At 38.2% G+C, this 57,671-nt stretch carries 53 protein-coding genes and 1 pseudogene; 23 read left to right on the forward strand and 31 right to left on the reverse strand.

The window, feature by feature from the left end; translation table 11 throughout:
* Both Q0039_RS07990 and Q0039_RS07995 read left to right on the forward strand, forming a co-directional pair.
* On the forward strand, nt 1-855 hold an 855-nt coding region (locus Q0039_RS07990), incomplete at its 5' end, for an AIR synthase-related protein (RefSeq protein ID WP_297511472.1).
* A 3-nt stretch (nt 856-858) separates the two neighbouring features.
* The gene (locus Q0039_RS07995) at nt 859-1,290 is read left to right on the forward strand and encodes a hypothetical protein (protein ID WP_297511475.1); all 432 of its coding nucleotides are present in this window, start codon (nt 859-861) and stop codon (nt 1,288-1,290) included.
* 38 nt (nt 1,291-1,328) lie between these two features.
* Here Q0039_RS07995 and Q0039_RS08000 read toward each other — a convergent pair whose 3' ends face one another.
* From Q0039_RS08000 to crcB, 5 genes are read right to left on the reverse strand one after another with little or no spacing between them, the layout of a single operon-like run.
* Nucleotides 1,329-2,411, reverse strand: coding sequence for a peptidylprolyl isomerase (locus Q0039_RS08000; protein WP_297511477.1), 1,083 nt, complete (start codon nt 2,409-2,411; stop codon nt 1,329-1,331).
* Nucleotides 2,412-2,436: 25 nt separating this feature from the next.
* Nucleotides 2,437-3,552 carry a peptidylprolyl isomerase gene (locus Q0039_RS08005; protein ID WP_297511479.1) on the reverse strand — a complete coding sequence of 372 codons (1,116 nt, stop codon included), beginning with the start codon at nt 3,550-3,552 and terminating at the stop codon, nt 2,437-2,439.
* A gap of 8 nt (nt 3,553-3,560) precedes the next feature.
* The gene (gene gldI / locus Q0039_RS08010) at nt 3,561-4,115 is read right to left on the reverse strand and encodes a gliding motility-associated peptidyl-prolyl isomerase GldI (protein ID WP_297511481.1); all 555 of its coding nucleotides are present in this window, start codon (nt 4,113-4,115) and stop codon (nt 3,561-3,563) included.
* 9 nt (nt 4,116-4,124) lie between these two features.
* Nucleotides 4,125-5,129 (reverse strand): bifunctional oligoribonuclease/PAP phosphatase NrnA, encoded by a 1,005-nt coding sequence (locus Q0039_RS08015; protein ID WP_297511483.1) that lies wholly within the window; start codon nt 5,127-5,129, stop codon nt 4,125-4,127.
* 57 nt (nt 5,130-5,186) lie between these two features.
* Nucleotides 5,187-5,558 (reverse strand): fluoride efflux transporter CrcB, encoded by a 372-nt coding sequence (gene crcB / locus Q0039_RS08020; RefSeq protein WP_297511485.1) that lies wholly within the window; start codon nt 5,556-5,558, stop codon nt 5,187-5,189.
* 183 nt (nt 5,559-5,741) lie between these two features.
* Between crcB and Q0039_RS08025 the strand changes: the two genes are divergently transcribed.
* The 7 genes from Q0039_RS08025 to yidC all read left to right on the forward strand — a co-directional run bounded on the left by Q0039_RS08025 (nt 5,742) and on the right by yidC (nt 14,219).
* A complete protein-coding gene (locus Q0039_RS08025; RefSeq protein ID WP_297511487.1) occupies nt 5,742-6,311 on the forward strand; it encodes a methyltransferase domain-containing protein in 570 nt (189 codons plus the stop codon).
* 147 nt (nt 6,312-6,458) lie between these two features.
* Nucleotides 6,459-7,988 carry a glutamine-hydrolyzing GMP synthase gene (gene guaA, locus Q0039_RS08030; RefSeq protein ID WP_297511489.1) on the forward strand — a complete coding sequence of 510 codons (1,530 nt, stop codon included), beginning with the start codon at nt 6,459-6,461 and terminating at the stop codon, nt 7,986-7,988.
* A 25-nt stretch (nt 7,989-8,013) separates the two neighbouring features.
* On the forward strand, nt 8,014-9,954 hold the full coding sequence (locus Q0039_RS08035; protein ID WP_297511491.1) for a LysM peptidoglycan-binding domain-containing protein: 1,941 nt from the start codon (nt 8,014-8,016) through the stop codon (nt 9,952-9,954).
* Nucleotides 9,955-9,956: 2 nt separating this feature from the next.
* A complete protein-coding gene (locus tag Q0039_RS08040; RefSeq protein WP_297511562.1) occupies nt 9,957-10,358 on the forward strand; it encodes an OsmC family protein in 402 nt (133 codons plus the stop codon).
* Nucleotides 10,358-10,585, forward strand: coding sequence for a DUF3820 family protein (locus tag Q0039_RS08045; RefSeq protein ID WP_297511493.1), 228 nt, complete (start codon nt 10,358-10,360; stop codon nt 10,583-10,585). The genes Q0039_RS08040 and Q0039_RS08045 overlap by 1 nt, the downstream gene beginning before the upstream one ends.
* A gap of 98 nt (nt 10,586-10,683) precedes the next feature.
* Nucleotides 10,684-12,294: a CTP synthase gene (locus Q0039_RS08050; protein ID WP_297511495.1), complete on the forward strand. Its 1,611-nt coding sequence runs from the start codon at nt 10,684-10,686 to the stop codon at nt 12,292-12,294.
* A gap of 35 nt (nt 12,295-12,329) precedes the next feature.
* Nucleotides 12,330-14,219: a membrane protein insertase YidC gene (gene yidC / locus Q0039_RS08055; RefSeq protein ID WP_297511497.1), complete on the forward strand. Its 1,890-nt coding sequence runs from the start codon at nt 12,330-12,332 to the stop codon at nt 14,217-14,219.
* A gap of 114 nt (nt 14,220-14,333) precedes the next feature.
* Here the strand turns inward: yidC and Q0039_RS08060 are convergent, their stop codons facing one another.
* Complete coding sequence (locus tag Q0039_RS08060) at nt 14,334-15,347, reverse strand: fasciclin domain-containing protein (protein WP_297511499.1); 1,014 nt, start codon at nt 15,345-15,347, stop codon at nt 14,334-14,336.
* 266 nt (nt 15,348-15,613) lie between these two features.
* Here Q0039_RS08060 and Q0039_RS08065 point away from each other — a divergent pair, with 266 nt between their 5' ends.
* From Q0039_RS08065 to sucC, 6 genes are all read left to right on the forward strand, one after another.
* On the forward strand, nt 15,614-16,330 hold the full coding sequence (locus Q0039_RS08065) for a hypothetical protein (protein WP_297511501.1): 717 nt from the start codon (nt 15,614-15,616) through the stop codon (nt 16,328-16,330).
* A 77-nt stretch (nt 16,331-16,407) separates the two neighbouring features.
* Nucleotides 16,408-17,598, forward strand: coding sequence for a tRNA 2-thiouridine(34) synthase MnmA (gene mnmA, locus Q0039_RS08070; RefSeq protein ID WP_297511503.1), 1,191 nt, complete (start codon nt 16,408-16,410; stop codon nt 17,596-17,598).
* 57 nt (nt 17,599-17,655) lie between these two features.
* On the forward strand, nt 17,656-19,257 hold the full coding sequence (locus Q0039_RS08075; RefSeq protein ID WP_297511505.1) for a S8 family serine peptidase: 1,602 nt from the start codon (nt 17,656-17,658) through the stop codon (nt 19,255-19,257).
* A gap of 10 nt (nt 19,258-19,267) precedes the next feature.
* Complete coding sequence (locus Q0039_RS08080; RefSeq protein WP_297511508.1) at nt 19,268-20,206, forward strand: nitronate monooxygenase; 939 nt, start codon at nt 19,268-19,270, stop codon at nt 20,204-20,206.
* A gap of 1 nt (nt 20,207) precedes the next feature.
* Nucleotides 20,208-21,815, forward strand: a complete 1,608-nt coding sequence (gene pafA, locus Q0039_RS08085) for an alkaline phosphatase PafA (protein WP_297511510.1) — start codon at nt 20,208-20,210, stop codon at nt 21,813-21,815.
* Nucleotides 21,816-21,999: 184 nt separating this feature from the next.
* Nucleotides 22,000-23,193: an ADP-forming succinate--CoA ligase subunit beta gene (gene sucC, locus Q0039_RS08090; protein WP_297511512.1), complete on the forward strand. Its 1,194-nt coding sequence runs from the start codon at nt 22,000-22,002 to the stop codon at nt 23,191-23,193.
* 181 nt (nt 23,194-23,374) lie between these two features.
* Here the strand turns inward: sucC and Q0039_RS08095 are convergent, their stop codons facing one another.
* Together Q0039_RS08095 and Q0039_RS08100 are read right to left on the reverse strand one after the other, a co-directional pair.
* Nucleotides 23,375-23,779, reverse strand: a complete 405-nt coding sequence (locus Q0039_RS08095) for a DUF1456 family protein (protein ID WP_297511514.1) — start codon at nt 23,777-23,779, stop codon at nt 23,375-23,377.
* An 83-nt stretch (nt 23,780-23,862) separates the two neighbouring features.
* The gene (locus Q0039_RS08100; RefSeq protein WP_297511516.1) at nt 23,863-24,663 is read right to left on the reverse strand and encodes an alpha/beta hydrolase-fold protein; all 801 of its coding nucleotides are present in this window, start codon (nt 24,661-24,663) and stop codon (nt 23,863-23,865) included.
* A 48-nt stretch (nt 24,664-24,711) separates the two neighbouring features.
* On the opposite strand from Q0039_RS08100, the gene Q0039_RS08105 reads away from it, so the two are divergent.
* A complete protein-coding gene (locus Q0039_RS08105; RefSeq protein ID WP_297511518.1) occupies nt 24,712-25,113 on the forward strand; it encodes a TerB family tellurite resistance protein in 402 nt (133 codons plus the stop codon).
* Nucleotides 25,114-25,135: 22 nt separating this feature from the next.
* On the opposite strand, the gene uvrB is transcribed toward Q0039_RS08105, so the two are convergent.
* The 8 genes from uvrB to Q0039_RS08145 all read right to left on the reverse strand — a co-directional run bounded on the left by uvrB (nt 25,136) and on the right by Q0039_RS08145 (nt 34,194).
* Complete coding sequence (gene uvrB / locus Q0039_RS08110) at nt 25,136-27,136, reverse strand: excinuclease ABC subunit UvrB (protein ID WP_297511520.1); 2,001 nt, start codon at nt 27,134-27,136, stop codon at nt 25,136-25,138.
* A 229-nt stretch (nt 27,137-27,365) separates the two neighbouring features.
* Complete coding sequence (locus tag Q0039_RS08115) at nt 27,366-28,565, reverse strand: DUF3570 domain-containing protein (RefSeq protein ID WP_297511522.1); 1,200 nt, start codon at nt 28,563-28,565, stop codon at nt 27,366-27,368.
* Nucleotides 28,566-28,583: 18 nt separating this feature from the next.
* Nucleotides 28,584-28,790 (reverse strand): DUF4266 domain-containing protein, encoded by a 207-nt coding sequence (locus Q0039_RS08120; RefSeq protein WP_297511524.1) that lies wholly within the window; start codon nt 28,788-28,790, stop codon nt 28,584-28,586.
* Nucleotides 28,787-29,680: an FAD:protein FMN transferase gene (locus tag Q0039_RS08125; protein ID WP_297511526.1), complete on the reverse strand. Its 894-nt coding sequence runs from the start codon at nt 29,678-29,680 to the stop codon at nt 28,787-28,789. Before Q0039_RS08125 ends, Q0039_RS08120 begins: the two co-directional genes overlap by 4 nt.
* A gap of 28 nt (nt 29,681-29,708) precedes the next feature.
* Nucleotides 29,709-30,131, reverse strand: coding sequence for a thioredoxin family protein (locus tag Q0039_RS08130; protein ID WP_297511528.1), 423 nt, complete (start codon nt 30,129-30,131; stop codon nt 29,709-29,711).
* A 57-nt stretch (nt 30,132-30,188) separates the two neighbouring features.
* Nucleotides 30,189-30,845: a thiamine diphosphokinase gene (locus Q0039_RS08135; RefSeq protein WP_297511530.1), complete on the reverse strand. Its 657-nt coding sequence runs from the start codon at nt 30,843-30,845 to the stop codon at nt 30,189-30,191.
* Between the two features lie 156 nt (nt 30,846-31,001).
* Nucleotides 31,002-31,820 (reverse strand): DUF4249 domain-containing protein, encoded by an 819-nt coding sequence (locus Q0039_RS08140; protein WP_297511532.1) that lies wholly within the window; start codon nt 31,818-31,820, stop codon nt 31,002-31,004.
* Nucleotides 31,821-31,824: 4 nt separating this feature from the next.
* Nucleotides 31,825-34,194, reverse strand: coding sequence for a TonB-dependent receptor (locus Q0039_RS08145; RefSeq protein WP_297511534.1), 2,370 nt, complete (start codon nt 34,192-34,194; stop codon nt 31,825-31,827).
* Between the two features lie 127 nt (nt 34,195-34,321).
* On the opposite strand from Q0039_RS08145, the gene Q0039_RS08150 reads away from it, so the two are divergent.
* Both Q0039_RS08150 and Q0039_RS08155 read left to right on the forward strand, forming a co-directional pair.
* Nucleotides 34,322-35,029 carry a hypothetical protein gene (locus tag Q0039_RS08150; protein ID WP_297511536.1) on the forward strand — a complete coding sequence of 236 codons (708 nt, stop codon included), beginning with the start codon at nt 34,322-34,324 and terminating at the stop codon, nt 35,027-35,029.
* A 40-nt stretch (nt 35,030-35,069) separates the two neighbouring features.
* Entirely contained in the window at nt 35,070-36,320 is a 1,251-nt protein-coding gene (locus tag Q0039_RS08155) for an acyloxyacyl hydrolase (RefSeq protein ID WP_297511538.1), read from the forward strand.
* A 46-nt stretch (nt 36,321-36,366) separates the two neighbouring features.
* Here the strand turns inward: Q0039_RS08155 and Q0039_RS08160 are convergent, their stop codons facing one another.
* The 4 genes and pseudogenes from Q0039_RS08160 to Q0039_RS08175 all read right to left on the reverse strand — a co-directional run.
* Nucleotides 36,367-37,590, reverse strand: a complete 1,224-nt coding sequence (locus Q0039_RS08160) for an NADP-dependent isocitrate dehydrogenase (RefSeq protein WP_297511540.1) — start codon at nt 37,588-37,590, stop codon at nt 36,367-36,369.
* A gap of 219 nt (nt 37,591-37,809) precedes the next feature.
* On the reverse strand, nt 37,810-38,160 hold the full coding sequence (rplS, locus tag Q0039_RS08165) for a 50S ribosomal protein L19 (protein WP_297511541.1): 351 nt from the start codon (nt 38,158-38,160) through the stop codon (nt 37,810-37,812).
* A 158-nt stretch (nt 38,161-38,318) separates the two neighbouring features.
* Nucleotides 38,319-38,996, reverse strand: coding sequence for a tRNA (guanosine(37)-N1)-methyltransferase TrmD (gene trmD / locus Q0039_RS08170; RefSeq protein ID WP_297511543.1), 678 nt, complete (start codon nt 38,994-38,996; stop codon nt 38,319-38,321).
* Nucleotides 38,997-39,049: 53 nt separating this feature from the next.
* Nucleotides 39,050-39,256: pseudogene (locus tag Q0039_RS08175) on the reverse strand (DUF1569 domain-containing protein); the annotation flags it as partial.
* A 69-nt stretch (nt 39,257-39,325) separates the two neighbouring features.
* On the opposite strand from Q0039_RS08175, the gene Q0039_RS08180 reads away from it, so the two are divergent.
* Nucleotides 39,326-40,258: a peptidylprolyl isomerase gene (locus Q0039_RS08180; protein WP_297511545.1), complete on the forward strand. Its 933-nt coding sequence runs from the start codon at nt 39,326-39,328 to the stop codon at nt 40,256-40,258.
* Nucleotides 40,259-40,318: 60 nt separating this feature from the next.
* On the forward strand, nt 40,319-40,618 hold the full coding sequence (locus tag Q0039_RS08185) for a cytochrome c (protein ID WP_297511546.1): 300 nt from the start codon (nt 40,319-40,321) through the stop codon (nt 40,616-40,618).
* 62 nt (nt 40,619-40,680) lie between these two features.
* On the opposite strand, the gene Q0039_RS08190 is transcribed toward Q0039_RS08185, so the two are convergent.
* Together Q0039_RS08190 and Q0039_RS08195 are read right to left on the reverse strand one after the other, a co-directional pair.
* Nucleotides 40,681-41,049 (reverse strand): PUR family DNA/RNA-binding protein, encoded by a 369-nt coding sequence (locus Q0039_RS08190; RefSeq protein WP_297511547.1) that lies wholly within the window; start codon nt 41,047-41,049, stop codon nt 40,681-40,683.
* A 68-nt stretch (nt 41,050-41,117) separates the two neighbouring features.
* Nucleotides 41,118-42,881: an ABC transporter ATP-binding protein gene (locus Q0039_RS08195; RefSeq protein WP_297511548.1), complete on the reverse strand. Its 1,764-nt coding sequence runs from the start codon at nt 42,879-42,881 to the stop codon at nt 41,118-41,120.
* A gap of 193 nt (nt 42,882-43,074) precedes the next feature.
* On the opposite strand from Q0039_RS08195, the gene Q0039_RS08200 reads away from it, so the two are divergent.
* The 3 genes from Q0039_RS08200 (at nt 43,075) to yajC (ending at nt 45,500) form a co-directional block, all read left to right on the forward strand.
* A complete protein-coding gene (locus tag Q0039_RS08200) occupies nt 43,075-44,178 on the forward strand; it encodes a Glu/Leu/Phe/Val dehydrogenase dimerization domain-containing protein (protein WP_297511549.1) in 1,104 nt (367 codons plus the stop codon).
* A gap of 125 nt (nt 44,179-44,303) precedes the next feature.
* On the forward strand, nt 44,304-45,206 hold the full coding sequence (gene nusB, locus Q0039_RS08205; RefSeq protein WP_297511550.1) for a transcription antitermination factor NusB: 903 nt from the start codon (nt 44,304-44,306) through the stop codon (nt 45,204-45,206).
* An 18-nt stretch (nt 45,207-45,224) separates the two neighbouring features.
* Nucleotides 45,225-45,500, forward strand: coding sequence for a preprotein translocase subunit YajC (yajC, locus tag Q0039_RS08210; RefSeq protein WP_297511551.1), 276 nt, complete (start codon nt 45,225-45,227; stop codon nt 45,498-45,500).
* A 27-nt stretch (nt 45,501-45,527) separates the two neighbouring features.
* Here yajC and Q0039_RS08215 read toward each other — a convergent pair whose 3' ends face one another.
* The 9 genes from Q0039_RS08215 to Q0039_RS08255 form a co-directional block, all read right to left on the reverse strand.
* Nucleotides 45,528-46,106, reverse strand: a complete 579-nt coding sequence (locus Q0039_RS08215) for a YdeI/OmpD-associated family protein (protein ID WP_297511552.1) — start codon at nt 46,104-46,106, stop codon at nt 45,528-45,530.
* A 333-nt stretch (nt 46,107-46,439) separates the two neighbouring features.
* Complete coding sequence (locus Q0039_RS08220) at nt 46,440-47,927, reverse strand: DNRLRE domain-containing protein (RefSeq protein WP_297511553.1); 1,488 nt, start codon at nt 47,925-47,927, stop codon at nt 46,440-46,442.
* Between the two features lie 292 nt (nt 47,928-48,219).
* Complete coding sequence (gene pepT, locus Q0039_RS08225) at nt 48,220-49,467, reverse strand: peptidase T (protein WP_297511554.1); 1,248 nt, start codon at nt 49,465-49,467, stop codon at nt 48,220-48,222.
* A 103-nt stretch (nt 49,468-49,570) separates the two neighbouring features.
* Nucleotides 49,571-52,915 (reverse strand): preprotein translocase subunit SecA, encoded by a 3,345-nt coding sequence (gene secA, locus Q0039_RS08230; protein ID WP_297511555.1) that lies wholly within the window; start codon nt 52,913-52,915, stop codon nt 49,571-49,573.
* Between the two features lie 102 nt (nt 52,916-53,017).
* Nucleotides 53,018-53,239 (reverse strand): DUF2795 domain-containing protein, encoded by a 222-nt coding sequence (locus Q0039_RS08235; RefSeq protein WP_073362738.1) that lies wholly within the window; start codon nt 53,237-53,239, stop codon nt 53,018-53,020.
* A 149-nt stretch (nt 53,240-53,388) separates the two neighbouring features.
* The gene (locus tag Q0039_RS08240; protein WP_297511556.1) at nt 53,389-53,958 is read right to left on the reverse strand and encodes a cob(I)yrinic acid a,c-diamide adenosyltransferase; all 570 of its coding nucleotides are present in this window, start codon (nt 53,956-53,958) and stop codon (nt 53,389-53,391) included.
* 87 nt (nt 53,959-54,045) lie between these two features.
* A complete protein-coding gene (locus Q0039_RS08245) occupies nt 54,046-54,750 on the reverse strand; it encodes an ABC transporter ATP-binding protein (RefSeq protein ID WP_297511557.1) in 705 nt (234 codons plus the stop codon).
* 86 nt (nt 54,751-54,836) lie between these two features.
* On the reverse strand, nt 54,837-55,622 hold the full coding sequence (locus tag Q0039_RS08250; RefSeq protein ID WP_297511558.1) for a class I SAM-dependent methyltransferase: 786 nt from the start codon (nt 55,620-55,622) through the stop codon (nt 54,837-54,839).
* 121 nt (nt 55,623-55,743) lie between these two features.
* Nucleotides 55,744-57,609 carry an ABC-F family ATP-binding cassette domain-containing protein gene (locus tag Q0039_RS08255; RefSeq protein ID WP_297511559.1) on the reverse strand — a complete coding sequence of 622 codons (1,866 nt, stop codon included), beginning with the start codon at nt 57,607-57,609 and terminating at the stop codon, nt 55,744-55,746.
* Nucleotides 57,610-57,671 lie beyond the last annotated feature (62 nt).

Below are 57,671 nucleotides of genomic sequence, written 5' to 3' on the forward strand. Positions count from 1 at the left end.
ACAATAGGCCGAAATAAAAATTTAATACCCGGAGAGGTTATTGCTGCAATTATCAATGGAACGGAAGAATTGATTGATGAATTGCGGCAGTATGGCGTTACCATCCATTCTACTGGGGGAGAAACAGCCGATGTAGGGGACTTGGTGCGAACCATTATCGTTGATTCAACGGTTACCGCTCGAATGAAACGGAATGAAGTAATCGATAATGCCAATATTCAACCGGGTAATGTAATTGTAGGTTTGGCGAGCTTTGGACAGGCAACGTATGAAAAGGAATACAACGGTGGAATGGGTAGTAACGGACTCACTTCGGCCCGGCATGATGTGTTCTCCCATGATTTAACAACACTATTTCCCGAAAGTTATGATCCTGCTGTACCCGATGAATTGGTTTATTCTGGTACTGTTGGCTTAACCGATACTGTTTCAGGATCTCCGCTGAATGCTGGAAAATTAGTGCTATCACCAACCCGAACTTATGCGCCAGTTATAAAAGCGATTATAGAAACCATTGGATCGCAGCAAATAAACGGGATGGTACACTGCAGTGGAGGAGCTCAAACAAAAGTCCTGCATTTTGTCGATAAGGTTCATGTGATTAAAGACAATCTATTTCCAGTCCCGCCTTTGTTTCAGTTAATTCAAGAACAATCCAAAACCGATTGGAAAGAAATGTATCAAGTATTCAATTGTGGACACCGAATGGAACTGTATGTACAACCCGAAATCGTTGATACAGTAATTGCAATTGCTAAGCGTTTTGGAATAGAAGCACAACAAATCGGTAGGGTAGAAGCATCCGAAACTAAAAAATTAACAATTCAATCTCCTTACGGAACATTTCAATATTAAGGAATGATAATAGATCCAAAAAATGGCATCGCCGGTTTGTTGTTCGGAATGCAAACCCAACAGGTAGAATCTATTTTGGGAGCACCTGATCGCCAGTATCGGGATGAAGATGAAAATATAATTTATTTATATTCGGCCCATAAATTACGGTTGACGTTCTACGCCGACGAAGCATTTCGATTGGGCTATGCAATTACATCAAATAAGCAGGCTACGCTACTGGGGCATACTGTAATTGGTAAACCCTTGGATGAAATTCTAGAAGTTTTACCTTTTAAATCATGGGAAAGAGAGGATTTTGATTCCGTTACCAATCATTTTAACGAATCCAATTGGTTGACGCTCCAATCAGAATATGGTGAAGTAATTCGTGTCGAAATTGGAGCCATGATTGATGAGGTTACCGATGCTTTTCTATGGCGATTTAAAGTATAAAATTTAAAAAGGCAGCCGTAAATGACTGCCTCTAGGTATTATTTGGTGTTGATTTTTAACAATTCAACTTCAAAAATCAAATCGGCTTTAGGAGGTATTACCCCACCAGCACCACGATCACCATAGGCCAGTTGATAGGGAATGTAAAATTTGTATTTTGAACCTTCGGGCATTAATTGTACTCCTTCAGTCCAACCTTTAATAACCTGATTCAAACCAAAATCAATCGGTTGCCCGCGTTGTACGCTACTGTCAAAAATCTTTCCATCGGTAAGCATACCGGTATAGTGTACCTTTACATTGCTTGTTGCTAACGGTTTTTCACCCGTTCCTTCTTGTAAAACAATATAGCGAAGACCACTTGGAGTTACGTTACCCTTTTCAGTAAATTCTTTGAGCACTACTGCATTCGCAGCTTGACGCGCAGCTTCTGCTTTTTGTTCTTCGGCAGCAATTGCATTATAATAGTCTGCAAATACCTTCGGCGCGTCAAAGGCTTTGGCTGCTGCACCATTACGCATAATCGTAATTGTTTGAATTGCATCATTTTGAACAATTGCATTCACAACATCTTGACCTGTTATGATTTTACCAAAAATGGTATGTTTACCATTTAGCCAACTCGTTTCTTTATGGGTGATAAAAAATTGGGATCCATTGGTCTTCGGACCAGCATTAGCCATAGCCAAAATACCAGGTCCTGTGAATGTGTCTTCCGTGATTTCATCCTTAAATGCATAACCAGGTCCGCCCGAACCGTTGCCCAGTGGATCACCCCCTTGAATCATGAAATCTTTAATCACACGGTGAAATAATAAACCGTCATAGAATTTTTTTCCTTTGTAATTTTCAGAAACAAAAGGATGCGTACCTTCCGCGAGAGCCACAAAATTGGCAACAGTAATCGGTGTTTTTTGGTAATACAATTCCAAAAGCATTTTTCCTTTTGGTGTTTGAATTTCTGCAAATAATCCCTCTTTTGCTGCGGTAGTAGCCGCTTTAGTTGGGGTAGAGCTCGCTTTTACGGCGACTTTAGTTGTTTTCGGTGCAGTTTTTTTAGGCGCTTGTGCTTGCAATAATCCGGTACTCAATAGGAATATTCCAATCCATTTTAACATCATTTTCATGGTAATTGTCAATTTAATATTAAGGTTTATCAACTTGTATTTCAAATAGTATATCGGTATTTGGTGGAATTACATCACCGGCACCACTTTCACCATAGGCCAATTTTGAAGGAATGAATAATACCGCTTTTTCACCGTATTTTAATAATCCAACACCTTCTGTAAATCCAGGAATTGCAGCTGAATTGTCTCCCACTTTTAAAGGAAGAGGTGCATAGGCTTGCATCGCGTCTTTTTGGGCGTTATATTGACCAAATTTGCGTGCGGTTTCCCGATTGCTGGTATCAAATAACTTGCCATTTTCGAAAAATCCCGAATAATGAACACTTACGGCATCTCCTAATTTCGGTTTTTCACCTTTGCTTGGAGTTACAATAAAGTAGGCCAAACCACTTTTAGTTGTAATTGCTTTTGATCGTATAGATTGAAAATAAGCTTGTTGCTCTGCTTGATAAACCTTTAAATTGGCTTTGTCAATTGTCGCTTGTTTTTTTTGACGTTCAGCTTCAACTTTAAAGTAATTGGAAAATACTTTAACCGCATCAAATTTTTTGGCATCTTCCCCATTGCGAATAATGGTAACCGCAATAATTTTATCAAATTGCTTAATAGAATTTACTACATCCATGCCCTTTCCAATAACTTTTCCAAAAATCGTATGTTTATTATCAAGCCATGGAGTAGGAACAATCGTGATAAAAAATTGACTGCTATTGGTGGCAGCACCTGAATTGGCCATCGCTAATAATCCGCCTTGGTCAAACTTTAGATCAGAAAATTCGTCTTTAAATTTATACCCTGCATCACCAGAACCGGTTCCATCCGGATCACCCCCTTGAATCATAAAATCCTCGGCATCGCCGTTGTTTTTTGAAATCACACGATGCCAGCGCGTATTATCATAAACATTTTTCTCTTTCAACGCTTCACGTACAAATGGATTGGTCCCTTCGGCTAACGTGATAAAATTGGCTACCGTTACAGGTGCTTTTTGATAATCCAATGAAGCGATTATTGTCCCTTTGTCGGTTTCAATTTCGGCGTAAATACCGTCTTTTAAGTCGGCATGTTCATTTTTACAGCCGCTTAGTCCAATTGTGATTAGTGCGAGTAGTATCCCAAATCGTGTTTTCATAGTAAGTTTTATTTGTTTTCGGGTCGGAAATCAGTAAGCGTTACGCGGCAGATGATGGGTTCGTTGGTGCCAATTCTTCGGTCGTCTCCGTGGTACCCATAGGCCAAGTGCGAGGGGAATAAAAAAGTAACGGTTTCATTTTTTCGCATCAATTTCAAGCCATGTTGGAGTCCGGTAATAATAGTTTGTTTATCCACACGATAGGTTTGCCCTTTTAGTTCCAGATCGGAATAAATTACTTTTCCATCTAAATCTTTTATTTCATAATCGAAATAGGCTATATCTCCTTTTTTGGGGTGAAGTGTGTCGGTGGAGTTTTTATTTTCATAATAGTACCAGTAGCCTTTTTTTGAAGCAATGTACTGAATACCCTTGTTGTTTTTAATGATCGAGTCTATTTTGGTTTCTTCTTTTCGAATTAATTTTTTATTCCGTTCAACCGAAGCCTTCATAAAAGCTCCTGAAGAATGCGAAACAGGGCGACGTGCTTGTTGTTGTTGACACGAAAGCAGTGAAAAGAAAAGTAATGCAAAAGCGATTATGGGGAGCTTAATTTTTTTCATACCGTAAATTTAAGGTTGAATTTCTTTAACGAGTTGTTCAAAACGCAAGATGGTGTTTTCTAGTGTATCGGTTGATTTCCCTCCGGCAGCATTGATATGTCCACCACCATAAAAATACTTACGTGCAAATTGGTTTACATCAAAAGTGCCTTGCGATCGGAATGAGATTTTGATAATACCTTCATCCTTATTTTCGATAAAAATTGCCGTAAAATGTATGCCTTTTATAGTCAATCCATAATTAACAATACCTTCAGTGTCGCCTTTTACATGATTAAAATGCGTTAATTCTTCTTGACTTAACGTAGTATACGAGGTATGATATTCTGGAAGAACTTTTAAATTTTGCAAAGCACGTCCCATCAATTGCAGGCGGTCGTAGGAGTTGTTATCAAAAAGCAACGTGGGTATTTCGGTATTGGGTACACCTAAGTCGATTAAATCAGCTACAATACGGTGGGTTGTTCCTGTGGTTTTAGGATAACGAAATTGTCCAGAATCGGTCATAATCCCTGTATATAAACACGTAGCAATTGTTTTATCAAGTAAATCTTTTTTATCTAAATTGGCTATAAAATGATAGATCATTTCACAAGTGGAACCAAAGGAAGTATCAGAAAAGACATAGTTTGCATAGGTTCCGGGCAATTCATGATGGTCGATCATGACTTTTGGAGCGGTTATCGAATCCAGTACATATTCCATTTCACCTGTGCGCGACAAGGTATTAAAGTCGAGCGTAAATATAAGTTCTTGTGATTCCAAAAAACGGGCTATTTCGTGGCGGTCGTTTTCATAGATCATCACTTCATTACTACCGGGAAGCCAAGCTAAAAAATCGGGAAAATCATTAGGCGAAATAACTTGGGTTTCGTGTCCCATTTTTCTTAGAAAATAGGAAAGTCCTAAAGTTGATCCCATAGCATCTCCATCGGGATTACGGTGTGGGATTATGGCAATTTTTTTGGGTTGCGCCAACAATGCTTTTAATTCCTGGAATTCTTTTTCATTCATAGGTTGCGAAGGTACTAAATTTTACGAAATAAAAGAGGAATTCAGATGATTAGACGATTAGTTTTGGGATAACCACAAGCCAAGATAAACAGCAGCGATTCCTATTCCTACACTTCCCAAGGAGTAAATCAAAGCAGTAGCCCATTGGTGTTGTTGTATCAATTGAATATTCTCCAGGCTAAAAGCGGAAAAAGTAGTATAGCCACCACAAAATCCGGTTACTAAAAACCATTTCAAATTGGATTCTATTAACGCATTTTTAGTTAAATAACCCACAATTAAACCCATTAGTAAACAACCAATCCCGTTGGTTAGAAACGTGGCAAGTGGAAATGAAATTGCAACTTTTTTTTGAATCCCAATACTCGTTAGATAACGTAAAATACTGCCAATGGCCCCGCCAAGTCCAATATAAATTAGTGTTTTCATAAAAATAACTTACGTAAAGTGGTAGTGTTAATCGTAACGACCAAGGTACTATTTTTTTATAAATCCCACAGTATTCAAGAGATGAATCAATTTATAACGTTTATCCCTCCTATGAATGCTTTAAATAAAAGAATTTAAATTGTTCCAATTAAATACGATATATTTGAAAAAACGAATAGAGCAATGCTACAACGATCTTGGAAAAATAAACTAAAATGGTTTCGAAAGCGATTTACTTGGAATTATAAATATGCCATCGGCAAATGGAATGCTATGGGAAAAGAAACCGAGCGCTATGAAACTATTGTAGATTTTATCAAAAAAACAGGAATTGCACAACCACGTATTTTGGATTTGGGTTGTGGCTATGGTGCTTTATTGGATTATTTAACCCCCGATTCCTATTCCGATTACCTTGGAGTCGATTTATCGCATACGGCTATTTTAAAGGCAAAAGCAAAAAAATATCCCAAAGCAAATTTTAAAGTAGCCGATTTACATGCATTTACACCCAATGGAATGTATGATGTTATCCTATTTAATGAAGTTTTGTATTATTTGGATAATCGCAATGCTTTGGTGGCGCATTTTGTACAATTTGCCAATCCCAATGCAACACTTATCGTTTCGTTATACAATTTAAAAGAAGAAATTGTAATCGAATTATCCCAAAGTTATCACTTGTTGGAAACTAAAGTGGTCAACGAGACAGCCCGAACTATTGTGTGGGGTATCCATTGGTTTCGTCTGTAATTAGGGTAAAAACCAACCTGTATCGGTTGATAAAAATTATTTTTTTAGCTAGTTCCAGTGCGAGAATACGGCATAAAATGTCTAATTTTGCATGCGTTTTAAGGAATGAATTCATCTTTTTTTAAAACTAAGGCAACACAACTATATATGCAACACAACGTACTTATTTTAGATTTTGGCTCGCAATACACTCAGTTAATTGCACGAAGGGTTCGCGAACTCAATATTTTTTGTGAAATCTTCCCATTTAATCAAATTCCAAGCGACCTCTCAAGCTATAAAGCGGTCATTCTTTCTGGTAGTCCATATTCTGTTCGTGCAGATGATGCGCCCCATCCGGACTTGACTCAAATTCGAGGTAAATTGCCCCTGTTAGCAGTGTGCTATGGTGCTCAATATTTAGCGCATTTTAATGGTGGTGAAGTGGCACCAAGTGCTATTCGTGAATACGGCCGGGCCAATTTAACGTACATCAATGATGAAGACGATTTTTTTGAAGAGATTGCGCTGAATTCGCAAGTATGGATGAGCCATAGCGATACGATCAAACAATTGCCTACCAATGGAGTGCGTTTGGCAAGTACTAAAGATGTTGAAAATGCCGCTTATCGAATTGTGGGCGAAAAAACGTATGCAATACAATTCCATCCAGAAGTATATCACTCAACGGATGGTAAACAATTGTTGGCTAATTTTTTAGTTAAAATCGCTGAAGTTCCACAAACGTTCACCCCCAATGCTTTTGTTGAAGAATGTGTAGAAGGAATTCGGGAACAAGTAAAGAATGATAAAGTTGTACTCGGTTTGTCAGGTGGAGTTGATTCTACGGTAGCCGCGGTACTTTTAAATAAAGCGATAGGTGCAAATTTGTATTGCATCTTTGTTAATAACGGGTTACTCCGTAAAAATGAGTTTGAAAATGTATTGAAGCAATACCAAGGAATGGGGCTCAATGTAAAAGGGGTAGATGCTTCGGCACGTTTTTTGTCTGAATTAGAAGGGATTAGTGATCCCGAGACAAAGCGAAAAACGATTGGTCGGGTATTCATTGAAGTATTTGATGATGAAGCCAATCAATTGACGGATGTTAAATGGCTGGCTCAAGGTACAATTTACCCCGATGTTATTGAATCGGTATCGGTTAAAGGACCATCGGCTACCATTAAGTCCCATCACAATGTTGGGGGATTGCCCGATTTTATGAAATTACAAATTGTGGAGCCGCTACGGATGTTATTTAAAGATGAAGTTCGCCGTGTAGGTGCTACCCTTGGAATTGATCCTGAGTTGTTAGGAAGGCATCCATTTCCAGGACCCGGATTGTCAATTCGAATCTTAGGGGATATTACCCCCGAAAAAGTGCGTATTTTGCAAGAGGTAGATGCTATTTTTATTGATGGTTTGAAAACGCATGGTTTGTATAATAAAGTGTGGCAAGCGGGTGCGATTTTGCTCCCGGTTAATAGTGTTGGAGTTATGGGTGATGAACGTACTTACGAAAAGGTAGTTGCTTTACGTGCTGTGGAGTCTACCGATGGGATGACCGCAGATTGGGTACATTTGCCTTATGATTTTTTAATGAAAATTTCCAATGAAATCATCAATAAGGTGAAAGGGGTAAACCGTGTGGTTTATGATATCAGTTCAAAACCTCCCGCCACTATTGAATGGGAATAGTATAAACCTTCCTAAAAATAAAATTATGCTGAAAAGAGTTGTTTTAGGGCTATTGGTTTTGGTTTCTTTGACGGTTACAGCGCAAACGAAAAAGCATACCGTATCAAAGGGTGAAACGGTCGTTTCGATTGCTCAAAAGTACCAAGTCACTCCTTATGACATTTATAAGGTAAATCCAGATGCAAGGAATGGAATTCAACCGAATATGCTTTTGGTTATTCCTCCTAATGCAGTCTTTCCAAAAACTCCTGTAAAATCAACCCAAAATTCACCTCAGACCGCAGTAGCAGTTAAAATTACGGTTCCTAATACCCATACCGTATTGGCGAAAGAAACGCTATTTAGCATCGCTAAAAAATATGGTTTAGAGAAAGGCACCTTAGAAGCACTTAATCCAACATTAGCTGTAAATGGACTTAAAGTTGGACAGGTTTTAGCTCTAAAAAAAGGGGTTACAGTTCCTAAACCTTCGACAGCTCCAGCTTTGATTCCAGCTGCCTCAACCTCAGAAATTACCTATATTGTAAAAGCACAAGAAACTAAATTTGGCATTGCTAATGGGTATGGTATTTCCGTCGATGAACTGGAAGCACAAAACCCAAACATCAAAGATGGATTACCAATAGGAGCCGTTTTAAAAATTAAAAATGGGCAGATAAAATCCTCCGAAAAACCAGCGCAAGAAAAGCGAGGTGCAACTTTAGAATATCTGGTAAAAGCCGATGAAACCCTATACAGTTTATCGAAAAAATTGGGTTTATCCGAAGCGGCATTGATTCGGATGAATCCCGAATTGAAAGCGGGATTACAAGAAGGGATGGTACTTAAAATTCCCGATCAAATTTCTTTTGTTAAAGAGCGTTTAGATGCAGGAATAAAAGATTTATCCCAATCGATATCCCGTCAGAAAAGAAAAGAAGTGGTGTTGTTTCTTCCATTTAATGCCTCTCGTATACAAAATGATACGGTAACTGGAGTAGCAGAGCGACTGAAAAAGGATAAGTTTTTGAATTTGACTTTGGATTTTTATTCGGGTGCAATGATGGCTATAGATTCGGCTAAAGCAATGGGAATGAATGTTAATATTCGCATTTATGATTCTCAAGAATCGCGAAATTCTACGGTTGCCTTGGATTATATTAAAAATGAAGATTTTTCAAATACCAATGCGGTTATCGGACCCTTTTATCAGGTGAATTTAGAGCGGGTTGCAATGGCTTTGGAGTCTAAAAATATTCCGGTAATTTCACCTTTATCACGTGAAGAGGGAAAAGGCTTTCCTAATTTATTTCAATCCACTCCATTGCCTGATGCTACAAAAGCAGCCATGTTAAATTATTTGCAATCCAAAAATGGAAATATCATCGCTATTGTTTCGCCAAAAAAACAATCCATGCGCGACTATTTGCGGGACTACTATGATGGAGTCAAAATTGTAGGGGTTTCTGATAAAGGTTTGGTAATTGCCGATAGTATTAAAAAACATTTTGTTAAAAACCGAATGAATTATGTGATTTTGGCCACGGAAAAAACGGGGGCTGTAATGACAACCACCGCGGCAATGATTGCAGCTCAAAAAGATTATCCCGTCCAATTGGTGATTTTAGAGCCTAATGAAACATTGGACTATGAGGAGATTCCGATTGAACGACTGACTAAGTTAAAGTTAATGTATCCCTCAGTTACCCGTGAAAACGATTCCAATTCGGCCCGTCAGTTTGAACTCGCGTATCGTAAGAAAAATAAAGTTTTCCCCAATCAATATGCCATCCGCGGATTTGATTTAACCTTTGATACGCTCGTTCGATTGGCCCAAGACAAAGCGTTTGAAGAAACTTTAGATGAAGTAACAGAACATATAGAAAATAAATTTGATTATGCTAAAAAAGTCGCTGGTGGCTATACCAATAATGGAATTTATATTCTTTACTACGATACCGATTTAACGATTAAACAGGCAAATTAATGATCACATCAAAAGTTACCTATTTAGGTGATTTGCGTACCTCTTCAACGCATATTCAATCTGGGAGTGTTATTTTATCGGATGCACCAGTCGATAACAATGGAAAAGGAGAAGCTTTTTCTCCTACAGATACAGTTGCAAATGCATTAGCGAGCTGCATGTTTACCGTTATGGGGATTAAAGCACGTGATTTGGGTGTGGATTTTTCGGGTGCTACTGCTGAGGTTACTAAAGTTATGGGAACTGATCCACGACGTATTGTTGCTATTCAGGTTGTTTTCTCAATGCCTCTAGATCCCGATGAAAAAATAAAGACAGTGTTGGAACGCACTGCTATGACTTGCCCTGTATTTTATAGTTTGCATCCCGATATTGAAAAAGACATTGTTTTTCATTGGAAATGATGAAAGATAATCAGGCTTTTTTGATTGAATTAGCGCATGCAAAAATGCCCTATGGTAAATATAAAGGCAGTTATTTGATTGCTTTACCCGAATATTATGTGGTATGGTTTCAAAATAATCGTTTGCCAAAAGGAAAATTGGGCGCCCAGTTGCAATTAGTTTACGAATTGAAATTGAATGGAATGGAACATTTAATTCACAACATTCAAAAAACGAATCCGAAATAGGTGCGTAATTGGAAATAAATTCAGCTTTAGTCCAATTAAAATAACAGATTAGTTTGTAATTTAGCCCCGATTTTTACAACAACACAACACACTACATAATGAATACTACAAAGTACATCTTTGTCACTGGCGGGGTAACTTCGTCGCTAGGAAAAGGAATTATTGCGGCTTCTTTAGCAAAACTACTGCAAGCTCGAGGTTACCGCACCACGATCCAAAAATTTGATCCCTATATCAATGTCGATCCTGGAACCTTAAATCCCTATGAACATGGAGAATGTTTTGTAACCGATGATGGGGCAGAAACCGATTTGGATTTAGGGCATTACGAGCGGTTTTTAAATGTACCTACCTCACAAGCGAATAATGTTACTACAGGCCGGGTTTACTTATCGGTCATTGAAAAAGAACGCCGTGGGGAGTTTTTAGGAAAAACGGTACAGGTAGTTCCGCATATCACCAATGAAATTAAAGAACGGATGCAGTTGTTGGGTCAATCGGGTGATTTTGATATTGTAATTACTGAAATAGGGGGTACCGTTGGAGATATTGAATCGTTACCCTACATTGAATCGGTTCGTCAATTGGTTTGGGAATTAGGAGAGCATAACAGTATTGTTATTCATCTAACTCTAGTACCTTATTTGGCTGCTGCCGGTGAGCTGAAAACCAAACCGACACAACATTCTGTAAAAACTTTAATGGAAAGCGGTATAAAAGCGGATATTTTGGTATGCCGAACCGAACACGAATTGTCTTCCGATTTACGTCAAAAGTTGGCTTTGTTTTGTAATGTGACAAAGGAAGCGGTAATTCAATCGATTGATGCCAAAACAATCTATGAGGTTCCCAATCTCATGTTGGAAGAGGGGTTGGATGTAGTTGCTTTGAAAAAATTGGCGTTACCCGAAAAATCAGCTCCCGATTTAAAACAATGGAACGAATTTTTAAGTCGCCATAAAAATCCAAAACACACCATAAACATTGGTTTAGTGGGTAAATATGTCGAGTTGCAAGATTCGTATAAATCGATTTTGGAAGCACTAATTCATGCGGGTGCTGCCAATGAAACCAAAGTAAATGTTGTTAGTGTTCACTCTGAATACATCGATGCTTCAAATGTCAAAGATAAATTGAAAGGAATTGACGGTATTTTAGTTGCTCCAGGTTTTGGCGAACGCGGTATTGAAGGTAAAATCGAAACGGTGCGTTATGCCCGTGAACAAAAGTTGCCATTTTTTGGAATTTGTTTGGGAATGCAAATGGCGGTAATTGAGTATGCGCGCAACGTTTTGAAATTAGAAAATGCAAATTCAACCGAAATGAATGCTGCAACTCCCCACCCTGTAATCGACCTCATGGAGAGTCAGAAGAATGTTACCGATAAAGGCGGTACGATGCGTTTGGGTGCCTGGAAGTGCAATCTAAAATTAGACACATTGGCCCATAAAATTTATGGCAAAGACCAAATTACGGAACGTCACCGTCACCGTTTTGAATACAACAATCAGTATGCTGATGCCTTGCAAAATGAGGGATTAGTTAGTTCGGGTATCAATCCAGATACGGGTTTGGTTGAAATTGTGGAGTTGGAAAATCATCCGTTTTTTATCGGGGTGCAATACCATCCAGAATATAAGAGTACGGTTGCAAATCCACAGCCAATTTTTGTTAGCTTTGTAGCCGCAATTGTAAATCATAAAAAGTAAACCGTCGATAGCAATCACGGTTCAATTTAGAATCAATGGAAGAAAAGAAATTTGACAAGAATTCGATCATCGGATTTGCCCTCATTTTCATCATAGTGATGTGGATGATGTATAACTCCCGTGAAAACGAACAGAAAGAGGCAGCTGCCAAGTCCAAACAAGAACAGATCGATAAACAACGTAAATTAAAAGAGGCCAATACAGAACAAGTAGTAAAAGCGGTAGATACTACGGCTAGCGATACGGCCAAAATCCAGCAATTATCGGGTGCTTTAGGTGAATTTGCCTATTCTGCTACCTTACCTTCGGCAAAAGACACCACTACCGTTTTAGAAAATGATTTGGTTAAATTAGAAATCGCCAACAAGGGGGGGTATATTGCTCATGTGGTTTTAAAGAAGTTCACCAAATTCAAACGTGATTCAGGGCAATTGGTTGAAATTATTAAAAACAATAATTCCAATTTTAATTTAGAGTTACAAACTTCAGATAATAGGGTATTCAATACAAAAGAAATGTATTTTGAACCCCAACTGACCAAAATTGGGGATGCACAAGTTTTATCCATGAAATTAAAAGCGGGTCCCAATGCTTTTTTGGAGTACAAATATGTATTGAAAAACGACTATTTGTTGGATTTTGATCTGCGTTCTCAAGGATTAAGTCGCGTGTTGAATCCATCAAAACCGGTTAATTTAGATTGGGATATCAAAACCTACCGCAATGAAATTAGTATTCCCTATGAAAACCGTTATACGGAAACCATTTTTGAATATGAAGAGGGTAAAGATGATTATGTAGGTCAGGGGACTGGAAAAGAAGAAAACCCAGAAGCTGTAACTTACGTGGCCTACCGTCAACATTTTTTTGCATCGATTTTAATGAGCAAAACGCCATTTAAGTCGGCAAAACTCACTTCTGATGATTTGGTTAATGATGCTAAAATAGATACTGTTTTTACCAAAAAATTAACGACTAAAGCACCATTAGCGTTAACCAATGGCGAATTGGATTATAAAATGAATTGGTATTTTGGTCCAGCTGATTATAAGTTATTGAATAGCTATGATCGTAATTTGGATGAAGTAGTACCCATGGGTTGGGGTGTTTTTGGTTGGATTAACAAGTTTATTTTTGTGCCTTTATTTGGTTTGTTAGGGGGATGGATGTCGTTTGGTTTAGCGATTATCATTTTCACCATCTTAATCAAATTGGCAATGTCTCCAATTACATTTAAATCGTTCCTTTCACAAGCGAAAATGAAAGTGTTGCGCCCTGAAATTGCCGAATTAAATGAAAAATTTAAAGATCCGGTTAAGCGCCAACAAGAAATGATGAAATTATACAGTAAAGCGGGCGTTAATCCGATGGCTGGTTGTATCCCCGCTTTGATACAATTACCTTTTGTATACGCTTCATTTCAATTCTTTCCAACAGCAATAGAGTTACGTCAAAAAAGTTTCTTATGGGCTGATGATTTATCGTCTTTTGACCAGATACTTAAGTTACCATTTAACATCCCTTTGTATGGAGACCATGTGAGTTTATTTCCAATATTGGCAGCAATTGCGATTTTCTTCTACATGAAAATGACTTCTGGTGATAATGCAGCTATGGCCCAGCCTCAACAAGAAGGGATGCCCGATATGGCGAAAATGATGAAAATCATGATTTATGTTTCGCCGATTATGATGTTAATCTTCTTCAATACTTATGGATCGGGATTGAGTTTGTACAATTTTATGTCTAACGTAGTAACTATTGGAGTAATGTTGGTAATCAAAAAATACTTTATCGATAGTGATAAAATTCATGCTCAAATTCAAGAGAATAAACAAAAACCAACGAAAGAAAGTAAGTTTCAAAAGCGTATGCGTGAAATGATGGAGCAAGCGGAAGCGCAAAAACGATTGAATAAAAAATAAGGATTAGTTTCGAGTATTAATTTATAGGTATAAATTAAATAACTTTAGAATTAGTATTAAAAAAAGGGCTGCTCGTTATGAGCAGCCCTTTTTCTATATCAATATAGAGCGAGATTATAACTGTGGTTGTAATACGCGATCAACACCGTGGATAACTCCATTTGAACATTGAACGTCCGCTTGGAATACACGTGATAAATTGTTTGCAGTATCTCTAATATCAACTGTTCCAGTACCTAAAATTACGGTTACGTTTTGAGCAGGAGAAGTAATCATTGGAACCGATTGGTTGTTTGTCAATTGATTCGAACGCACATTCCCAGCGCCAGTTACGTGGTATTGTAATACTGTAGTTACTTGAGCTGCTGTAGCGCCAACTGCAAATCCTGTTCCGGTTGTTGCTGCAGTAAAAGCTGCATTGTTTGGTGCAAATAAAGTAGCTGGAGATGATGCAGGAATTCCAACTAGTGCATTCAATACCGCACTTTGATCACCAAAAGCACCACTAGTACTCGTTACTACAGCTTGTAATGTATCAAACGATGGGTTAGCAATTACATGATTTACTAAAGTAGGAATAGCAATTACACGATTTACAATGTGAATTACTCCATTATTTGCCTCAACGTCAGCAGTTGTAACAACTGCACCACTGTTAGCAATACCACCGTTTAAAGTTACGGTACCTCCTGATTTCTGTACAAACATACTGATAGTTGGTGAATCAGTGTTTGTATTAATTGGAGATAAAGTAGAAACGTAAGTTGCCGTTGGGATTGCTGCACTAGCAATTTCAGCACCAAGAACGTGGTTTAATAAAATATTTTTTAAAACAGGTACAGGTACATCGTTTACCGATGCAAAGCCATTAGCAGTTAAGAAAGTAGAAAAAGCTTCATTGGTTGGAGCGAATACGGTGAAAGTCCCGCTACCACTTAAAGTTTCTGCCAAACCTGCGCGGTTAAGTGCAGCAACTAAAGATGACAAGTTAGAAGTTCTTTTGGCAATTCCAGTAATAGAATAATCCAATTGGATTGAATCTTTAAATTCATCATCGTTGGAACAAGAGGTGATTCCAAAAAATACTACTGCAAAAAGTGCAATCAATTTTAATGTGTTTGTTTTCATAGAACAATTGTTAAAGTTATGGTACGAATATACAGCTTAAATTGTTTAACAAAATCATTTAAACAATAAACAAAAATGAGTTTATAGATTATTTAACGATTTTGTTTAACGATATATAGCCCTAAATTAAAGCTTTAGTAAAAATTAACTTCATTTTCGTTAAACAATTTAAAATTAAAAAATGTAGGAAAAAACTTCTTACGATAATCAATCTAAATTTTTAAAACTGTACAATTTTTAGTTACTTTGGGTGTTATTAAAAGTGTATGGTACGTAGTTTGATTTTAATTTTAGGTATAGTTCAATTTGCCTTTGCTCAAGAAAGTAATAGTCTTGATGCTAAGGGGAAAAAACATGGTTTGTGGAAAGGGGTTTATGCTGATACCAATCGACCGCGCTATGAAGGTACCTTTGAACACGGAAAAGAAGTTGGTGTATTTACGTATTTTGACAATACTAATGCAGGGAAGGTTATTGCCACCCGAACGTTTGATCCCAAAACCAATTCCTGTTACACCATTGTTTTTAATCAAAATGGTAATAAAGTAAGCGAAGGTCAACTCGTCAATCGAATGGAGGAAGGTGAATGGAAGTATTATCATGAAGATTCACCGCAACTCATGACACAGGAATTTTACAGTAAAGGGAAGTTAAACGGTATTCGTAAGGTATTTTATAAAAATGGCAATTTAGCAGAAGTTTGTGGCTATGAAAAGGGTAAGCGAGACGGCATTTATCAAAAGTTAACAGAAACAGGAATAATTTTAGAAGCGAGTACTTACAAAAATGGAGAATATGACGGTCCTGCAACGTTTCGAACTTCTGATAATAGTATTGCCGCAAAAGGCAACTTTGTTAAAGGTAAAAAAGAAGGAATTTGGGAAGTGTTGGAAAAAGGAAAGCTAATTAAGGTGAATATGAGTAAACTCAAAGTTCGAAAATTTGAGAAAAAGCCTGTTACCCGAGAGGAAGACCGCGATTAAGGGTTTTATTGTATAAAACGAATGGTGTAATTTTCATCACTTTTGATTTTGCAGTACCTTTGTATCAAATTTAAATTATGAAACGTGTCGTTGTCGGATTGTCAGGTGGCGTAGATTCGAGTGTTGCTGCTTATTTATTGAAAGCGCAAGGCTATGAGGTCATTGGCTTGTTTATGAAGAACTGGCACGATGAAGGGGTTACGATTTCAAATGAATGTCCATGGTTAGAAGACAGTAACGATGCATTACTTGTAGCGGAGAAACTCGGAATTCCTTTTCAAACCGTAGATTTAAGTGAGGCCTACAAAGAACGTATTGTTAACTATATGTTTAGCGAATACGAAAACGGGCGCACTCCCAATCCCGATGTATTGTGCAACCGAGAAATCAAGTTTGATGTCTTTATGAAAATCGCACTTTCATTAGGTGCGGACTATGTTGCTACGGGACATTATTGCCGAAAAGGCACATTAGAGAAAGACGGAATTCAATGGCATCAATTGCTGGCAGGTGTAGATGAAAATAAAGACCAATCGTATTTTCTTTGTCAGTTATCGCAAGAACAATTAGCAAAAGCGTTATTTCCGATCGGTGAGTTAACCAAACCACAAGTTCGCGAAATTGCGGCAAAAATGGAGTTGGTAACTGCCGAGAAAAAAGATTCCCAGGGATTGTGTTTCATTGGTAAAGTTCGCTTACCCGAATTTCTTCAACAGCAGTTGCAACCCAAAGCGGGTGGTATTATTGAAATACCATCTTCACACGAAATTTATCAACAAGTTCCGCCTAATTTTGAGTCGAAAGAAGCTGCCCTTCGTTTTTGGGCAACCCCAATTCAATATGAGGAAACAATGGGTAAAAAAGTTGGAACCCATCAAGGCGCGCATTTTTTTACTATAGGTCAACGAAAAGGATTGAATGTAGGAGGGACGGTTGAGCCTCTCTTTATCATTGCTACCGATGTGAGAAGTAATATCGTTTACACAGGGCAAGGGCACTCCCATCCGGGATTATTTCGCAAAGCATTGCAAATACAACCCCACGAAATCCATTGGGTTCGAGAAGATTTATGCCTTCAAAACGGAGAGTCAATAGAGGTAGAGGTTCGTATTCGGTACCGTCAACCTTTACAAAAAGCAACGCTATTTCAGTTTGAATCAGGTTTGTATATTGAATTTAATCAACCCCAATCTGCAATTACAGAGGGACAATTTGCCGCATGGTATAAGGGGCAAGAGTTACTGGGTTCGGGGGTAATTTCTTCCTAATCGTTTACCGCAGTAGCTATTTTTATTTGTACTTTTGAAAATTAGGATAATGTAATTATGCGAAATATTTTCTTCGTTTTTCTCTTCGTATTTCAGTGGATTACTGCTCAAGAAGATGCGCGGATTTTTTTTACCGATAAGCCGAATGCGCAATTTTATATGGATAATCCGCTATCGATGTTAACCCAACGTGCTTTAGACCGGCGTATCGCTCAAAATATTCCCCTCACTTTAAATGATGTACCTCTAGAAAGTTCCTACCGCGATGCAGTTATAAACGCTAACGGAATTGTTTATAAAGCCGAATCAAAATGGATGAATTGTGTACACGTTCGTGGATCGGTTCAAGATATACAGGCCCTTTTGTCCTTACCTTTTGTACATCATATTGAGTTTGCTAACCCTGCCCTGAACGCTAAATCGAATAGTGCTCCTTTAAATCAATTAAGTACATACAAGACCAACGAAGTTCAAACGAGTTATAATTACGGCAATGCAACTACTCAGGTACAGATGCTCAATACACAGGTTCTGCATCAAGCAAATTTTACGGGTACAGGCAAAGTGATTGCTGTTTTGGACTCAGGATTTTTAGGCGTCAATACAGCTGCTCCTTTTCAACGGCTATTCACCAATAATCTCCTGCTAGGTGGCTATAATTATGTTTCTCAAAGTTCGGATATTTTTAGTCTACACAATCACGGTACTTTAGTGCTTTCTGCAATGGGTGCTTATTCAGAAGGACAGTTAGTGGGCACCGCGCCCAGTGCTTCTTATTATCTTTTTATTACAGAAGATGTAGTTGAAGAAAATCCAGTCGAAGAGAGCTACTGGGTTCAAGCTGCTGAAGAGGCTGATCGTCTTGGTGCTGATATCATTACCAGTTCCTTGGGCTATTTTCAATACGATAATTTGAATTACAGTTATACCTATGCAAGCATGACCGGCGATAGTGCTTTTGCCTCTAAAGGCGTGAATATTGCCTTTAGCAAGGGAATGTTGGTTGTGGTAAGTGCCGGTAATTCGGGCAATTCAACGGAGCCTCATGTGGGTGTTCCAGCAGAAGCTACGCATGCATTGGCTGTTGGCGCTGTTGACTCGGCTGAATTTCGCGCCAGCTTTAGTTCCATAGGTCCTAGCTTTGATGGACGAATTAAGCCCGATGTTATGGCTTTGGGAGTCGGATCGGCGGTAGCTAATCCACAAGGTAATTTTACGTATGTTAGCGGAACCTCATTGGCTTGTCCTATACTTTCCGGTTCTATTGCTTGTTTGTGGAGTGCCTTCCCTCAGTTAACGAATCAACAGGTACTTGATTTGGTGAAACAGTCGGCTGATCGTTTTACCAATCCCAATAATCAATACGGGTATGGAATTCCCGATTTTAATTTGGCCTATGCCAATGCCTTGCATTCAGTATCATTTATGGATTCCCAATTCCAAATTGCACCGAATCCAGTAGGCGATCAATTCGCTGTTCATGGACTAACTTCCGTGGCAACGCTTCAATTGGTCAATGCTTTGGGGCAAATAGTGTTGGAACACGAAATACATCCCAACGAAAATATAGTTGCTGTTGATGCAATTCCTAGGGGAATATACAGCTATCAAATCAAACAAAATCATCACGTGATTACCGGAAAAATCATTAAAAAATAACCGGAAGTATATGAATAAAATCACCCAACTTTTTAACATTCAATATCCAATTATTCAAGGGGGTATGATTTGGAATTCGGGCTATAAATTAGCGAGTGCAGTTAGCAACGCGGGCGGACTCGGACTAATAGGCGCTGGGTCAATGTACCCTGAAGTGCTTCGGGAGCATATCCAAAAATGCAAAAAAGCGACCAATAAACCTTTTGGGGTTAATGTCCCCATGTTGTATCCCAATATTGAAGAAATCATAAATATAATTGTGGAAGAAGGCGTAAAAATTGTTTTTACATCTGCCGGAAATCCTAAAACGTGGACCGCATTTTTGAAAGAAAAAGGCATTACTGTTGTTCACGTTGTCAGTAGTTCAAAGTTTGCTTTAAAGGCGCAAGAAGCCGGTGTAGATGCAATAGTTGCCGAAGGTTTTGAAGCTGGTGGGCATAACGGAAGAGAAGAAACAACCACGCTTACGTTGATTCCTATGGTGCGACAACAAATCCATTTACCGTTAATTGCTGCAGGAGGAATAGCTACTGGACGCGGGATGTTGGCTGCGATGGTTTTAGGAGCAGATGGAGTGCAAATGGGGAGTCGTTTTGTAGCTTCAGAAGAGAGTTCAGCACATTCAAACTTTAAACAAACAGTAGTCAATACACAAGAGGGGGATACACTGTTAACATTAAAAGAGTTAGCGCCCGTAAGGTTGATCAAAAATAAATTTTTTCACGATTTGCAAACCTTATACGGACAGTGTCCAAGTGTAGAAGATTTAAAAGCATTTTTAGGACGCGCGCGCGCTAAAAGAGGAATGTTTGAAGGAGATTTAGAAGAAGGCGAATTGGAAATTGGACAAATTGCAGGATTGATTGATGATATCAAACCCGCAGCACAAATTATTGCCGATGTGATTACAGAATTTGAATTAGCAAAACAGCAAGCAACGCACTTATAAAATGAAAAACTACGCATTAATTCTATTGATTGTATCGCAATATTTATTCAGTCAGCAACGGCCTAAGTTGGTGGTTGGAATTGTAGTGGATCAAATGCGGATGGAATATTTATACCGGTTTCAAAACGATTTTTCAGAAACCGGATTTAAACGGATTATGAACAATGGTTTTACGTTTCATAACACCCATTTTAATTATATGCCAACGTATACTGCGCCGGGACATGCTAGTATTTACACCGGAGCTACACCTGCTGTTCACGGTATTATAAGCAACGAGTGGTTTAGTCGTACCAAAGGGAAAGAACGGTATTGTACAGAAGATGGTAGTGTTACCGTATTGGGTGAGCATACGAGTAAGGAAGGACTCATGTCTCCCAAAAATTTGTTGGCTACAACCATGACCGATGAGTTGCGATTGGGTACTAATTTCAAAGGAAAAGTAATTGGGTTAAGTATAAAAGACCGTGGTGCTATTTTACCAGCGGGTCATTTTGCCAATTGGGCCTTTTGGTATAGCAAAACCGGTAACTTTATTTCAAGTAATTATTACGGCGAAAAACTTCCCGGTTGGGTTGTCGATTTCAACGCCAAAAAAGGGTATATGAATTACATTAATCAAGGGTGGAATTTATTTAAACCGGTAACTACATATAATGAAAGTGATCCCGATGATTCCCCCTACGAAGGAAAATTGTATGCTGTTGAAAAACCTGTTTTTCCCTACGATTTGAAGGCTATGTACCAGAAAAATGATGCAGGTGTTTTGCGTTCGACACCCTTTGGGAATGATTATTTAGCCGATTTTGCGAAAGCAGCCGTTGCCAATGAAAACTTAGGACAAGATACGGTTACCGATTTCTTAGCCATTAGCTTTTCGTCAACGGATTATGTAGGGCATATTTTGGGTCCGCGCTCGATGGAATTACAAGATACCTATTTACGATTGGACAAAACCCTTTCCGATTTTCTCTCCTATTTGGATAGTACAGTTGGAAAGGATCAATATATGGTCTTTGTTACTGCCGATCATGCCTGTTCAGAAAATGCTGCGTTCCTACACGATCAAAAATACAATGTTACCAATCTTGACTATAAAACCATTGAAGCCGGTTTGAAGGAATTCTCGATTGCAACATTTGGAGTGGATTTGGTATTGAATTATTCCAATTTTAATGTTTATCTCGATACTTCAAAAATTAAAGAGAAACAATGGAATTATAAAGATGTTGAACAACAATTCAAGACGTACCTATTAGCACAAGATCATGTAAAAACAGTTTATACACAAGATGAGGTTGAGCATTTTTGTGCAGGGGATTATTATAAAGAAATGGTTGCGCGCGGCTATGATGTTCATGAAAACGGTCAACTGGTTGTTTTAGATAAACCAGGCTATATTGAGTATGGTCGAACAGGGACTTCACACGGCACTCCCTATGCTTATGATACCCATGCTCCGCTTCTCTTTTATGGGTGGGGGATTCGAAAAGGAGAAAGCCATGAAAAACGGTACATTACCCAAATTGCTCCAACCATCTGTCAAAAAATTAGCCTTACTTTTCCCAATGGGTCTGAATGTGAGGTGTTGCCCGAATTGTTTCGTTAATACTTTGTTATCCGAAACAAAAAATCGACTAAGACATATTTAAAGTAGGAAAAGGGGTAGCGCAAGCCGGCACTAAAATTCTTGCTAATTTGATGGGCAATTTTTTTTTGTTTAGGTCGATTTACTTACCTTTGTGCCTCAAATATCGGACCCGTTCTGAATACAACTAAACTTATTCTATATTATGAATATTCACGAATATCAAGGAAAAGAAATTCTCGCTAAGTATGGCGTTCGCGTACAGCGTGGTATTGTTGCCAATAATCCAGTAGAAGCAGTAGCCGCTGCAAAACAATTAACTGCCGATACCGGGACATCTTGGTATGTGGTAAAAGCTCAAATTCATGCTGGAGGACGCGGTAAAGGCGGCGGAGTGAAATTGGCGAAAAATTTAGATCAGGTAACCGAAATTTCAGAACAAATTATCGGCATGATGTTAAAAACGCCACAAACACCACCTGAAGGCAAGAAAGTTCATAAAGTATTGATTGCTGAGGATGTTTATTACCCAGGTGAAAGTGAAACGTCTGAGTTTTATATGTCGGTATTGTTAAACCGTGCTAAAGGAAGAAACATGATTATGTATTCTACCGAAGGTGGTATGGACATTGAAGAAGTGGCCGAGAAAACGCCTCATTTGATTTTTACGGAAGAAATTGATCCTAATATTGGATTACAAGGATTCCAAGCGCGTCGTATTGCCTTTAATCTAGGTTTGTCGGGAAATGCGTTCAAAGAAATGGTGAAATTTGTTGACTCTTTATATACGGCTTATGTAAACAGCGATGCTTCATTGTTTGAGATTAACCCGGTTTTAAAAACATCCGACAACAAAATCTTAGCAGTTGATGCAAAGGTAAATATTGATGATAACGCTTTATACCGCCAAGCATTAATTGCAGAAATGCGCGATATTCGTGAAGAAAATCCAATTGAAGTTGAAGCAAAAGAAGCCGGTTTAAATTATGTAGACTTAGACGGTACTGTTGGATGTATGGTAAACGGAGCTGGTTTAGCAATGGCTACAATGGACTTGATTAAATATGCTGGTTTTGAGCCTGCAAATTTCTTAGACGTAGGGGGAACTGCCGATGCTAAACGTGTGGAAACGGCTTTCCGTATCATTTTGAAAGATCCTAATGTAAAAGCGATTTTAATTAATATTTTCGGTGGAATCGTGCGTTGTGACCGAGTGGCGCAAGGTGTTGTAGATGCTTATAAAAATATGGGTGATGAAATTAATGTACCTATAATTGTGCGTTTGCAAGGAACCAATGCCGAGGTTGCCAAAGAATTGATAGACAATTCAGGAATGCCTATTTTATCAGCGGTACAATTCCAAGAAGCTGCTGATCAAGTGAAAGCCGCTTTGTCGTAAAATAAATTAATAAAAGTGAAAAATCCCGATAGCATTACGTTATCGGGATTTTTTTATTTGGGCGCTGTCCATGCTATCCGTTGCAAGTCCGTTGCCTCTGTAAACTTCGGCATCCGGGCTTTACACTACTATCCTTAGCGCAAGATAAGGAACGGATTTAGTGTCGTTGGTTGGTGTACAATCAATGCTCTTTTTTCTTCCCGTTTTTGTAATTGACTTTTTCAACAACTACAGGTTTGGCGTTGAATTTCTTCACCGGTTTTTTACCAAACGATTGGGGTTTAGCCGATTTAGGTTTTTCTTTCTTATCTCCTGCTGGTTGGGTTGATTTATGCGAGGCAATAACTTCCAATGGATTTTTAGGGGTTTCTTTGGTGCCGCGTAAATGAATAATTAATCCATTTAAAAAATTGCGTAAAATTTGATCCCCACAATCCATATATTTAGGATGATTGGTATCCCTAAAAAAGTTTCCCAATTCCCCTTTTGAAATGCGGAAATCCACGAGATCTAAAATTTCTACAATTTGATCATCCCGCAATTGCAGCGCCACGCGAAGTTTTTTAAATATATCGTTGTTATTCATTGGTCATAGATTTTTTTCTTCACTAATCACTAGTCACTAATCACTAATCACTAATCACTAATCACTAATCACTAATCACTAAATTAAAACAACCAAAGATACGCTTTTTCAAACTGTTCACTCCAAAGCTTTTCGTTATGTTGTCCACCGGGAATAATTACACTTTTATTTTTCATTTTACAAGAACACCGTCGGGTATTAATCCAGTTTTCTATCGTATGCATATCCGTTTCCATTGCATCGTCGCCTTCTTGATCGCCGCATAATAGATAGATGCGTGAGGTGTAGGTTGGTGTTTGTTCCATAAGTGCTTTCAACGGATCGCGATTAATCCAGAAGGCAGGCGAAAAACAACCGACTTTACCATAAATTTCAGGATATTTAAGTGAGGCGTAAAAAGCGATAAGTCCACCCAACGAACTTCCAAATAGCGCTGTGTTTTTGGCATTTGTTTTCGTGCGATAATGCGAATCGATATAGGGTTTTAAGGTGTTTACAAGAAATTCGAGATATAAATCCCCTTTTCCACCACCGTATTTGGCATTTGTAAACGGCGTAAGTTCTTCCAATCGTTTATCGCCTCCATGATCAATTCCGACAACAATTACTTGTGCATTCAAACGATCTAAGGTTTCATCAATTTTCCATTCTCCGAGATACGCCGTTTTTATGTCGAATAAATTTTGTCCATCGGGCATATAAATAACCGGATACTTTTTTTGGGAAGTCGTATAATCTTTTGGAAGATACAGTCTGATTGTTTTTGTTGTGTGCAATTGAGGGGCTTCCAAGCTAAAGCTTTGTACTTGTACTGAAGCCGAATGGTCTTGTGCTTTTGTAAATGAAATTTGAAGTATGAACAGAACAAATAGAAACTTTTGCACGACGGAACTATTAGTTTATTTTTTATTTTAGCTAAAAATACGGAAATCATGAATACCCCATCCGAAAAAATCAGTTTATTGTCCGATATGATTGCCTTTGCCATTGTAGACGGCGAATTGCACGAACGAGAATATGCTTTTTTGTCGCTTATTGCTACAGAATTGGGTGTCTCTAAAGAACAATTCCGTCAATTGTTTCATGAAGAACACCGCAGTGAAATTATCAAATCGGAATTTGAACGCATTTTACAATTCTACCGATTGGCTTTATTAATGCATTGTGATGGGATTTTACACGAACGTGAACAAATCAAAATCCATGAAATTGGAATCAATATGGGACTCAACCCACATGCGATTAAAAGGGTATTGAAAGCGATGGAACGTTCACCGACACGTGAAATTGATCCTAGTTTTTTGCTCGAAGTATTTCAAGAACAACATAATTAAAAGGGTGCATAAATTCCTTTTTTTAAACTTTCGCCAATTGCCCTTCTAAGACTTTTATCGCATCCCGTAATTGTGCTGCTTGCATAAAGTCCAATTCTTTTGCCGCTTTCTCCATTGCTTTGCGGGTTTCGCGAATACGTTTTTCAATTTCTGGTTTTGTCAAATAAGCTGTCTGGTCTTCAGCTGCTTTTGGGCTTGTAGTTTCGTATTCAAAGGTAGTTTCCAATTGATTTTTGGTCAACGGATTGTTCAGTGTTTTGTTTAAACCTTTAGGAGTAATGTGGTGTTGGGTGTTGTATTGAATTTGTTTTTCTCTACGGTAATTGGTTTCGTTTATGGTTTTTTGCATCGAATCGGTTATCTTATCGGCATACATAATGGCTTTCCCATTGATATTACGCGCGGCCCGACCAACGGTTTGGGTAAGGGAGCGGTGGCTGCGTAAAAAACCTTCCTTGTCGGCATCTAAAATGGCAACGAGTGAAACCTCAGGCAAGTCCAAGCCTTCGCGAAGCAGGTTAACCCCAATGAGTACATCAAATAATCCTTTGCGTAAATCTTGCATAATTGCTACCCGTTCCAAAGTATCAACATCACTGTGGATATAGCGGCACCGAATGGAAACTTTGGTTAAGTATTTAGTCAATTCTTCGGCCATTCGTTTAGTTAGCGTTGTCACAATAATACGTTCATCTACTTCACAGCGTTGTTGGATTTCTTCGATAAGGTCGTCGATTTGATTTAGACTGGGTCGAATTTCAATAACAGGATCTAATAGACCCGTGGGACGAATGATTTGCTCGACATATACCCCTTCTGTTTTTTGCAATTCGTAATCGGCGGGCGTAGCCGAAACATAAATTACCTGGTTTTGAAGAGATTCAAATTCTTCAAACTTTAATGGGCGGTTGTCCATTGCTGCTGGAAGTCGAAATCCATATTCGACCAAGTTCTCTTTTCTACTGCGATCTCCGCCATACATCGCATGCACTTGAGAAATGGTTACGTGACTTTCATCAATTACCATTAAATAATCTGATGGAAAATAATCCAGTAAACAGAAAGGACGGGTGCCGGGTAGACGACGGTCTAGGTATCGGGAATAGTTTTCGATTCCAGAGCAATACCCCAATTCCCGAATCATTTCTAAGTCAAAATTAGTGCGTTCTTCCAACCGTTTGGCTTCAAGATGTTTTCCGATTTTTTTAAAATAATCCACTTGTTTTACCAAGTCTTGTTGAATATCCCAAATTGCCGACTGCAAAACTTCAGGTGAAGTTACAAACATGTTAGCAGGATAAATGTTGAGTTTATCGTACCGTTCGATTACCTTCAAACTTTCAAAATCAAAACACTCTATGGCTTCAATTTCATCACCAAAAAAATGAATACGAAAAGGGTCGTCAGCATAACTTGGAAAGACTTCTACCGTATCGCCTTTGATACGAAAAGTTCCTGGTGTAAACCCTGCTTCGGTACGGGCATATAAACTTTGTACTAAACGATGCAATAATTTTGTTCGCGAAATCGCTTGATCGCGGTGAATTGCGATGACGTTTTTTTGGAATTCTACCGGATTTCCAATACCATAAAGGCACGAAACAGAGGCCACTACCAATACATCACGACGTCCAGAGAGTAAGGCAGAAGTTGTGCTTAACCGTAATTTCTCCAATTCATCATTGATTGACAAGTCTTTTTCAATATAGGTTCCAGTGACAGGGATATACGCTTCGGGTTGGTAATAGTCGTAATAGGAAACAAAATACTGTACCGAATTATTCGGAAAAAACTGCTTAAATTCCGAATACAATTGCGCCGCCAAAGTTTTATTATGCGCCAACACCAAGGTGGGCCGTTGCACTTCTTGAATAACATTCGCAATCGTAAATGTCTTTCCCGAGCCCGTCACCCCAAGTAGGGTTTGGTATTTGTCTTCAGCTTCAATGCCAGCAACTAATTTTTGAATTGCTTGTGGTTGATCGCCCTTGGGTTGGTATTCGGAAATGACTTGAAATCGCATCGTATTAATAATACTAGTAGTAGAGGAATATCCTGCAAAAGTAACGAATTATTTATGGAGAATACGACTTAACCAATTTGGTTTCAAAGTCTTCAATGGTATCCATTAGTCTTTCTATTACACTTATAAAGTGGTTTTAGGTGAATTCGTTCAAAACCAAACCATAAGTTAAAAAAAAGCCACAACTTAAAAAATAAGCAGTGGCGTTTTTATTGTAGGTAAATCCGTGTTATTTAAATTGTAGTGCTAAAGTAATGATATGCGATTGTAAGCCATTATTTCGACTGTAGTATCCATAGCGCAATTCAAATGAGTGAATACGTCTACTATTGAATATACCACGATCATTATCGGTTTTGTGATAGGATAGCCCCAGCATATGACTCGAAAATTGCGACAAGTCAAAGTCACTCGTATAAAATTCGGTTCCTTGAACATGTTGATTTATCGCTTTGAAATAATTTGCTTGGGTTTGGGTATAAAAACGATACGGTAAGGCAATCGATGAAAACGCATTGATTTTATAAACGGGCTCAAAACTAAAGGTATGCGATTGAATAGCCCAAGTATCGGTATAATAGCGGTACAGTGAACGCAAAACCAGGTTATCCCCCAAAAAGTAATTGGCCCTTACACCAGCAGGTAATTTAAATCGGGTATCGGGTAATTTCTCAGAAGCAACAGTTGCATTGTCAAAATAGACACGGTTGAATTTTGTACCTAATAATCCTTGTTGGTATCCAATATCCGTCATGAATGCCAATTGGAAATTTTTAGTAACCACTTGTGCATAAGTTAATCCTAAATTATAGGAGTTCCGGGGTTTCATATCACCATTATTAGCTTGATTATCAGAAGGATTGTTTCGTAGCTCGACTGGTAAAATCACCTTCCATGTATCTAAGAAAACAGACGCTTTGGCAGAAAATTCCCGATTATTGTTTTTCGAACTCTTGGCATATCCAAAATTTACGCCACTTGAGAAATAGTCATATTCGGCAGAAAACGATAATCCAGCATTAACGATATACTTTTTTTCATCGTTTTTGTAAGCGTATTGTGCAGATGGATATACTCGAACGTCTTGATAGGAAGCTGAAGATACCGTATTCGGATCAATTTTATCTGATGAAGCTGAGGTGTAAGAATCCACTCCCAAGCTTAAATTAAATTGATGGGTACGCTTGTAGGCATTTTTTTTGGTCAAAACAACTTCGATATTTGTGGCAATGTCGGTAAGTTTTTCTGTTCCTTTTCCTCCAGTTACCGCCGAATTATCACCTTGTTGGGTGTAATAGCTGGAAATAAAATTAACTTCTTCGATTTTTAATTTTTGCTTTTTATAAACCGTAGTGGTATCGTTTTGGGCTTTCACTTTTGGATGGAAAAGTAGCGCAAGACAAGCGGCAGTAATAATTCTTTTTTTCATGGTTAGGGATTTTTAGAATTAATTACAGCCACAGCCACCACCCGTTTTTCCACCATTCGCTCCCGAGCTTCCCTCGCGATAGAGTTGGAATGTATTTTCAAATTTTTCAGTAGGCTTTGGGGCTAGTGCCATCTCAGAATCATTGATTTTTGATTTCTGATATTCCTTTACCGAGGTGCAGGCGGTACAACTGAGTATCCCCAAAAGAACAAGTGTTTTTTTCATTTTAATTGAATATTATGTGAAGTATATATTCGGTCGTTATCATCGATAATAATACAACCGATAGTTTGCAATTGATTTATAAAATCGAGACCCACCTCAATGCCCATAACTGTTACGGGCGTTGCCAAAGCATCTGCGATTTCAGCATTTTCTGCAATGATGGTAACGCTTTTAATTCCGCTTACAGGAAAGCCGGTTTTTGGATCAATGGTATGGCTGTGTTTTTTACCTCCAATTATTGCATATTTTTCATAATTACCTGAAGTAGCTACCGCTTTATCCGTAATTTGAAATCCGGCAAACAAGCCATTTTTTGCATTAGGATCAGCAATTCCAATTGTCCACGGACTACCATCTTCTTGAGTTCCCCAGGCCGCCAAATCCCCCGACGCATTTACAATGCCACTTTGCACACCGCTTTCTTTTAATTTTTTTCGTGCCATTTCTGCTGCAAATCCTTTTCCAATTCCACCAAATCCTATTCGCATCCCTTTTTCTTTAAGAAAAACCGTTTGTAAATTATAGTCCAAAATAATATTGGTATAGTTGATTAAGGCCACCGATTTTTTTGCAATGGCTGGATCGGGTAATTCGGTCATAGTGGTATCAAAATTCCAAAAGCGCTTATCAATACTGCCGTAGCTTAAATCAAACGCACCTTGTGTCATTTGGGAGAGCATTTGACTACGGTGAATTAATTGAAAAACTTCATCGGGTACTTGTACGGGTTGAATTCCTGCATTTGCATTGATTGTTGCAGTTACACTTGTTGAACTAAACGTTGTAAGAATGGTTTCTATTCGTTGTATTTCAGTTATAGCACAATCAAAAAGCGGTTCAACCTCACTTGCACTTGCCCCTAGTAAGGTAAATTCAAATTGGTTTCCCATTAAGCGCTCCCTGCGTTTGAAAACCATATTATTGCAAAGCTTTTATAAATTGATCGACGGTTTCTGTTGGTAGTCCATCCCATTTTTTTAGGATCTTTTTATGTTCATCCAATACTACAATTCGCGGAAAAACACCTTCTTGATTAAAAGCTTCTGCGGCCATTTCATTTGCTTTTTCCTGTTCAGTACTAAGCTTGTTTTTGCGCAATCGCGGAAAGTCGGCATTCACAACAACTAAATTGGTTTTGGCAAATTCCTGAAAAAGAGGGTCGTTGATTATTGTTTTTTTAAATTTAATGCAAGGCGCACACCAATCGGAGCCAGAGAAATATAAAAGTACTTTTTTATGTTCTTTTTGCGCTACAATTAAGGCTTCATTAAGGTTATTCGCTTCTTGGCTCCAAACAAACCCCGTGCAAATCAAGCACAACAGCGGAAGAATTTTTTTCATTGTATTAAGTTTATTTTAAGATAACGTGAATACAACGAAATTATTGGATACGCGATGTTAACTTTCAATTAATAGTAAATCACCGGTTTCAAAAGCAATGGTAACTAAGCCATTTTCTGCTACATGATTGCTGCTTCCGGATCGGTAGCCCAGGGTGAGCGTTTCGTCGGTTAAGGGATAAGCAAGATTTTTAGTTGTTATACCGGTAACGGTGCCTAAAGGGATTAGTGAAAGTATACTGTCTTTGAGGTACCACTTTTCAAATTTTTTTGGTGCAAGAAAAAGTTTCGAATGATCGTCTAAATACACCACTTTCAGATCATTTTGATAGCGCGCCATAATTGTAAGGTTATGCAATGTATGATCCATACGATTGCCGGTAGCCCAAACTACATTTACCCCACGATGCCCGCGTTCGATTAAATAGTCAAACGCCTTTTCTAAATCGGTTTTATCTTGGTTTGGAGTATGAACAATGGTTAAAGGAAATTGTTTTTCGGTATATACTAACGGATCAAAACCCCGATCAAAATCACCCAACAGCACATCTACTTTTATCCCAAGTTCAGCCACGCGTTCCATAGCGGAGTCCAATACGATAACAAGTGGCTGCCATTCTAATAATTGGTTTAAAAACTCCATCGAACAGGACGCGCCATTTGCTATGATTAGCGCAGGCTCTTGGTCGTCACGAACTATGTGGTGGGATGACATGATGAATTTTTATCGTACAGAATTTAATGATGTTGGGAGTACCCTTTCAAAAATAGCAATTTTTGGCAATTGTTTCAATTGATTTTTTTTTGGAGCTTCATAATGGTAGACGTAAAATCAATTTATGCGAATCCAATTTGAACATAAAAACACGCACTATTCTACGGTGTAGTCTATATAATCTACTTCTGACAAATGGAAATAGCCCAAGGGATAATCGGCTTCGTTGGTTTGGTTTACAATATTACCGCGTAATGTAGCAGGTGGTGTAGCGAAAGGACTTCCCCCTTGATTACCTGCAATATTTAATAATTTGTTCATGTAATTATAATACCGTTCTGTAATGCCTTCAAGTTTACAGCGCAATTGAACATTGGTTTCTAAGTTTTCATTGGTATAGAATCCAAACATTTGATTGCCTTGAAAAAACTCATCTGAAATTACACCATATTCAGGTAGGGCAAGTTTTGCATTTTTTACGCCCACCAAATAAAAATTATCTTCATTGCCGTTGTCTTGGTAAAAGAATTTCACTTGAATCTCATCACCTCCAAATCCTTGCACTGTATTTTGCTGGATTGCGTCAATTGTTGGCGTTGCCATTAAAGGTGCTACAGCGCGATAAGTAGTCCCCTGATATTCCACAGTAAGGGTATAACTTTCATTAATTACCGGGATGAATGTTGTACAAACATAAGCCCCTGAATTGGGAACGGTTTCAATAAAAGGAAAAACGGTATTAGATGAATTCGTCACATAAACGGTAGCACCAGAAACTTTAGGTATTTCATTGGCAAAATATCCAGTAGTTAGGCTTAAATTAATGGTTTGTTCGTTGCCAGCAGTTCCTTTTTCCCAACGTAAGTTGGCATCAATAACCAATTTAGGCTCAGCTGTTTCTAAATCAACTTCGACAACATCTTCACAGCTAATGAAGGTTAGTAAAAGAACAAATAAAAGACTATATTTTTTCAAGGTGTTAAAATTTAAAATTATACGTAATTGCGGGTACTATTCCGAATATAGATAAGCGTATCGCTTCATTTCGCCCTGTTTCAAGGTTTTGTCTAAAACTAATGTTTGCCGCGTTTTTACGGGCATACAAATTATAGATGCTAAAGACCCATTCTTCAGTCCATTTTTTACTTTTCTGTTTTGGGGTAAGCGTAGCAGAAATGTCTAAATGGTGGTACAACGGCAAGTTATTTTCATTACGCAATCCATAATTGGGCACAGTTATACCTTGGTACACATATTGACTGTTGGGATAGGTAATGGGTTGTCCCGATTGTAACACAAAGTTGGCACCGAAGGTCCATTTCTTATTCCATTTATAGGTTGAAGTCAAAGATAAATTATGCCGCTTGTCGTAGCCCGATCGGTACCATTCGCCATTGTTGATTCCTGTTTCGTTGGGCGTTCTTCCTGGCGTACGTTGTTCCGACTTTGAAAGCGTATAGGCCACCCAGCCCGTCCAGTTGCCTGTGTTTTTTCGGAATAGGACTTCGAGACCATAAGCGCGCATTTCTCCATTTAGAATCACTTGTTCGATCGCTTCATTGGCGATTAAGTCGGCACCATCAATGTAATCCATTCTGTTTTTTACGCGTTTGTAAAAAGTTTCCACTTCAAATGAGAACTTATCGTCTTGTAAGTTTGAAAAATACCCCAAAGCAATTTGGTCAGCAATTTGTGGTTGGATGTACGAATCACTCGGAGTCCATACATCTAACGGAGTAGGTGAGGCAGTATTGGATATCAATTGTAAGTATTGCACCATACGGTTGTATCCTAGTTTTAGCGAATTTTGATTGTTTAATTCATACGATAAAGCGAAACGGGGTTCGAAGTTATCATAAGCCGCCATAACTTGATTGGCGCCATAATACTTTGTTCCGATTGGAGTTGCTTTTTCATAAATTTTTAATTCGTCATCAAAGAGTACGGGATTATTATTGGCGTATAGATTTTTTGTCGAACTGCCAAGTCGGTAAAACCAACTGTAACGGAATCCATATTCGACATTTAATCGGTTGCTAATTTTTTGTTCAGCACTCCAATAAATGGCGGGTTCAAAAGCGTATTTTTTTTCTAATTGGCGGTAATTGATGCCTGAATCCAAACGAGAAGGTTCGATTGTGCCAGGATTAAAGTCGTAATAAATTCCAGATACACCGTAGAACAATTTAATTTTATCGGTTAGGTAGTGCCTGAAATCGTATTTGATGTTGTAATTTTTAATTCCGGAATCCCAGTTAAAACCAACAAAATCAAGATTTAATCCGTAATAATAGTCGCTATAAATAAGTGATAGATTAGAAAATAATTGATCGGAATACAAATGGTTCCAACGCAGATTAAGTGTGGCGTTACCATAGATGTTTTCAAAACTTTGATTAATATTAAATACATCGCGGCCAAAATATCCGGAGAGGAATACGGTATTGTTTTTATTAAACTTATAATTCAGTTTAGTATTTAAATCATAAAAATAGGCGGAGTTTTCATTATTGGATAATTTTAAGAACAAATGGGCATACGAACCCCGTCCTCCAATTAAAAATGAACCTTTGTTTTTTTGCAGCGGACCCTCAGCTAGAATGCGGGAAGAAATAAGTCCGATCCCCCCATTCATATGAAAGTTTTTACTATTTCCTTCTTTTTGGTAGAGCTCTAACACGGAGGAAGCGCGCCCTCCAAAACGCGCGGGGATACCCCCTTTGTATAACTTTAAATCTTTGATTGCGTCGGGATTGAAAACCGAGAAAAAGCCAAATAGATGGGAAGAATTGTAAATTGTCGCTTCATCGAGCAGTATTAAATTTTGATCAGCTCCACCTCCTCGAACATTAAATCCCGATTGTCCTTCACCGGCATTGGTTACACCCGGTAAGAACAAAATAGATTTTAAAATATCAACTTCACCCAATACTACGGGCATTTGTTTGATAGTGGCTGTTGTTAATTTATGGACACTAATTTCGGGTTTGCGAATATTGCTTTTGGTTGCATCGGTTGTGATAATTACTTCCTCTAAAATTTCACCTTTACCCTCGAGCAGTATGTCTAATTTTCGGTTTTGGTTTAATTCAATTTTTTCGGTTTTTGTGGTATACCCCAAATAACTGTAAGCAATCGAATAATTTCCAGAAGGAAGCGTAATGGAGTAAAAACCGTATTCATTGGTTATCGCGTATGATTGTGTTTCTTTAACAAGAATAGTAACACCAATAAGTGTTTCATTGTTTTGGGCATCAACAATGGTTCCACTGAGTGTAAATTTTTCTTGCGCTAGTAGTCCAAAGCTAAAAAGACACAAAATCAAAGTTGAACGTAAAAATAAAGGCATAATCTTTGTTGTATAGAATTGCAAATTTGGTGAATGATTAGCCAACTTGTTGCAATGCGATTGTTAATGTAAGGTTAAACTGCAGCACTATCGCTATTTTCACTTTATTTTTAACCAAATTTTTAGTATGAAAGGCCGTTTTTTTCTTTTATTATTTTTAATTTCTATTTCGAGTTGGTCTCAATTTGAGACGCGTCGGAAGAAGATAAAAATTAAAGCGGTCCCTGACAATTTAGCAAAGAAAAAAGCAACTGTAGAAACCACGCCTACTGTTGTTCCATTGTTTAAAATAAATACTCCAAAAGCGCGAACATCAGACGATATAATCATGCAGAGTTTACCGCAAATGCCCAAAATTGGTGAGCTTCCCGATAAACAATATGAAGTGCGCAATCCGGCCGAACTCTATACCGACCGGTTTAATATGAAGTTGAAAGAAGAGGGTGTAAGTCCAGAACTATTTAATCGCGATATGGACTTAGGTAGGGCAATCGTTTTTACTCAAAAAATAGAATTGTCCACCCGAGATTACGGTATAATTGACGGTGATCATATTCGGGTTTGGTTAAACGGTATCTTGGTGAATCCATCACTAGTTTTGCGGGATGATTTTCAAAAATTTACGGCAACATTGAATCCCGGTATTAATATTATTGAAATAGAGGCATTGAACTATGGTCAGCTGTCACCCAATACGGGACAATACGATTTCTATGATGCTAATGGAACCTTGTTTTCTCAAAAATATTGGAATCTCGGTATCGGGTACAAGGCTCGTTTGCAAGTTGAATATGTAGAAAAAATGGATAAATCGAAAGAAGGCGAAAAAAAATAATAGAATTCGTTTATTTTTACACGGCATTCATCGGAATTTCATGTTTACATTAAATCGATTCTCATTTTTATTTGCCCTTACAGTAGGTGTAAACGCCTCTTTTTTTGCACAAAAATCAAAATCCCATTGGTATGCTGCCCTAGAATATTCGTTGGGTAAGACATCACCAGCCAATGTTGATTTTCCGCCCATTGGTCCGCAGCATGGCTTTTTAGTTTCAGTCGGTACAACCCAAAGTAAGCTGAATAGAACATGGAAACAACAGTTAGGTTTTCCAGAAACGGGCTTAACGTTTTCTTACGTACAATTAGGAAATGCTACATATTTGGGTTCGGCCTATACGTTAACTCCATTTGTTAATTTTAAAGTTTTTCGCGCTTGGTCGTCCCGGTATCAATTAAAAGTAGGTTTGGGAGCTTCTTATTTTACGCACTTGTATGACCCTTTAAACAACCCCAATAATAAAGCTATTTCTACCCGTTTTACATGGGGGTTTCGCACCAATATGTACTACCAATTATGGGAGAAAAAAGCGTTTGATTTAAAATTAGGATTGGGTTATTTTCACAATTCTAATGGGCATACGCGTTTACCCAACAACGGGTTAAATACATTTTTGGTGAGTTTATATTCGCAATTGAATTTTAATAAAAAAGAAGCTACAAGTTCCGTAACCCATCCGATCACAGCAACGCGGCAAAGCTATTATGCTTCTCGATTTGGACTTGGTCGGCGCGTACTTTCGATATATGATAATGCGGCAAAAGATGTTTATACAATGGCTGTTTCTTCAGGGGTAATCTATAATAAATCATTTAAGTTAGGTGCCGGAATGTATTATCGCTTGTATAAAGATTATTACGATTATATTCAAGAAAATGGTGCTGTAGTTGCTTCTTTATATCCAAATTTTCGAAATAATCCATTGCAGTATGCTTCAACTATTGGAATATCCGGAAGCGGTGAGTTGCTTTTGAGTCATGTTGGAGTCGAATTGGAAATGGGGATCAATTTATATAAACCAGCGTATGCTTTTGATTGGCAGATTAACGAAGAAAAATATAAAGATGGGGCGATGCAGTTGGGCGAATTAACTACCTATTACAAAATCAAGAAAACAATTTCTACCCGTTTGGGTGTTAAAGCATATCTCTTGAATACCGATATTGCTCCACGTCATAACTTATTTCTTGGTGCGTTTATTAATGCAAATTTAGGTCAAGCCGATTTTACCGAACTCACTCTAGGTTATCAATATGCGTTACCCTTAAAAACAAAGAAGAAAGCATAAAAAAAGACGGCAAAAACCGTCTTTTATTCTTTGCGTAACTATTGAATTATGCCAATTTAGCTTCTAAATTCACTTTTAAGGTTTGTAAGAAATCCTCGGTTGTTTGGTAATCGGCATCGGTTAATCCCTCAGGTTTTACCAACTGGGCCAAATCTTTTGTCATTTTACCACTCTCAACAGTTTCAATACAAACGGTTTCTAAAGCATGACAGAAATTAATTAATTCCTGGTTGCCATCTAATTTGCCGCGGTGTTCCAAACCACGTGTCCAAGCAAAAATGGATGCAATAGGATTTGTTGACGTTTTTTTACCTTGTTGGTGTTGTCTGTAGTGACGTGTTACCGTTCCGTGAGCAGCCTCAGCCTCGACTGTTTTACCATCGGGAGTGACTAACACTGAGGTCATTAATCCAAGCGATCCAAAACCTTGAGCAACGGTGTCTGATTGAACATCGCCATCGTAGTTTTTACAAGCCCAAACAAAACCACCATTCCACTTCATTGCCGATGCAACCATATCGTCTATTAATCGGTGTTCATAAACAATGCCCAATGCTTCAAATTGTGCCTTGTAGTGTTGTTGGTAAACTTCTTCAAAAATATCTTTAAAACGTCCATCATAAGCCTTTAAGATGGTGTTTTTAGTAGAAAGGTATAAAGGCCATTTTTTGGTTAATGCCATTTGGAAGGAAGAATGTGCAAATCCGTAAATCGATTCATCGGTATTGTACATACACATTGCTACGCCATCACTTTTAAAGTTGAATACTTCCCAGGAAGTGGTTGCTCCGTTTTCATCGGTAAATGCCATCGTGAGTTTGCCTTTTCCTTTAATTACTTTATCGGTGGCTTTATATTGATCACCAAAAGCGTGACGTCCGATGACGATAGGTTTTGTCCAACCTTGCACATAACGGGGAACATTGCTCATAATGATCGGTTCTCTAAAAACGGTTCCGCCCACGATATTACGAATGGTTCCGTTAGGCGATTTCCACATTTCTTTTAATTGAAATTCTTCAACACGCGCTTCATCAGGGGTGATTGTTGCACATTTAATCCCTACATTGTATTTTTTAATAGCTTCAGCAGCATCTATAGTCACTTGATCATTGGTAGCGTCGCGGTATTCAATCCCTAGATCGTAGTATTTAATATCGATATCTAGATAAGGTAAAATCAGTTGTTCTTTAATAAAACTCCAGATAATTCGTGTCATTTCATCACCATCCAATTCTACAATCGGATTGGTTACTTTAATTTTTGCCATATATAAAAAACGTTTGGTTAGCGAAATTATAAATCGTTTGCAAATATATAAAGATACCCATGAAGGTGAATCGAATTTCTAGAGGAAATCGATTGGATTCTTCCCTTTTTTTACTTTAAGTATGCTAAACAGAAAATAAATAAATGACCTGCCGATTTTTTAATAATAAAAAAGTCCCACTTTAGTAAGCAGGACTCTTTTATAAGGAAAGAACAACGATTATCTTCTTCGTTCTTTAATTTTAGCTTTTTTACCGGTAAGCTCACGGAAGTAGAAGATACGTGCTCTACGAACTTTACCTCTTTGATTTACTTCGATTTTTTGTAAAGCAGGCATGTTTAATGGGAAGATACGCTCTACACCTACAGCACCTGACATTTTACGGATGGTAAAGGTCTCGGTAACTCCTGCGCCTTTACGTTGAATAACCACACCTTTAAAAAACTGGGTTCTTGTTTTTTCACCCTCTTTAATTTCATAGTAAACGGTGATGCTATCACCAGCTCCAAAATCGGGGAAATCTTTTTTTGCAACGAATTCGTCTTGAACGAATTTTAATAAATCTGCCATTTTAAAAACGTTTAATGTTTCCTTAGAGCAACATACACGGTTATCGTCAGAGGTTGGTCCAATGCGGGTGCAAATGTAACTAATTATTTTAAATTAGAAATGATGAATTATAAATTTTTTGAGCACGCAGGTTTTTTTATTTAAAAAACGCTAAATGATTATCGATCAAGCAGGTCCGGTCGACGGTTTTTGGTATGTTCATAGGCCATTTCTTCTCTCCATTGGTCTATATTAGCGGCATGTCCACTTAACAAAACGGGTGGAACTTCCCAGCCGTTATAATTGGCTGGACGCGTATAAATGGGAGGTGCAAGTAAATTGTCTTGAAAACTGTCGGTTAATGCCGAAGTTTCATCACTTAAAACACCTGGAATTAATCGAATCAAAGCGTCGGATAGAATAATAGCACCGAGTTCCCCTCCCGAAAGGACATAATCACCGATTGAAATTTCTTTTGTAATCAAATGATCCCGAACGCGTTGATCAACCCCTTTGTAATGACCGCAAAGAATAACGATGTTTTTGCACAACGACATCGTATTGGCCATTCCTTGGTTTAAGGTTTCGCCATCGGGAGTCATGTAGATGATTTCGTTATAATCGCGTTCGCTCTTTAACTGTGAAATGCATTTGTCGATGGGTTCGATCATCATTACCATACCGGCACCTCCGCCATAAGGGTAATCGTCTACACTTTTATACTTGTTTGTAGCATAATCGCGTAAATTATGAAAATGCACTTCGACCAAACCTTTCTCAATTGCACGCTTCATAATAGATGCATCAAAAGGACTTCGGAGTAATTCGGGCAGGACCGTAATAATATCAATGCGCATAATTCAAATTTGAAACAAAGGTACACAACCTTTTAAATATGGTGCAATGTTTTTTAAACGCCAAATTGTTCCAAGTGGTGATTCAAATGGTTCCACATTAGTTTATCCCATTCATCTGTAGAAAGTGGTCCCCAGAAGGGATGGTTTTGCAATTGAATGCACGATGGGCCTTGATTAGAAAATCGTTGTACTTTGGTAATCAATTCCGTTTGCACCTCCTGAAAGTCAAAACGATCTTTAATCAAAAATTCGTTGGCAGTCGGACTGTTTTTTGTATTTAAAAGTTAACAGAATAAGTTTACCTTTGCCAAAATTCAAATTTAAATACAATGGAAAACGGAATATACGCTAAATTTAATACCTCCCGAGGTTCGATTTTAGTTAAATTAACATACGATTTGACACCGGGAACGGTAGGTAATTTTGTAGGCTTAGCCGAAGGTCAATTAGAAAACAACGTTCATCCTATGGGAAAACCCTATTATGATGGTTTAAAATTTCACCGTGTTATCCCTGACTTTATGATTCAAGGAGGGTGTCCACAAGGAATTGGTTCAGGCGGTCCAGGGTATAAATTTGATGACGAGTTTCATCCCGATTTAGTTCACAGCGGACCTGGAGTGTTGTCTATGGCAAATGCTGGGCCGGGTACAAACGGGTCGCAGTTTTTTATTACCCATGTGGCAACCCCATGGTTGGATGGAAAACATACCGTTTTTGGAAATGTAGTTGAAGGTCAAGATGTAGTTGATGCAATCCAACAAAATGATACGATTGATCAAATTGAAATCATTCGAGAAGGTGATGAAGCAAAAAAATGGAATGCTATAGAAGCATTTCGAACATTTGAAGGTTCACGTGTAAAACGTTTGGAAGAAGCCAAGCAAAGAGCAGAAGCTGCAATTGAAAAGTTGGCTGCTGGTTTTCAAAAAACCGAAAGCGGCTTGCGTTACCAAATCATTCAAAAAGGAAGCGGTAAACAAGCAGAGAAAGGTAAATCCGTTTCGGTTCATTATACAGGCGCTTTAGATAATGGAAAAGTATTTGATAGTTCATATGGGCGAAAAAAACCAATCGAATTTCCGTTAGGAAAAGGCCATGTTATTGAAGGTTGGGATGAAGGTATTGCGTTATTGCAAGTAGGTGATAAAGCCCGTTTTGTGATTCCACCGCATATTGGTTATGGTTCTGCGGGTGCAGGAGGAGTGATTCCACCTGATGCAATCTTGGTATTTGATGTTGAACTAATGGATGTAAAATAAGCGTAAAAATGTCTTGGACTATTTTTAGACTTTATTTTTCTCTTAATACATAATGTAACTATGAAAAAACACCTATGCTCCCTAATAGTAATTGCTGGTTTAATTTATGCTTGTGGATCGAATAAATCGGCACCTAGCTTGCCTGCTGCACCTTCTGTAAAAGTTGAAATGACAGCATCCTTAGCAGAAGGCAAAAGTCTCTATGAAGGTAGTTGTGCCCGTTGCCATCAGTTGTATAAACCGAGTGATTTTAATGCGCAAGCATGGAAACCCATTGTAGCGCGCATGCAAAAGAAAGCACAATTGAGCGATGAACAAGGAATGAAAATTTACAATTACCTTACTTCCGGAGTAGAGTAATTACATTTTAGATGGAATAAAAAAATCCGAAAGTTGATGTGGCTTTCGGATTTCTTATTTTATTAAATATCGTCAAAATCGATGTCTGTGTAACTCTTTTCGGAGGAATCGGTGGAGTCAGTAGGATATTCTTTTTTAAAATCCTTTTGGTGTCGTTCTGAAATTACTTCTTCACCTTTAGAATCCAATACAAAGTTGGTCATCTCATCTAATATTTCTCGAAAAGCGGTAAAATCTTCTTTATACAAATAGATTTTATGTTTTTTAAAATGAAACGATCCGTCTTCTTCAGTAAATTTTTTACTTTCCGTAATCGTGATATAGTAGTCGTCTGCTTTGGTTGAACGTACATCAAAAAAATACGTTCTTCTACCGGCTCTTAAAACTTTGGAAAAAATTTCATCTTTTTCCAACATATCATTTTCTCTCATAATTCGTGCTGTCAATTACTTGTTTTTCTATGTACGAAAATGAAAAAAAAATGAATATAAAGCAAGTATTATTCAACTTCTTTTTCAGAAAGTTGTTTTTCATAGAGTGCTTTATAATAGCCTTCTTGGTTTACTAATTGAAAATGAGTCCCTTGTTGGATGATCTTGCCTTCATCCAAGAGGATAATTTGATCCGCATTTTTTGCGGTTGACACGCGGTGGCTTACAATTAGGGTTGTTTTGTTTTTGGAAATAGAGGACAAATGGTTAATAATTTTCTCTTCTGTTTCGGTATCTACAGCAGAAAGACAGTCGTCTAATAAAAGAATTTTCGGATCTTTAATGATTGCGCGCGCGATGGAAACCCGTTGCTTTTGTCCTCCCGATAACGTAATACCGCGTTCACCCAATACGGTTTCATATTGCTGATTAAATTGGATAATGTTGTCATGAACAGCCGCTTGTTTTGCTGCCGTTTCTATTTCTTCCATCGTAGCATTTTCTTTGCCAAAACGAATATTATTACTGATCGTATCGGAAAATAAAAAGGCATCTTGTGGTACGATTCCTATAGCGTCCCGCAATTGAACGAGATCTATTGTATCAATAGGTTGGTTATCGATTAAGATACTCCCTTTTTCGATGTCGTGAAGTCGTGTAAGTAAAGTAAGAATAGTCGATTTCCCTGCGCCAGTTTTGCCTAAAATTGCCAAGGTTTGTCCTTTTTCAATTACAAAGGAAACCCCTTTTAATGCTTCAATTTGAGTATCTTCGTAGGTGTAACTCACATTTTTAAATTCGATTCTCCCTTCAATCGTACCCTGATATTTGGCATTGTTTTTAATTTCAGGTTCAGTTTTTAGAAATTCATTAATTCTTTTTTGAGAAGCTTCTGCTTCTTGCACCAATGACGATACCCACCCAATGGTTGCTACCGGCCAGGTAAGCATGTTGACATACAAAATAAATTCGGCAATGACCCCAATATTTTTAATGTGCGGATCTCCTTCTATATACATCATTCCGCCAAAATAAATCACCGCGAGATTACTCACCCCAATCAACGTAATCATTAGAGGGCCAAACAGCGACTGAACCCCAGCAAGATGTAAACTTTTGGCTTTGCTTTCTGCTGCCAAATTTGCCATCTCCTCTTGATTTTTTTGTTCCAATGCATAAGCTTTAATTACGCGAACACCAGAGAATACTTCTTGACTAAAACTGGATACTTTGGATAAAAATTGCTGGAAAGCAGTACTTCGTTTGTTGATTAAAACACTTAATCGGAAGATTACATACGAGAGAATTGGTAACGGTAAAAGGGTATACAGTGTTAGTTTTGGAGATACATGATACATATAAATAATAACAACGCCAAAACGGATTACTGTGTTAATCGTATACATTACGGCCGGTCCAACATACATGCGCACTTTGGCCACGTCTTCACTAATTCGACTCATTAAGTCTCCCGTACGGTTGCGTTTGTAAAATCCTTGATCTAGCACTTCATAATGCCGAAACACTTCATTTTTTAAATCAAATTCCACATGGCGCGACATCACAATCAAAGTTTGACGCATTAAAAAGGTTAAAAAGCCTGCAACCAACGAAGTGCCTATTGCTAATAAAATATTTTGGATTAACAATTGCATAACTTGTTGCGAATTCATGCCGTTTTCGGGGTAGTTTTCAATAATTTTAAAAGCGGCACTAATCAACTTTGGGGTGTATGAAAAGAAAATTTGAGCAATAATTGTAATACAAATACCCAATAAAAAGTGGTATTTGTATTTAATAAAGTATTTATTTAAATATTGAAGTTCTTTCATGCGTTGCGGAGCGCTGTTTTTGTTTTATTTATTTTTTTGTTAAAATAGTAGATAAAAAATAATCTGTAAAAATTTAGTACGTTCAAATTTTGCTAACATTTTGCTAATTAACGTGTAATTCGATGTAACATCTTGAATAAAACGTTAAATTTGCCACGACTTATTGATAAAGTCGCATTACAAAATTAATTTTATGACTGCAGAAATCACTACAGCAAAGGAGCTACAAAAAATGGATCCAGTATTTGGACAACTATCATTTGATAACCACGAACAAATCGTTTTTTGTCACGACAAAGATACAGGTTTAAAAGCAATAATCGGAATTCATAATACTGTTTTGGGTCCGGCTCTCGGCGGTACTCGTATGTGGAAATACAATAACGAATGGGAAGCTTTAAACGATGTTTTGCGTTTATCCCGTGGAATGACCTATAAATCAGCTATCTCTGGATTGGATTTAGGAGGAGGTAAAGCCGTAATTATTGGCGATGCAAAGACAGATAAAAATCCAGCATTAATGCGCAAATTTGGCGAATTTGTAAATTCTCTGTCTGGAAAATATATCACCGCTGAAGATGTTGGAATGGTAACCGCAGATATGGATACCGTTCGTGATGTAACACCCTACGTTACGGGTATTTCTGAATCGCGTGGTGGTTCTGGTAATCCCTCGCCTGTAACTGCCTATGGGGTATATATGGGAATGAAAGCAGCCGCTAAATACCAATTTGGGTCAGACAATCTTTCTGGGAAAAAAGTACTGGTTCAAGGTGTTGGTCACGTTGGTGAAACCTTAGTTAGTTTTTTATGTAAAGAAGGTGCTTTGGTGCAAATTGCCGACTTGAGTGAACAACGTTTGGAGGAAGTAAGTCAAAAATATGGTGCAACGATCTTCGCTGGAGCCGATTTGTATAGTGCCGATGTTGATATTTATGCACCCTGTGCTTTGGGCGCTACTATTAATGATGATTCAGTTTATAAAATTAAAGCTAAAGTGATTGCTGGTGCGGCCAATAACCAATTGGCTAACGAAAATGTACACGGTCCTATTTTGCAAGAACGCGGTATTGTTTATGCGCCCGATTTCTTAATTAACGCTGGTGGAATTATTAATGTGTATGGTGAAATTGCCAATTACGGTAAAGAGGAAGCGATGCGTCGTACAGAAAATATCTACAACACTACGTTGGAAATTTTTGATTATGCGGTAAAAAACAATTTAACAACGCAAAAAGCAGCCATGGCAATTGCAGAAAGCCGTATTGAACAACGCCGAAAAGAAAACGCGAAATAACCGTGTTTCCTAAAAAATAATTTTATTTTTGCAAAGCGAAAGAAAAGTACTTCTTTCGCTTTGTTAATTTAAAACCCAAAAGTTCTTATTCCGTGTTAAACCGAAGACATATTCGAATTAAAGTGATGCAAACCATTTACGCCATGCATCAAAGTGGAAGTGATGATTTATCCAAGCAGGAGAAATTCTTGAAAGCCAGTTTGGACAACATCCTCGATTTGTATCTTATTTTATTGTCTTCGTTGGTTGAACTTCGTAAAAAAGAAGAAGCTTACCTCGAGTTGGCTAAAAATAAACACTTAGCTACAAAGGAAGAACGCAATCCGAATACACGTTTTATCCATAATCCAGTTCTATTAGCTTTAGAAAAAAATGCCTCGCTTCAAAACGCTTTGGCAACCAATCATATTCATAACTGGCAGCATAACGACGATACAATTATCTATATGTTGCAAGATGTAAAAAATAGTACCTTATATCAAAAGTATATGGCAAAACCAGCGGTTACTTTTGAAGATGAGCGTTATTTTGTAACCGATTTATTTACGGAAGTCATTGCGCCCAATGAAAAGCTTTATGCGTATTTAGAGGATTTTAAACTCACGTGGGTAGATGATATTCCGGTAGTGAACACCTTAATTCAAAAGCAATTGCGTCATTTTGTTACGGAGGAATTTTGTGTTCCGAAAATTTTCAAAGATGAAGAAGATGCAGATTTCGCCCTTGATTTATTGCGCAAAACCATTTTGAACGAAAGCCTCTTTGGGAGCGAATTTGAGAACAAAACGCCAAATTGGGACACGGAACGAATTGCAGAGCTCGATACGATTATGCTTAAAATGGCAATTTGCGAGTTTTTAAAATTCCCTTCTATTCCGGTTAAAGTAACCATTAACGAATATTTGGAATTAGCCAAAGAGTACTCAACTCCTAAAAGTAGTATCTTTATCAATGGAATCTTGGATAACTTAGTCAAAGAATACCAAATTAGTGGAAAAATGAAAAAAGCCGGTCGCGGTCTTTTATAATCAATTAAATAGTTACGTATGGGTCAATTAACACAATTTTTACCGTTTTTATTAATGTTTGTGGTCATTTATTTTTTTATGATTCGCCCGCAACAAAACCGCATGAAAAAAGAAAAAGAGTTTGAAAATTCCTTAAAAGTTGGAGACCGCATTATTACCAAAAGCGGTATTCATGCTAAAATTGTCGAACTCGGAGAAACCACTGTGGTCATCGAGACCATGTCGGGGAAACTTAAAATGGAGCGCACTGCCATTTCGATGGAATTGAGTGCTGCTTTACACAAAAAAGCATAACTAAAATCCCGAGAAATCGGGATTTTTTTATTTCTTGTAACGATCATTCAAACCGCTACCTGCAAGAATCAGCGGTTTTATTTTTTCTAGGCGACTCGCTTTAGTAGCCTCTTGTTTAGCGGTGGCAATGTATTCCAAAAACTCATTTTGCTTAGATAAGGTAAACTGATCAAAAGCGGCATGAAGTGCACTATCATTAGTGAGTGCAGCGTCTAAATAGGCACATTCGATTCGGGCTTTCTTCTCGGGTTTGGTCGTTAAACCAGCACGTTCGTTGGCAATCGCTTCATGAACATAGTGCAATACTTCTTGTGCGTTGACGGCATTCCATTGGGCAAAGCGCCATTGACGAAGACCTTTGGTTACGCCTTCGTTTGCATTGACCAGTACGCCCAATTCATCTTTTAAAAAGACACCGTTAAAAAACCAAATCGTAAAGTAGTTTTTAAATCCGCCGAGACCCAGCACATTTTTCCCGTTCAGCGTATACACAATTCCACCCCATTTCGTGGTTTCTACCAATTCGGTGGTGGCGAGAAGATCCTTTAACTTCTCAATTTCTTGTTGCCAATAGGCATTTCGGTTCCACGATTTTGATTCACTCATACATATCTTTTTAATTAGGGCACCCGGCAAGCCGCCGCGCTTTTCGCTGTATCTTTACCTCCGCTAGCGCTCCAGCAAAGGATGCCGTTTCAATCGCTGGTGCAGGTCACTGCAAAAGTAGACGTTTTAATAACTCAATTGAATTTTTTTAAAACGGATGGGGTTGAAGATTCGTATTCAGTAATTAGTACCCTGTTACAGTTCACGAATAAACTTGTGAATACTTAACTCAATCTAACAAATTTACTTCATGATTGGTTATGTAATGAACAAAAAAAACCGGACAATGCCGGTTTTGGAGTAGTATATGCGATTCAAAGTAATTACAAAGTGTTAGTGGGAAAGTATTAATTTACCATTAAAACGTTGCTGATCATTAATTAAAGTCCAAAAATAGAGACCTTTTTGGAAATGACTAAAATCAAAAGTAGCATTCGAATTCAGATTTTGTTTTTGCTCAAACACTTTTTTACCTGTGGTATCAAATAATTGAAAAGTACCGGTTGAAGGAGTAGACAAAGAGAGATTTTCTAGGTTTAGTGTCACCAAACCTTGACTTGGATTAGGAATTACAGAAACAGTTTCTTGAGTCGAAACAGGAATGTTCGTTGATAAATTCGTAGCATAGCAAATTTCGAGTTTAGGATGCAAAGCCGCATTGGGGTGATCGCTCGAAGCAAAGGCCAACAAACGGTAGGGCAATTCTGTTTTTAACTTAAGTAAGAAGCCATAACTACTGTTAGGGTTTGCTAATTCATCTTGGATTAAATTTTTAACATCCAAAGTATAATCTTGAAACGGGTCAACATCTTGTAGTAAAGTGACTTCATTTTGAGTCGTTGTGGTAGGTTGGGTATTCCAAGCAACATCTTCATTCCATGGTGAAGTGATGCGTTGTAAAACGGATTCATTACTGCCACTTACATGTACGTGCTGTCCATTGGCATAACCGTTTACTGCATTTGGGTTGTTGTATAAGGTGAGTGTGGCCGATTGAATAGTTGCTCCTGTAGGGATACTACTTAAATTAAAATCGATGAGCCCACGGATACTAATTGGAGTTCCAAATATTGTCCATGCACAAGCATCCAACTCGGGTGAGTTTCCCTGCCCCGTTGAGAGTACATTACTTGAAATAAATGCATCTTTACCTACTGTAGCATTAGGCTGAATGGTTACAGTTGTGCATGGAAGAGTATAGGTAATCACTAGTTTAGGGTGTAAAGCTGCATTTGGATGATCACTTGAGGCAAAAACCAAGAGGCGAAATGGAGATTCCGTTTTTAATTTCAGTAAGAATCCAAAGCTGTTGTTGGGATTTGCCAGTTCATCTTGAATTAAGCTGGTAACATTTAAAACATAATTTTGAAAAGGATCAGTGCTTTGGGGTAACGTTACTTCGTTTTGACTGGTCGTCGTAGGTTGGTTACTCCAAGCCACATCTTCGCTCCAAGGCGAAGTAATACGTTGTAAAACCGATTCATTGCTCCCGCTCGCACTGGCATGTTGTCCATTGGCAAATCCATTGACCGAATTCGGGTTATTGTAAAGGGTTAGTGTAGCAGTTTGAATAATTGCGCCAGGAGGTAAACTACTTAGATCAAAGTCAATAAGACCTCGAATAGCCATGGGTGATCCAAATATGGTCCAAGCTCCAGCATCTAGCTCAGGCGAAGTTCCTTGTCCTGTTGTGGGCACATTACTGGAGATGAAGGCGTCTTTTCCAAGGGTTGCATTGGGTTGAAGTGTTAATGTATTTTGACTGTTTCCGGCTGAAATTATCAAAACTAGAGCCGTGAATAGTGAGAAAAGTTTAAACATTTAAAATAACATTAATTATTAGGTTGGGCAAAGATATGCTATATTAGATGTTTGAAAATGAAAATATCTACTTATTCTGGTCGACTTTTGTAAATTTCACAAAAAGTTGCGATAGTACTGCATAAAGTTTCCTCTGCATAAAGTCTCCTGACTTTGAGCCTTTAAGTAAATAAAGAAAAAACCACGAAGTCGGGAGACTTCGCGGAGCTTAAACGGATTGCATCCGAGGCTTTAGCCTAACGTAAAATGTAAATCCGAGCCAACATGATGTTTTGTAAAACAGTTTATGCCTTTAGTCAAACTTTGTGGTGGCTGTTAACTCGGCAATTTTCACAATGACCTCGACCGCTTTTTGCATGCTTTCTACGGGGACATATTCATACTTACCGTGGAAATTGTGCCCGCCTGCAAAAATATTGGGGCAGGGGAGTCCCATATACGATAATCGAGAACCGTCGGTACCGCCACGGATTGGTTTGATTAGCGGTTGTATTCCCACTTCACGCATCGCTTTTTCAGCCAAATCGACAATAAAATACATCGGCTCGACTTTTTCACGCATGTTGTAGTACTGATCGTTCACCTTGGCAATACAAATATCTTCGCCAAACTGTGCTGCAAAACGCATATTGATGTCTTGTGCTATTTTCAAAACCAATTCTTTACGCGCTTCAAACTTTGTCCGGTCATGATCACGAATAATCAATTCCAAATGCGTTTCTTCTAAGCTACCGGTCAACGCCGTTACATGGAAAAAGCCTTCATAGCCCTCAGTCTCTTGAGGGATTTCGTTTTTCGGTAATGCATTGATAAAATCATTGGCAATCAACATGGAGTTGATCATCTTGTCTTTGGCATAGCCTGGGTGAACACTTTTTCCTTTAAAAGTGATTTTTGCACCCGCTGCATTAAAGTTCTCATATTCGAGTTCGCCAATTTGACTTCCGTCCATAGTGTATGCCCATTGCGCGCCAAATTTTTCCACATCAAAAAAATCGGCACCCCGCCCAATTTCTTCATCGGGTGTAAAGCCCACGCGAATGGTACCGTGCTTGATTTCGGGATGTTGCACTAAATATTCCATCGCCGTAACAATTTCGGTAAGTCCGGCTTTGTCATCGGCACCCAATAAGGTCAATCCGTTGGTTGTAATTAAGGTTTGTCCTTTATACAGTAACAAATCTTCAAAATAGGAGGGCGATAAGATGATGTTCTTTTTGGCATTTAATACAATATCACCCCCGTCATAGTTGGATACGATTTGTGGTGTAACCCCTTTTCCGGTAAAGTCGGGCGAAGTATCATAATGCGACACAAAACCAATGGTAGGTACTTCATGGTCTACGTTGGAGGGAAGCGTTCCCATTACATAGCCTTTTTCATCGATAGTAACATCGGATAAACCAATGGTTTTTAATTCGTGAACTAAGTGATTTGCCAAGTCCAATTGTTTGGCTGTACTTGGAGTTGTTGGAGAGTTGGCGTCTGATTCGGTATCGATTGTGACATAACTTATAAAGCGGTCAATGATATGCTGCATAGGAGTTGTATTTGTGTCGCAAATATAATAAATCGCAACTATTTAGGTAAAAAAAATCCCCGAATCAGCCGATTCAGGGAAGTTCTATTTTGCTATTTTTTAGTTACTCGTTTACTAAAACCCATTCGCCAGAAGCCAACATTGATTCTGCTTTTTTATACTTCATCGATTCGGTTTTACCGCTTAATACGTGCTTTATAGTAACCGTATCGTTTCGGTTGATTTTTGGCATTTCTCGCACAACCGTTTCGGTACGTTGGGGTGCTTCTTTTGAATTAGTAGCATTGCGTTCTGCAACTTCATTTTCGTTACGCGATTCGGTGTATTGTTCATTTGAACGATTTTCAAAACGAGCTTCGTGAATATTTTGCGCTACCTGTTGCTGTGGTAAATCGCCTTTAAACAAGAACGAAATCACTTCTTTATTAACAGAATTTAGCATGCTACGGAATAAGTTGAAAGCTTCCAACTTGTAAATCAGTAAAGGATCTTTTTGTTCGTGAACAGCCAATTGTACTGAAGTTTTTAATTCGTCCATTTTTCGCAAATGTTTCTTCCAAGCTTCATCAACAATCGCAAGCGTAATGTTTTTTTCAAAATCGGCTACTAGCTGCACCCCTTTTGATTCATAAGCTTTTTTAAGATCGGTTACTACATTTAACGATTTAATACCGTCGGTAAACGGAACTACAATACGTTCAAAATGATTGCTTGGATTTTCATAAACATTGGCGATAATTGGAAAAGCTTCACGTGCAGAACGTTCACATTTTTCAGAATAATATTGGTAAGCCGCTTTATACAAACGACCGGTAATTTCCATTTCGTTTAATTTTTCAAATTCCGATTCAGAAACGGGAGAAGTTATCGAAAAATAGCGAATTACTTCAAATTCGAACGATTTAAAATCGTTAATTGCTTTATTGTCGCCTACAATTACTTCGCAGGTGTCATACATCATATTTACGATGTCTAGCTTTAAGCGTTCACCATGAAGCGCGTGACGACGGCGTTTGTAGACTACTTCGCGTTGGGCATTCATAACATCATCATATTCCAGTAATCGTTTACGCACCCCAAAGTTGTTTTCTTCTACTTTTTTCTGGGCGCGCTCAATCGATTTGGTCATCATTGAATGTTGAATAACTTCGCCTTCTTTTAAGCCCATTCGGTCCATGATTTTAGCAACACGATCAGATCCAAACAAACGCATCAAGTTATCTTCCAATGAAACATAGAATTGCGAACTTCCAGGATCCCCTTGACGACCCGAACGACCGCGTAACTGACGGTCAACGCGACGTGAATCGTGACGTTCGGTTCCAATGATTGCTAAACCACCAGCTGCTTTTACCTCGGGAGTTAGTTTAATATCGGTTCCACGACCCGCCATATTGGTTGCAATCGTAACAACGCCAGGCTTTCCAGCTTCAGCAACAATATCGGCTTCTTTTTTATGCAACTTTGCATTCAATACATTATGTGGAATCGAACGAATTTTCAACATACGACTCAACAATTCCGAAATCTCAACCGAAGTCGTACCAATCAATACCGGGCGACCCGCTTGTGAAATTTGCACCACATCTTCGATAATCGCATTGTATTTTTCACGAACTGAGCGGTAAATTAAATCCTCTTTATCATCACGAGAAATCCCTCGGTTGGTCGGAATTTCAACCACGTCCAATTTGTAGATTTCCCAAAACTCTCCTGCTTCCGTTACAGCTGTACCAGTCATACCCGCTAGTTTGTTGTACATACGGAAATAGTTTTGCAGCGTAATTGTGGCAAATGTTTGGGTAGCTGCTTCGATCGTTACATTTTCTTTGGCTTCGATTGCTTGGTGCAATCCATCAGAATAACGACGACCGTCCATAATACGACCCGTTTGTTCGTCAACAATTAATATTTTATTGTCCATGATGACGTATTCGACATCTTTTTCAAACAAAGTATAGGCTTTCAATAATTGTGTAAGCGTATGAATACGTTCACTCTTTATACCAAAATCTTGGAATAGACGCTCGCGTGCTTCTGCCTCTTTGTCTTTGTCCAAATTCATTTTTTCGATGTTGGCAATTTCCGTTCCAATATCGGGTAAAACAAAAAAGTCATCCGAAGTGTCTTGGGATAAAAATTTAATCCCATTGTCGGTTAGTTCAACTTGATTGTTTTTTTCTTCGATAACAAAATACAAGGCTTCATCCACTTTGTGCATTTCGCGGTTGTTGTCTTGCATGTATTGGTTTTCCGTTTTTTGCAACAATTGTTTTACGCCTTCTTCGCTTAAAAACTTAATTAACGCCTTGTTTTTAGGTAAAGAGCGGTAAGCACGCAACAATTGAAATCCACCGTCTTTGGTATTTCCTTCTTTGATTAACTTTTTAGCTTCTGCCAAAAAACCATTGGCCAATTGCCGTTGTAAGTTGTATAGATTTTCAATTTTTGGTTTCAATTCATTAAACTCATGACGGTCACCATCGGGTACGGGTCCCGAGATAATTAGAGGCGTACGTGCATCATCAATCAATACCGAGTCGACCTCATCGACAATCGCATAATTGTGTTTGCGTTGCACAAGATCTTCGGGCGAGTGCGCCATGTTATCACGCAAGTAGTCAAAACCAAACTCGTTATTGGTTCCATAGGTTATATCGGCATCATAAGCTTTTCGACGTGCTGCAGTATTAGGCGAGTGGTTGTCAATACAATCAACCGTTAGGCCGTGAAATTCAAACAACGGTGCTTTCCAAGTGCTGTCGCGTTTTGCTAAGTAGTCGTTTACGGTTACTAAATGCACACCGTTTCCGGTTAATGCGTTAAGATATAAGGGTAGGGTAGCCACTAAGGTTTTTCCTTCCCCTGTTTGCATCTCGGAGATTTTTCCTTGGTGAAGCACAATCCCACCGATTAATTGCACATCATAGTGAATCATGTCCCACGTGATTTCTTTACCAGCAGCATTCCAAGAATTTGCCCAAATCGCTTGATCACCTTCTAAGGTTACATAGCCTTTGGTTGCGGATAATTCTCGGTCCATAGCAGTTGCGGTTACGGTAACAGCTGTATTATCTTTAAAACGTTTTGCAGTTTCTTTCACTACAGCAAAAGCTTCGGGTAAAATAGCATTTAACGTTTTTTCAGAGGCTTCATAGGCCTCTTTTTCCAAGGCATCGATTTTATTGTAAATATCTTCACGCGCATCAATATCCAGCGTTGCTTCAGCTTCACTTTTCAATTGGATAATTTCGTCATCAAATTTGGCGCGTGACGCTTTAATTTTGGATTTAAATTCGGTCGTTTTTTCGCGTAATTGGTCGTTTGATAGACTGTTCAATGCACCTTCAAGTGCTTTGATTTTCAGAACCAATGGTTGAATCGCTTTAACATCTTTTTCGGATTTATCTCCGACAAATAGTTTAAGTATGCTGTTAATGATACTCATGGTGTAATTAATTTAGTGTTCACCTCTTTTGGTGGTGTGCAAATTTAAACAAAAAAAAAGCCCCAAATGAGACTTTTTTTTCAGTTGTGAAGTTTTTATTTTTTAGTATTCGTCCTCATTCCACAGATAATCTTCATCCGTAGGATAATCGGGCCAAATTTCTTCCATAGACTCATAGATCTCGCCTTCATCTTCAATAGATTGAAGGTTTTCAACCACCTCAAGTGGAGCGCCGGTTCTAATGGCAAAATCGATTAATTCGTCTTTAGTAGCAGGCCATGGTGCATCACTTAAATACGATGCTAATTCTAATGTCCAATACATCTTCTTTCGATTTTTAATTCAATGCAAAAATAAATTTTTAACTGAAAAAGTCAAGTAAAATTTGATTTATTTTAATTTAAAAGTTAAGAACGTAATAATAGGTGTTTTACGCTTGCTTTTTTTTTGATTATTAATAAAAAATTAACCTATTACTTTCGGGGAATCCATGGGGTTTCCAAAGCGTTTAAGTCGTAAGACAACTTCCGTGCCAAGACAAAAAGATAGTCAGAAAGTCGGTTGAGGTATTTAATAACGAGCGCATCCGTTGGTTCAATGTCATTTAAATGTACCGCTAAACGCTCCGCTCTGCGGCAAACACATCGTGCAACATGACAATAGGACACGGTTGTATGTCCGCCTGGCAGCACAAAGTGAGTCATCGGAGGTAATTCGGCATCCATTTTATCCATTTCCATTTCTAAATAAGCAATATCCTCCTCAGTAACGCCTAAATTTTGCAAGCGTTTTTCGCCATTTTTTAAAACTTCTTTTTCTGGAGGTGTTGCCAATATAGCTCCAATGGTAAACAATCGATCTTGGATTTCGACCAAAACCGATTGGTACAAGGGATTAATCGATTGATCTCTTACGAGTCCAATATAGCTGTTGAGTTCATCTACCGTTCCATAACTCTCAATTCGAATATGGTGTTTGGGTACACGGTCCCCTCCAAATAATGAAGTGGTTCCTGTATCTCCCGTTTTAGTATAAATTTTCATGAAAAACTGGGTTAGATAACAAATGTAAATTATTTAGCTGAAGCAAAATGCACACTTTAGTTTAAATCGCTATAATTCAACTATACGTTATGAGCGTGTGCTGTTCTTGTTGACAACATCACTTTCAATAATTCCATCCCGCAATCGGATGATACGGTGGGCATATTGTGCAATATCTTCTTCGTGGGTAACCAAAATAACAGTATTTCCACTGGCATGAATGGCATCAAAAAGTTTCATTATTTCCTCAGATGTTTTACTGTCCAAATTACCGGTTGGTTCATCGGCCAAGATAATTGAAGGGTTGTTTACCAAAGCGCGCGCTACTGCAACCCGTTGGCGTTGTCCACCCGAAAGTTGATTGGGTTGGTGATCCATTCGATCGGCTAATCCCACTTGAGATAAAACTTCTTTGGCGCGTTGGTGACGGTCAGCTTTTGAATAGCCCGCATAAACCATAGGTAAAGCTACATTATCCAATGCCGTTGTTCTCGGAAGTAGATTAAAGGTTTGAAATACAAACCCAATTTCTTTGTTACGAACCTCGGCTAAGTCATCATCGTGCATTTTGGAAACATCTTTCCCATTGAGTATATATGTTCCTGATGTGGGCGTGTCTAAACATCCTAAAAGATTCATTAAGGTTGATTTTCCCGAACCCGAGGGTCCCATTAATGCCACATATTCACCTTTTTGGATTTCCAAATCAATTCCTTTTAAAACATTGATCGTTTCACTTCCCAGCTGGAAGTCGCGTTTTATCGCTTTGATTTTAATTAACGATTCGGTCATGGTATAGCGTATTCGAAAAATTGCCTAATTGCAAATTGAAAGATAAGTAATTTTTATTGTGGTTTTGTTACAGAACTCCTAAAATTTTAGCACCGAATTACAAAATGTTCTTTTGCTAAAGATTGTTCACTTCGAAAGAAAACGATACCCCATTGATAGGTATCGATAGTGACCGTTACCAAAGGGTGGTTTTTGATTATTTTCCAAGCTTCTTCCATCTCGGTCGACCAATGAATATCGTCAAAAATCCATACCGAATTATTGTTTACTGTAGGTAATAACAACTCAAAATACGAAAGTGTAGCTGATTTGGAATGGTTGCCGTCAAAGTAAATTAGGTCGAAGTACGTATTTTCTTCTAGGGTATTGAAATAATCACCAAACTCAGTCGTCACAAATTCGATGGATGAAGCCGTTGCAAATTGTTTTTGTAATGATTTTTTGGCAATCGTTTGGGTGTTGGTACAACCTTCTAGTGTGATGAGTTTTGCCGATGGATTTCCAGCATGTAAAGTAGCTGTCGCTAAACCCAATGAAGTTCCGATTTCTAAAATGGAATCGGGTTGGAAATAGTGAACCATCCGGTACAATAAGCGCCCTCTTCGAGTTGAAATTCCGGCATTTTTTGCTATGGCATTAATCGCTCGGGTATTGGATTTGAAAACCCGCGAACCTGCACCAAAGTCGGTTACTTCTATTGTTGCGGTATTTTCCAAAAGTTGGTTGCGATACGCAGCAAGTGATGGGTACGCAGCATATTTTTTTCGATCATAAAAACATTGAGTCACTAAATCAAACACAAAAGGCGAGTGCACTCCATGTTCATTTTTGGAGCGCCACAAGAATTGAATATAAGCTAGAATTGGATACATGGTACATCAACTTTTTTTCTACTATTATTGCATACTGCATACTGCATACTGCATACTGCATACTGCCACTGCCTACTGCTCACTGCCTACTGTTCACTGCTTACTGTTCACTGCCTACTACTCAACCCTCTAATTTTGCTGAAAGTTCAAACCAGCGTTCTTCTTTTTCTTCCAACGATTTAATAATTTTTTGCAATTCCAAAGCTTTCAATTCAATAGCATCAGGTGCTAGCGTACCATCGGTGAATTGTTGTTCGATTTGTTTTTTAGTGTATTCTAAATCTTTGATTTCGCGTTCGATTTTCTGAAATTCCTTTTGTTCGTTAAACGTCAGGCCTTGTTTGACTTGCTTTTCTTTCCAGTTTTTGGAAGTATTGCCTTCCGATTTTTCTTCTTTTTCAGGAGCAGCACTATCTTCATACGCGCGAAAATCGGAGTAGTTTCCGGGGAAATCTTCAATCACCCCTTGGCCGCGGAATACAAATAAGTGATCTACAATTTTATCCATAAAATAGCGGTCGTGCGACACTACCAATAGACAGCCCGGATAGTCCAGCAAGAAGTTTTCCAACACATTTAAGGTTACAATATCCAGGTCATTCGTGGGTTCGTCCAGAATTAAGAAATTTGGATTTTGAATTAGAACCGTACATAAATACAAGCGTTTTAATTCGCCCCCACTTAATTTTTCTACATAATCGTGTTGTTTTTTACGATCAAATAAAAAGCGTTCGAGTAAACCACCCGCAGAAATCGTTCGTCCTTTGGTCAAAGGGATGTACTCACCGTATTCTTTGATGATATCAATCACCTTTTGTTGGGGTTTCGGATTGATGCCGCTTTGGGTATAATAACCAATTTTTATGGTATCCCCGATGACTACTTTTCCAGAATCGGGCAGCAAGGTTTGGGTAAGAATATTAAGGAAAGTTGATTTTCCGGTACCATTTTTACCAATTATTCCCATCCGCTCGCCACGGTTGAAGGTATATTCAAAGCCATCCATGATGATTTTATCTTGGAATTTTTTAGACACTTTGTGTAATTCGACCACTTTACTGCCCATACGTTCCATGTTGATTTCCAACTCCATCACATGCTCTTTACGGCGGGAATGGGCTTTTTCTTTGATCACATAAAAGTCGTCAATACGCGATTTTGATTTAGTAGTTCGTGCTTTGGGTTGCCGACGCATCCAATCCAACTCTTTTACAAAAAGGTTTTTGGCCTTGTCTACCGATGCATTTTCGCTTGCAATTCGTTCTTCTTTTTTCTGTAAAAAATAAGAGTAGTTGCCTTTGTATTGGTAGAGTTTTCCGTTGTCGAGTTCGATAATTTCAGTACAAACGCGTTCCAAAAAAAAGCGGTCATGGGTGACCATAAACAAGGTCATGTTTTCTTTCGCAAAATAATTCTCAAGCCATTCAATCATTTCCAAGTCCAAATGGTTGGTGGGTTCGTCCAATATTAATAGGTCGGGACGGTTGATCAAAATGATGGCTAAGGCCAAGCGTTTCTTCTGTCCACCCGAAAGATTTTTGACTTTGAGTTTCAAATCATCGAGTTTCAGTTTAAATAGGATTTGTTTATACTGCGTTTCGAAATCCCACGCATTATACCGATCCATATTCTCGAATGCTTTTTGGTACGCTTCTTCATCTTCGGGATTTTCAAGCGCTTTTTCGTATTGTTCGATAATCTTTAGGGTATCATTATCGCTGGCAAAAATACTTTCTTCAATAGTGAGTTCGGGTTGTAAACTGGGTTCTTGGGAGAGAAATGCCATTTTAATGTTCTTACGCATAATGATTTGACCCGCATCGGGAGTGTCTTCACCTGTAATCATTTTCAATAGCGAAGTTTTTCCTGTACCATTTTTGGCGACAAAAGCAATTTTCTGGTCCTTGTTAATTCCGAAGGACAGATTTTCAAAAAGAGTACGTTCACCGAAGGATTTGGCGATATTTTCGACCGATAGATAATTCAAAACACGAGTTTTTTATGGCTAATTTGCCCTGCAAAAGTAACGGATTGGGAGGCATTCACCAA

The sequence above is a fragment of the Flavobacterium sp. genome (assembly GCF_027484945.1).
Classification (GTDB): Bacteria; Bacteroidota; Bacteroidia; order Flavobacteriales; family Flavobacteriaceae; genus Flavobacterium.

Excerpts from the sequence above, each read along its gene's own strand:
- Q0039_RS07995 (WP_297511475.1), top strand. The coding sequence starts at position 859 with ATGATAATAGATCCAAAAAATGGCATCGCCGGTTTGTTGTTCGGAATG.
- Q0039_RS08000 (WP_297511477.1), bottom strand. The coding sequence starts at position 2,411 with ATGATGTTAAAATGGATTGGAATATTCCTATTGAGTACCGGATTATTG.
- Q0039_RS08005 (WP_297511479.1), bottom strand. The coding sequence starts at position 3,552 with ATGAAAACACGATTTGGGATACTACTCGCACTAATCACAATTGGACTA.
- gldI (WP_297511481.1), bottom strand. The coding sequence starts at position 4,115 with ATGAAAAAAATTAAGCTCCCCATAATCGCTTTTGCATTACTTTTCTTT.
- Q0039_RS08015 (WP_297511483.1), bottom strand. The coding sequence starts at position 5,129 with ATGAATGAAAAAGAATTCCAGGAATTAAAAGCATTGTTGGCGCAACCC.
- crcB (WP_297511485.1), bottom strand. The coding sequence starts at position 5,558 with ATGAAAACACTAATTTATATTGGACTTGGCGGGGCCATTGGCAGTATT.
- Q0039_RS08025 (WP_297511487.1), top strand. The coding sequence starts at position 5,742 with ATGCTACAACGATCTTGGAAAAATAAACTAAAATGGTTTCGAAAGCGA.
- guaA (WP_297511489.1), top strand. The coding sequence starts at position 6,459 with ATGCAACACAACGTACTTATTTTAGATTTTGGCTCGCAATACACTCAG.
- Q0039_RS08035 (WP_297511491.1), top strand. The coding sequence starts at position 8,014 with ATGCTGAAAAGAGTTGTTTTAGGGCTATTGGTTTTGGTTTCTTTGACG.
- Q0039_RS08045 (WP_297511493.1), top strand. The coding sequence starts at position 10,358 with ATGAAAGATAATCAGGCTTTTTTGATTGAATTAGCGCATGCAAAAATG.
- Q0039_RS08050 (WP_297511495.1), top strand. The coding sequence starts at position 10,684 with ATGAATACTACAAAGTACATCTTTGTCACTGGCGGGGTAACTTCGTCG.
- yidC (WP_297511497.1), top strand. The coding sequence starts at position 12,330 with ATGGAAGAAAAGAAATTTGACAAGAATTCGATCATCGGATTTGCCCTC.
- Q0039_RS08060 (WP_297511499.1), bottom strand. The coding sequence starts at position 15,347 with ATGAAAACAAACACATTAAAATTGATTGCACTTTTTGCAGTAGTATTT.
- Q0039_RS08065 (WP_297511501.1), top strand. The coding sequence starts at position 15,614 with ATGGTACGTAGTTTGATTTTAATTTTAGGTATAGTTCAATTTGCCTTT.
- mnmA (WP_297511503.1), top strand. The coding sequence starts at position 16,408 with ATGAAACGTGTCGTTGTCGGATTGTCAGGTGGCGTAGATTCGAGTGTT.
- Q0039_RS08075 (WP_297511505.1), top strand. The coding sequence starts at position 17,656 with ATGCGAAATATTTTCTTCGTTTTTCTCTTCGTATTTCAGTGGATTACT.
- Q0039_RS08080 (WP_297511508.1), top strand. The coding sequence starts at position 19,268 with ATGAATAAAATCACCCAACTTTTTAACATTCAATATCCAATTATTCAA.
- pafA (WP_297511510.1), top strand. The coding sequence starts at position 20,208 with ATGAAAAACTACGCATTAATTCTATTGATTGTATCGCAATATTTATTC.
- sucC (WP_297511512.1), top strand. The coding sequence starts at position 22,000 with ATGAATATTCACGAATATCAAGGAAAAGAAATTCTCGCTAAGTATGGC.
- Q0039_RS08095 (WP_297511514.1), bottom strand. The coding sequence starts at position 23,779 with ATGAATAACAACGATATATTTAAAAAACTTCGCGTGGCGCTGCAATTG.
- Q0039_RS08105 (WP_297511518.1), top strand. The coding sequence starts at position 24,712 with ATGAATACCCCATCCGAAAAAATCAGTTTATTGTCCGATATGATTGCC.
- uvrB (WP_297511520.1), bottom strand. The coding sequence starts at position 27,136 with ATGCGATTTCAAGTCATTTCCGAATACCAACCCAAGGGCGATCAACCA.
- Q0039_RS08115 (WP_297511522.1), bottom strand. The coding sequence starts at position 28,565 with ATGAAAAAAAGAATTATTACTGCCGCTTGTCTTGCGCTACTTTTCCAT.
- Q0039_RS08120 (WP_297511524.1), bottom strand. The coding sequence starts at position 28,790 with ATGAAAAAAACACTTGTTCTTTTGGGGATACTCAGTTGTACCGCCTGC.
- Q0039_RS08125 (WP_297511526.1), bottom strand. The coding sequence starts at position 29,680 with ATGGGAAACCAATTTGAATTTACCTTACTAGGGGCAAGTGCAAGTGAG.
- Q0039_RS08130 (WP_297511528.1), bottom strand. The coding sequence starts at position 30,131 with ATGAAAAAAATTCTTCCGCTGTTGTGCTTGATTTGCACGGGGTTTGTT.
- Q0039_RS08135 (WP_297511530.1), bottom strand. The coding sequence starts at position 30,845 with ATGTCATCCCACCACATAGTTCGTGACGACCAAGAGCCTGCGCTAATC.
- Q0039_RS08145 (WP_297511534.1), bottom strand. The coding sequence starts at position 34,194 with ATGCCTTTATTTTTACGTTCAACTTTGATTTTGTGTCTTTTTAGCTTT.
- Q0039_RS08150 (WP_297511536.1), top strand. The coding sequence starts at position 34,322 with ATGAAAGGCCGTTTTTTTCTTTTATTATTTTTAATTTCTATTTCGAGT.
- Q0039_RS08155 (WP_297511538.1), top strand. The coding sequence starts at position 35,070 with ATGTTTACATTAAATCGATTCTCATTTTTATTTGCCCTTACAGTAGGT.
- Q0039_RS08160 (WP_297511540.1), bottom strand. The coding sequence starts at position 37,590 with ATGGCAAAAATTAAAGTAACCAATCCGATTGTAGAATTGGATGGTGAT.
- rplS (WP_297511541.1), bottom strand. The coding sequence starts at position 38,160 with ATGGCAGATTTATTAAAATTCGTTCAAGACGAATTCGTTGCAAAAAAA.
- trmD (WP_297511543.1), bottom strand. The coding sequence starts at position 38,996 with ATGCGCATTGATATTATTACGGTCCTGCCCGAATTACTCCGAAGTCCT.
- Q0039_RS08180 (WP_297511545.1), top strand. The coding sequence starts at position 39,326 with ATGGAAAACGGAATATACGCTAAATTTAATACCTCCCGAGGTTCGATT.
- Q0039_RS08185 (WP_297511546.1), top strand. The coding sequence starts at position 40,319 with ATGAAAAAACACCTATGCTCCCTAATAGTAATTGCTGGTTTAATTTAT.
- Q0039_RS08190 (WP_297511547.1), bottom strand. The coding sequence starts at position 41,049 with ATGAGAGAAAATGATATGTTGGAAAAAGATGAAATTTTTTCCAAAGTT.
- Q0039_RS08195 (WP_297511548.1), bottom strand. The coding sequence starts at position 42,881 with ATGAAAGAACTTCAATATTTAAATAAATACTTTATTAAATACAAATAC.
- Q0039_RS08200 (WP_297511549.1), top strand. The coding sequence starts at position 43,075 with ATGACTGCAGAAATCACTACAGCAAAGGAGCTACAAAAAATGGATCCA.
- nusB (WP_297511550.1), top strand. The coding sequence starts at position 44,304 with ATGCAAACCATTTACGCCATGCATCAAAGTGGAAGTGATGATTTATCC.
- yajC (WP_297511551.1), top strand. The coding sequence starts at position 45,225 with ATGGGTCAATTAACACAATTTTTACCGTTTTTATTAATGTTTGTGGTC.
- Q0039_RS08215 (WP_297511552.1), bottom strand. The coding sequence starts at position 46,106 with ATGAGTGAATCAAAATCGTGGAACCGAAATGCCTATTGGCAACAAGAA.
- Q0039_RS08220 (WP_297511553.1), bottom strand. The coding sequence starts at position 47,927 with ATGTTTAAACTTTTCTCACTATTCACGGCTCTAGTTTTGATAATTTCA.
- pepT (WP_297511554.1), bottom strand. The coding sequence starts at position 49,467 with ATGCAGCATATCATTGACCGCTTTATAAGTTATGTCACAATCGATACC.
- secA (WP_297511555.1), bottom strand. The coding sequence starts at position 52,915 with ATGAGTATCATTAACAGCATACTTAAACTATTTGTCGGAGATAAATCC.
- Q0039_RS08235 (WP_073362738.1), bottom strand. The coding sequence starts at position 53,239 with ATGTATTGGACATTAGAATTAGCATCGTATTTAAGTGATGCACCATGG.
- Q0039_RS08240 (WP_297511556.1), bottom strand. The coding sequence starts at position 53,958 with ATGAAAATTTATACTAAAACGGGAGATACAGGAACCACTTCATTATTT.
- Q0039_RS08245 (WP_297511557.1), bottom strand. The coding sequence starts at position 54,750 with ATGACCGAATCGTTAATTAAAATCAAAGCGATAAAACGCGACTTCCAG.
- Q0039_RS08250 (WP_297511558.1), bottom strand. The coding sequence starts at position 55,622 with ATGTATCCAATTCTAGCTTATATTCAATTCTTGTGGCGCTCCAAAAAT.